Source organism: Flagellimonas marinaquae (genome assembly GCF_003992675.1).
GTDB lineage: Bacteria > Bacteroidota > Bacteroidia > Flavobacteriales > Flavobacteriaceae > Flagellimonas > Flagellimonas marinaquae.
In genome coordinates this window covers 57,672-115,342 of the sequence record NZ_RZMZ01000015.1, presented here as the reverse complement: position 1 = coordinate 115,342, position 57,671 = coordinate 57,672, and the positions used below count along the sequence as shown (strand labels likewise).

The window sequence follows — 57,671 nt, the reverse complement described above, 5'->3', positions numbered from 1 at the left end:
CATATCAAAACGATTATATTCGGCGCCTGTGACCAGGTAGTCCTTATTATCGTTCAGTTGGATGGGAAAATTGAGCAACGCCTTATAGCGTTGTGTTTTTACACCGCTATCGTTCTCTGGAATATTGAGGTATTCCAATCGAAAAATATCCGTACTCTGAGCACGTAATCCGGAACTGCAAAGCATTACAATGAAAGCCAATGACTTCCAGATTGTACTATGATGGGCTGAAGTTTTTATCGCTTTCTATTGTTTTGGCTGAAAAATATGTACATCGCGCTGCGGGAACGGTATAGTAACGTTGTTCTCCTTGAATTTGGTATTAATTTTATAGCGCATTTCACTTTTTATCCTGGGATCCCTAAAGGTGTCGTTGGTAAAAAAGTAAATCGAAAAAATGAGGGCCGAGTCACCAAAATCCTCAAAGAGCACAAAAGGCTTGGGATTTTTGAGTACTTGTTTTTGGTTGAATGCCACTTCTTCCAAAATTTTGGTCACCAAATCCACATCACTGCCATAGGCAACGCCTACACTTACTCTTTCCCTGGTAGTCCTGTGATTTTGGGTATAGTTATATACGATGTCACTAATAAATTTGTGATTGGGCAAGATCAACACCTTATCATCCCGAGTGATGGCTCTTGTGGTCCTGAGCTTAATTTCGAACACCTTACCTACTTTGCCATCCACTTCGACCACATCGCCGACTTGAAGGGATTTGTCAATAATGATGAAGATTCCACCCAAAACATCCTTGAACAGTTCTTGCAGGGCAAGTCCCAAACCAACAAAAAGGGCTGCAGACGCCGTAATGACCAAGGTAATGTCCACCCCGGCGGCACTCAAGGTGACCAGTACTGCTATGATATAAATGACATAATTGATAAACTTGAATACGCTGGTAAACTTTTGTTTGTCCTCCTGCTGCATTTTACGGGTAAAGATGTACCGCAACCATTTTAGGAGGAATTTTACCACCACAATTGTGACTGTCAAGAGCAATAGAAGTCCAATAGTAAGGTCTATGGCCTTTTCTCCTTCGCCAATATGAAATCCGAGGTCCAAAAAGTTTTTAATGGATCCCCAAACGTCTTCCTTGATAATCTCCTTTATGTCTTCCGTTCCGTCTTGCATAATCCTACTTATATCTCAACCATTTAAACAATTCTTTGTACGTAGGCTTCTTACCGTACATCAAAATACCCGTTCTATAAATCTTTGCCGCCAATGATACAATCCCTAAAAAGGTAACGGCCAACAGTAAAACGGACACTATAAATTGCCATAAAGGTACACCGCCTTCCCCAATACCTCCTGGCAAACGCATCAGCATTACAATGGGCGAAGTCAACGGAAATAACGAAAACCCTACGGCAATGGGTCCATGTGGATTGCTGAACACGGAAAAGAACCCAACATAAATCGCCAACATTAAAGGTAATATAATAGGGAAAATAAATTGTTGTGTGTCCGTCTCATTGTCAACCGCTGCCCCAATGGCCGCATAAATGGAGCTGTAAATCAAATAGCCCAAGACAAAGTAGATAAAGAACGAAACAATGAGCAACCCCCAGGGAATGCCATAGATTTCCTTGGCGTACATCAACATTTTTCCGTCCATTCCGCCCATTTCCGACATACCCCCCATGGCGTTTGGCGGCATGGCACTATTGTCCGACAAGGCGCTTAGGTCTATCCCGAAAATCAACACCGCCACAAACAACAAAGCTGAGGCGGAAACAATCCAGATGGAAAATTGGGTCACCCCGGCCAAGGAATTGCCAATAATCTTTCCCAGCATCAACTGAAATGGTTTTACGGATGATATGATCACCTCAATGATTCGGCTCGTCTTTTCCTCGATCACACTGCGCATCACAAAACCTCCGTAAATAATAATGAACATCATAATGGCATAACCAAAGCTTCCACCAATGATGGCCTTAATTTCATTGACCCCCCTAATGCTCCGCTCCCCATCAAAAGTGGAAAGATTAATTTCAAATGGTTTTTCAACACTGGAAAACTGCTCTGGGGTCACTCCCAATTTTTGCAAACGTTCCTGCCGCAAACGATTTTGAAAAACGTTCTCCAATTCCTTGGTCACGGAAGTGTTCGGGTTATCCTTGGTAAAAAGGAAAGTCGACTTGGAAACTTCCTCCACGGTTGCCCCTTCGGGAATGTGGAGCAATCCATAGTATTCCAAGGCATTTGTGGAATCCTTGGCCTGCTCGACCGTCAAGTTCTTGAACTGCAAAAAAGATATGTTCTTGGATGGCTTAAACGCATCTTGATAAAAGGTGCTTTCGTTTAAAACGGTGATTACACGTGTTTCGTCGTCATTGATCTTGGTCAAAAAAGCGATAAGTACAATCATTCCCACAATAAGAATCGGACTCAAAATGGTCATTACAATAAAAGAACGATTCCGCACTTTGGCCAAATATTCACGTTTTATGATTAGCCCTAGCTTACTTGCCATTGTCCTTACTATTTACGGTTTGAATAAAAATATCGTTGGCCGATGGTATGGTTTCCTCGAACCTGTTAATATTGGAGACCTTTGAAAGTGCTGCTAAAATTTCACCAGTATGTGCCGAGGGCAGTTGCACCTTAAAGTTCAATTGGCGCTCTACAGGGTCTATTTGTGACGAAAGAATATTGAATTTTTCTTCCAAAGACTTGATAAAAACATCTGCATCCTTTTCCATATGGACACCAACGTTGAAGATATTGTTCTTGTATGCCCTTTTGATATCGGAAAGCTTACCGTCCAATATTTTTTCCGATTTGTGAATCAGCGCAATGTACTCACAAAGCTCTTCCACGGATTCCATGCGGTGGGTAGAAAATATAATGGAAGTTCCATTTTCCTTCAATCGCAGTATTTCGTCCTTTATGATATTGGCATTAATGGGGTCAAATCCACTAAAGGGTTCATCAAAAATCAACAATTTGGGTTCGTGCAATACCGTAACAATAAACTGAATCTTTTGCGCCATCCCCTTGGAGAGTTCCTGAATCTTCTTGTCCCACCAGTCGCCAATGTTCAAACGGTCGAACCAATAGGCCAACCGTGTTTTGGCCTCTGCTTTGGACAGCCCCTTTAACTGGGCCAAGTATAAGGCTTGTTCGCCCACCTTCATACTTTTATACAAACCACGTTCCTCGGGCAAATAGCCTATGGATGCAATGTGCTTTGGAGCCAAGGGCTCGCCATTGAGCCATAGTTCCCCAGCATCTTGATAGGTGATTTGGTTAATGATTCGGATAAATGAGGTTTTGCCAGCTCCGTTGGGACCCAATAGTCCATAAATACAATTCTTGGGAATTTGAAGCGAAATGTTGCTCAACGCTGTGTAGTCACCATACGTTTTGGTCACATTTTTGGCAACAAGGATATGATCCATGTAAACAATTTTTCCAAAGATATGCAATTGAAGCATACCTGCGTTTTCCCTAAAAACAAAAACCCACCCTTAAAAGAATCAAGGATGGGAAAAAAATTGCTATGAAAAAGAAAATTAGATATCGGTCACCCAACATCAGTTTCAAATATACGTTTTTTATTTAAACAGACCGTTCTAATTTTTAAGAGAACATATCTTTTACCTTTTCAAAAAAGGATTTATCCGATTTTTCGGGCCTTGGAGCGAAGTTTTCATCGTCTTGCATTCGTTCAAAAAACTCCTTCTGTTCCTTGTTCACCGTTTTTGGTGTCCACACATTTACATGAACCAATAAATCTCCTGCGCCATAACCATTCAGGCTGTTAATTCCTTTTCCACGGAGTCTCAAAATTTTTCCGGATTGAAGTCCAGGCTCCAATTTTATTCTCACTTTTCCACCAATGGCATCAATTTCCTTGGAACTGCCCAGTACAGCTTCTGGAATACTGATGTACAAATCGTAGTGTAAATTGTCACCCTCACGCTTTAAGGTTTCATGCTCCACCGTTTCAATGGCTACGAGTAAATCCCCCGCGATACCATTGCCCGGCGCATCGTTTCCTTTTCCTGTAACTTTGAGCTGCATCCCATCTTCCACACCTGGCGGAATCTTGATGGATACGGTCTCTTCCTCTACCGTTAGACCCTGTGCATCGGCTCCGGCCGGTCTTTTGTCAATAGACTGGCCTGCCCCGCCACAAGTGGTGCAAGTAGTAGCCGTTTGCATCCGGCCCAAAATGGTATTGGTGATTTTAGTGATTTGTCCTGTACCATTACAGGTGGGACACGTTTTATAGGTAACTCCTTCTGCTTGTCGCTTACGACGGACCTTCACCTTTTTCTCAACACCGTTGGCCACCTCTTCCAAGGTCAATTTTACACGGATGCGAAGATTGCTACCTTTGGCCCTGCGCTGTCCGCCGCCAAATCCACCAAATCCGCTGAATCCGGCACCGCCCCCAAAGGCTCCGCCAAAAATGTCACCGAATTGGCTAAAGATGTCGTCCATGTTCATACCGCCACCGCCAAATCCACCGCTTCCATCGAAGGCTGCGTGACCGAACTGGTCGTATTTTGCCCTTTTGTCAGGATTCCCCAAGACTTCATAGGCCTCTGCAGATTTCTTGAACATTTCCTCCGCCTTGGTATCGCCAGGATTTTTATCCGGATGAAACTCAATGGCTTTTTTTCGGTAGGCTTTTTTGATTTCTGCGGCCGAGGCTCCTTTGGAGACTCCTAATATGTCGTAATAATCCTCCTTCATAAAATTCTAGTTTCCAACTACTACTTTTGGATGTCTGATGATTCGGTCTCCCAGCTTGAAGCCTTTCTCCACCACATCGATAATCTTCCCTTTCATTTTCTTGTCCGGTGCGGGAATTTGGGTGATGGCATCGTGCACCTCCGCATCAAAAGCATCCCCTGCACTTGCATCCACTTCTTCCAAGCCTTTATTTTTAAGGGTTTCCTTAAATTTGTTGCTGATAAGCTCCACGCCCTTGAACATTTCTTTGTCGTCCGACTTGGAAAGCTCCTTCAACGCTCTGTCAAAATCATCCAAAATGGGAAGCAGTGCCACCATGACCTCTTGCCCTGCTGTTTTGAACAGGTCCATTCGTTCCTTGGAAGTTCTGCGTTTGTAGTTTTCAAACTCTGCAAAAAGCCTTAGGAATTTTTCCTTTTCCTTGGCCAAATCTTCGCGCAACTGCTCTTCTTCGGATTTTTCCTCTTCGTTTGCCTCGGTATGTTCGGCCTCTATATGCTCATCGTTCAGCTCAGTACTCTCTTCGGTTTGCCCTTTTTTAGGCTCATCTTCCATTTCCTCAACCTTACTTTTATTGCTCATGTTCAATTATTTTATTCGGATTTGAAATGGCAAAAGTACTGCCAATTGTCCAAAAATGTCAAAATGTCACCGCAAAACATAAAAAAAGCCGCCGAAGCGGTCTTTATATGGTGACAAAGTGAATTTAACTAGTAGAAGGCATCATCGCTACACCTCCAAAGATGCGGGAACGCCATTTTCCTGTGATGCGTAAATCTCCTTAAGTGCTTGACAAATATTGGCATATTGAAAAACAAAGCCCTCATCCTCTATCTTTTTACCACTCACCCTCTGACTGGCCAATAGTAGCGTTGCCATTTTACCCAAAACCAACTTTAAAACAAAGGCTGGTACATTGGGCAACCACAAAGGCCTGTCCAAAACTTTAGCGAGCTCCTTGGTCAATTTTGTATTGGTTACGGGGTTGGGTGCTACGGCATTGTACACCCCTGTCATATTGTTTTCCACGGCAAAGACAAACAATTGGGCCAAATCCTCGATATGTACCCAGGATTGCCACTGTTCACCGCTACCGATGGGTGCGCCCACGAAGTTCTTCACGGGCATGGCCATTTTGGGCAAGGCTCCTCCTTCCTTGGACAGGACCAAACCTATCCTAATTTTGGCTACGTCAATATTCAATGCTTCGAAAGCATCGGCTTCGGACTCCCATTTGGTGACCACTTCGCCCAAAAATCCATTGTCCGTTTCTGTAGTAGTTTCGTCGTAGTATGCACTGGTAGAATCTGGATAAATACCGATGGCCGATGCTGAGACCAAACATTCCACCTCTTGGTGTTCGGACTGTTCCATTCCCTTTTTAAGGGTACGCAAGCTATCAATTCTGCTGGAGAGCACCTTTTTTTTATGCTCTGGCGTCCAGCGCTTGGCAATGCTGGTACCCGCCAAATTGATAATTGCCTGAACATGCTCAAAACAATCCAAATCAATCTCTCCTTTGGCCGGATTCCAATAAAACCCTTTGTAATCTTCAGCAGTGGAGATTTTGTCCTTGCTTGTGGTCAAATAATTAACGGGAATGCCTTTTTGGTGCAGTACCTTTACAATGGCCTGCCCTACCAATCCCGTAGCTCCTGTAATCAACACCTTCATACTATCCTATTCTTTGTGACAAAGTTATAGGTTTAATCGACTGTTTATGAGACCTTAATTTAGGTTTAACATATTTGTTCAAACTTTAAAACAATTTATGACAAGCGAAAAGACCTTCCTTAACAGATTATTGGGAACTAGATGGTTTTGGTGGCCCGGAGCATTTCACGTTTTCCCGGTGGACCGGGCAATCTTTCTACCGTAAAACCGACCGCTTGCATAGCCCTTCGTACACTACCTTTGGCAGCATAGGTGACCAAGACACCCCCGGGCTTTGCGGCCTCGTACATCTTTTTAAAGAGTTCCTCAGTCCACAGTTCGGGCTGCACCCGCGCCCCGAATGCATCAAAATAAATAAGATTGAACAAGTTTTGTACATCAATATCCTTAAAATCCTTTTTTTGCTTGCAAAGTGAGAAGTCATCCCTGATGGATATGCGCTTTTCCCATGGTGTACTGTGCATTGATTGGAAGGGAGCCTGTAATCCATCCACACCCAACTGCTGGGCATAGTCCAAGGCGTCAACTTCCTCCATAGATACAGGATACGCTTCTACACCAACATAGTCAACTTTTAGCTCCAGCTTGGGGGCTTCCAAAAAAGTAATCAGTGCATTAAGACCTGTTCCAAAACCAATTTCCAAGATCGAGACCTCGGTTTTGTTCAACAATCTGAGACCGTGCTCAATAAAAACATGGTATGCTTCCTGAATAGCTCCGTGTTTGGAATGATACTGTTCGTTCCAGTCCTCTATTTGGATGGTTTTGGAACCGTCCCCAGTTGTGATGATTTTTCGTTTCAAGGTTGGCTTTCGATCAACACACCGTCCGCCTCGAACCTGAAGGTTTTCTTTGGTGCGGTAATCAGGGCTAGCTCATCTTCCGATGCCCCTTCATCTTCGGCGTAGTGCCTTTGGTCTTCTACGGACATTTCCTCAAAAAAGGCCGCACCATTCATGACAACCCTTTTACCAGCGGCATCTTTGGGCACGAAAAAGCCGTAATCCTTGAAACGGACAAAAACTTCCTCATTGGACTCCAGCTTAACTTTCATCCAACAGCCTTTGGCTTGGCATACCTCTTTGATCTCGCCTACCATCTGGGTCTGCAACGAATCTGTCGCTATAATCTGGTCGTAAGGTGTTGCAGTTTTTGAAGCCTCGTCCGAAATTGCAAATTCTTCGCCAAAATAGTCTCCCTTTATGGTCTCTTGCTTGCAGGAAACCAAGAAAACACCTAGTAGTAAAACAGTGAAAATGTTAAAAACCCTCATTTTTGATAAGATTTAAATGAATTAGGAATAAGTATCATATTTAGATTTGAGAAAAGTCCAAAACTAACAATAATTAGCTAATTTTAGCCTGAAAATATAACTGATATGGAAACATTGGCCCATAAAATAGCAATTGAAAAAACAAAATCTTCGAAGATTGAGCAGGTGGATTTTGACAACCTTTCCTTTGGAAGTGTGTATTCGGATCACATGCTGGTCTGTGATTATAAAAATGGGAAATGGGAAATCCCAAAGATTGTTCCCTACCAACCGATTACCTTAGACCCTTCCGCAAAGATTTTCCATTATGGACAGTCTATTTTCGAGGGTATGAAAGCCTATAAAGATGAAAATGGAAAGGTATGGCTTTTTAGACCTGAAGAAAACTGCAGGCGGTTGAACAAATCAGCCAAAAGATTGGCCATTCCTGAAATTCCAGAAGCTTACTTTATGGAGGGATTGAACGCCCTTATCGATTTGGAGCGTGATTGGATACCAACAAACCCCGGCAGTTCCTTATATATAAGACCATTTGTGTTTGCTTCAGGAAATGGGTTCCATGCCTCCCCTGCAAACGAGTACAAATTTATTATCGCATGTGCGCCTTCGGGTTCTTATTTTTCCGGTAAGGTAAAAGTATTGATCGAAGAGACCTACTCTCGTGCCGCAAATGGTGGTGTTGGCTACGCAAAGGCAGGTGGCAACTATGCCGGACAGTTCTATCCCACCAAATTGGCAGCCGACAAGGGGTATCAACAAGTGATCTGGACAGATGACAATACCCACGAGTTTATCGAAGAAGCCGGCGCCATGAACGTTTTTGTGCGTATCAACGACACTTTGATGACCGCTCCTACGAGCGATCGTATCCTGGATGGTATCACTAGAAAAAGTATTCTGGACATTGCTGAGGACGAAGGCATTAAAACCGAAGTGAGAAAAATATCGGTACACGAATTGGTGGAAGCCGCCGAGAACGGTTCCCTCAAGGAAATGTTCGGAGCAGGCACTGCGGCCGTAATATCACCTATCTCTGGCTTTGGCTATAGTGGCAAGGATTATGACCTTCCCGAATTGGAGGAAAGCTATGCTTCCCGTTTAAAGAAAAGAATCACGGACATTCAATACAACCGTGCAGCAGACACATTTGGATGGCGACAAGAAGTCGTCTCACAAGAATAAAAAAGGCGCCGATTGGCGCTTTTTTTATTTATCCATAATGGTCTGGATATCCGGTTTAAAGTAATTGGGGCCCTTGAGTACTTTTCCATCCTCCCTGTAAATAGGCTTCCCATCGGCACCAAGTTTGCTCATGTTGCTCCGCTGTATCTCTTCAAAAACCTCTTCAATCTTATATTGCATGCCGTGCTCCAAAATGGTTCCGCACAAAATATAGAGCATATCGCCCAATGCATCGGCAACTTCCACCAAGTCGCCCCTGTTCGCGGCTTCCAAGTATTCCTTGTTTTCCTCGTCCATCAAATTAAACCTCAATATGTTCTTTTCAGGACCCAAATTGGCCTTGGGCTTATGCAAAACTCCCAGTCCAAAGGAATTGTGGAACAACTCCACGGCTTTAATTTTACTTTTCATTACTTAATTTTGATTTAGCTTTGCATAAAAATATAAAATATGTTCAGCACGGGACAGCTCATTTTTGCCGCCTTATTTTTCATCGCTTTTGTTGTAATTATTGCCTTTTCTTACCGAAAGGATAAAAAATTGCACAAAAAAAACTACAAGGGCGTTATCTGGATCTTGCTTTCGTTCATAATCTTTATAATTATCCTCTTCATAATTAAGTACTTTCTTAAAAATTAACAACAGATTTGGCTTTACCACAAAAATGAACGGTTTGGCAACAATAGTATCCGTTCCATTTCGTTCTCATAGGAAAAGTCGTACTTTTGTTTAACATTAATTTAGCACCTAACCTAAATGACTGTTTTTTTTAGTATTCTATTTGTTTTGCTTGCGATTAATGCCATTCTATTGATTTTCAGTGTCAATGGAGCCAAGGAAAGATTCTTAAAGCCGATTCAACGAATTCCAGAGACTTCTACTACCAAAATTTTCCCCCGAGAGACGGTAGAGGCCGAATATAAGGAAGCGGTTTAGTTTGTACCTTTAAGGCATGAAACAGGCCTTTCTTGTGTTTTTGGGCGGGGGATTAGGAAGCGTGTTGCGCTATCTTATCTCAAAATCCCTCAATCCCTTGTTCTTCCATTTTTTCTTGGGCACATTCTTGGTCAATATTGTTGGTTGTTTGCTCATTGGCCTCTTCTTGGGACTATCTGCAAAAGGGAACTTGCTTTCCTACAACAACACCCTATTTTTGGCCACTGGGTTTTGCGGTGGTTTCACTACCTTTTCTGCGTTTGCCTTCGAAAAACATTCGCTTTTAAAAAATGGCGACCTACTGCATTTTGCCATTTACATGATTTCCAGCATTGTTGTCGGTATTTTGGCCGTAGTCGTTGGGCTTTGGCTTTCCAAGTATCTTTAATAGTTACATATTACGGTTTTACCGATATAATTTGTTAAAGATTAAACATAATTCATAAAAAGTTTCATTTTAACCCATGAAAATTCATTAAAAACACCCTAATGTTAAAATAAAATCAACAAATTGACAGGAAAAATGTTTTCAGAATAAGATACCCCTAAATTAATAGGGGTATTTTTTTTATACCATCAAAAATTAGATACATACCCTATACTTTTAGTAGGTATCCTTCAATATCTTATATATTTGAGGCATGAATTAATTTTTTAATCATGAAAAAAGTCGAGGCAATTATTAGAAAATCCAAATTTGACGAGGTAAAGAGAGCCCTCCATCAAATTGAGGTCAACTTCTTTAGTTACTGGGATGTAACTGGGGTCGGAAATGAAAAACAGGGACATGTGTACCGTGGTATATCCTATAGTACCTCGGACATACAACGAAGGTATCTGGTAATCGTGGTAAGCGATGACTTTCTGGAAAGAACAGTGAATGTTTTACTGGATACAGCCAGCACCGGCAACGTTGGTGATGGAAAAATTTTCGTGTCCGATGTCATTGAGGCCTACAGGATCAGAACAAAGGAAAGTGGAACCGCTGGAATCAACTAATTATCTAAAAAACAATACTTAAAATATGGAAGCAGGATTATTTACCGCAAATAATGTATGGATGATGGTTTGTGCCGGCTTGGTGTTCTTTATGCACCTTGGGTTCTCTTTTTTGGAAATTGGGCTTACCAGACAAAAAAATACCGTTAATATCCTTTTCAAAAATGTATTTATCATTTGCGCCGGACTTTTACTTTACTATGTAGGCGGATTCAACCTGATGTATCCCGGGTTTGAAGATGGTGATATCGGATTTTTGAAATTTGCAGGGTTCGGTATTGCGGCTCCAGAAAATGGGATGACCCCAGCATATGCCGATGGCGGATATACTTGGTGGACCGATTTCCTTTTTCAGGGAATGTTTGCTGCTACGGCTGCCACCATAGTTTCCGGTGCGGTCGCCGAACGGGTTAAATTGGGGGCATTTATGTTGTTTACCCTTTTGTATGTTGGATTGGTATATCCCATCGTAGGTTCTTGGCAATGGGGAAGCGGGTTTCTTTCTTCACTATCTTTCGGTGAAGCAGAAGGGTTTCACGACTTTGCAGGGTCCACGTTGGTACATTCAGTTGGAGGATGGGCAGCCTTGATTGCCATCTATCTCCTTGGGGCCCGTGTTGGCAAATTTGGGAAAAACGGCACCATAAATGCCATCCCAGGGCACAATTTACCGCTTGCCGCGGCAGGAGTGCTCATCCTTTGGTTGGGATGGTTTGGGTTTAATGGGGGGTCGGTGTTATCGGCAGACCCAGCCCTGACCTCCTTGGTTCTGGTCACCACCTCGTTGGCCGCCGCCGCCGGAGGTATCTCGTCTTTTATTACATCAACAATACTGTACAAAAACTATGACATAACCATGTTCTTGAACGGAATCTTGGGAGGTCTAGTCGGTATCACTGCGGGTGCCGACCAAATGTCCCCAAATGAAGCTGTCATAATTGGCGTCCTCGCGGGCATAATCGTTGTATTTGGAATAGCCCTTATCGATCGTATCAAACTTGATGACCCAGTAGGTGCCGTAACCGTTCACTTGATCTGCGGTATTTGGGGAACTTTGGCTGTGGGCATTTTTGGAAATAAAGCCGGTTTAGACCAATTTTTGGTACAGTTGGCCGGCATTGGCGCTACAGCCGCATTTTGTTCCTGCTTTGCATTTATCTTTTTGTTTACGATCAAGAAGACCATGGGACTACGTGTTTCAGAAGAAGAAGAAATCGACGGTCTGGACATTCATGAACACGGGATGGACGCCTACCCAGATTTTAGGATGAACCAACATTAAATACATATCATAAAGAGAAGCGGAGCGTTCTGCCAAACGCTCCGCGAAACAACCTCTTCGTTCATAAACTCAATCATTTCATTTTACAACCCTCTTGAAGGTCCATAAAACTATGATAACAAACGCGGTCATTTTCTGCCAAATTACTAAAAAAAGTTTTTTCACAGAACTGGTTGAGATTCGATTGAATACCAAGAGGCTTTTAGGAGCAAAACCCCAGTTTAGTCTATCCCGATCATTTTATTCGGACAAATTCCTGATTCGCTGTACAGGCTCATATTAATCATAAAAGCATTATTAATCCTTTTAAATCAGAAACCATGTTGAGAAAACAATTATTTGCAACTACGTTAGTCGCTGGCCTAATGTTTATTTCCAAAGGTGTAGCACAAGATGCTCCTAGCAGTGACGACAAACTTAGCGCAAGTCTAACGCTAAATCACGATGCCTTTTTTGGCTTTAATCCCATGATGGCGCTTTCCTATTCCTTGAGCGATACTGATGCCCTAACGTTTTACGGCATTCAATGGGGTGCTGGTACAGGTTCGGCTTGGGGCCAATGGACTGAATTTGGAGTTGGCTACAACAAAACCATTGGTGCGTTTGACATCAATCCGCAATTGGGCTTTACCATGGGAAGCCTACTTTCGAGCGGCGCCTCACAACCTGGGATTATTGGGGATGGTATTGTTCCTAACCTAACCGTTAACCTAGGAACCGATTTGCTCGAAGGTCAATTCTATTTTGGGTATTATGGGGCATTGAGCGATGAGACCGCAGCAGGTGAAGCCACAAACAACTATGTGCATTATTGGGCGAACCTTGGCGTTAAAGTAACAGATTTTTTCTCCGTTGGAGGACATTTTGAAGAGCTATTCCTTTCCGGTGGCCAAATAAACGGCGGTGGAGAACTTGACAGAGTGGACGGTTATGTTTGGCTAGGACCATACGTTCAGTTTCAAAAAGGTAATGCAGGCTTGAGGTTTTCGTTCGGAGGAAACTTAGCCGATGAGGATGAACGATTTGCCCCAAATGACTTTTACAAACTGTCTTTCTTTATTTCCCTCTAAAAAGAGACCGAAAATCCTTAAAACTTATATGATCAATCGATACTAAAGTTTTTCTCTCCTGCTCTCACCTTAGTTCTCAAATAATTTTGCCTTGGCACTAGAGGGCAGGAGAACTTTTTGTTGTACACACAATAGGGATTGTACGCTCGGTTAAAATCTATGACAAGGGTATCGCCATCGGGAATGGAAAGGTCGATATAGCGGCCACCACCGTAAGTTTCTTCGCCGTTGGTTTCGTCCAAGAATGGCAAAAACAGGTAATCCTCAAATTCCTCGTCGTCCATTAGGCCCAAACTTTGGTACACTTCCAATTGATGTTCTTTACCGTTCAAGGTAAAATGGGCAATTCCGTAAACTACTTCCTGAGTTTGTCTGTCCGTTGTTGTTGGCATCAAAAAGGGTTCGGCATCAGGAGTCCTTTCAAATCTTGCGTGAACTATATAGGAGGTATCGGGCTCAAAAAAGTCCAATCCTTCAAAATCCTTACGGTATTTATCGGGCAAGGGAGAAGAATCGGGGTCTTTGAAACTTTCGTTCTGCTTTTTTTGGTATGCTAAGATTTCTGCCACCAAACCGGATGCGGCGGCAACTGTTTCTTCCTCGTCGTGGTACTTTTTACCTTGACCACAGGCCACCAAACCAATTGCCAAAAGTAAGACTGCATATTTCATCCTGAAGTATTTGTACAAAAATACAGCTTATCCTAAACAAACAAATGGCAAGACAAGATGGGCTTAATTATCTTCTATTTTGATATCATATCTGGCATCTTCCAAATATTTTGATACCATTTCATTGAATTCTGGAGTGATGCGAAGGAGTGCGGTATGCTCCAAACTATATATTTTTTCCCGATCTTTGAATCCTTTTTTCAATAGTTCTTCCAGGTAGAACAAAGAGGTGCCAAAATCATCATTTTTAGCACTCAAAGAGATAATTTTGAAATAATATTCCGTATTCTCGGGATCTAAGATGGTCTTTAGCATATACAAAAAGGCTAGCGCGTCCTCGTCCACCACTTCCTCTGCCAATATAAGGGTCACACTATCTTCTGCCAATGCGTTCACATATCCCTTTAATCGATGTCCCATTTGCCTCTCAAAAGGCTTTGGACTGGCGATAAACTTGCCTATCTCCCCCATTTGATAGTTCCACCATCCCAAATTATTAAAGTTATGTGTGTACATATCGTCATCCATATAATACTGGTAATCTTCCTTTAAGATGGATTCCTGTAAAAAGGCTACATTCTCAGCTCTTTGCATTACCCTAAACTCTTTGTCGCGCCTTAAATCCCGTTGTTCCAACCTAAGGGAATCGGTGTTTTTAAAAGGTCCGTACATGGACATCATCTCGGTCATGTACTGTTCGGCCCATAACAAATCGCCAATTTCCTTTAATTGATTTACTTTTTCCAGATCCTCCCGGTAGGCGTTTTCAATATATGCCGAATCCTTAGGTATCCATTTTCTGCCCATAGCATCCAAGGTGAACAATTGGAGGCCCTTTTGGATATAGGCGGTGCTAGGCCACTCCCCATTGCCGTCGTAGATCAGCACTTGATTGGGAAATTTGTAACGGTCCAAAAGCTTGGCATCCGTGAGCATATAAGGGTAATTATAGTTTTCCTTGCTTATAATGCCCACAAAGTGAAATGGTTTTTTCACATTGATCAATTCGCTATTGGCCAGTGATGCACCAATAGCCAAAGAACCATTTACCCCATTGAGCAATACGGGTGCCAGCGTGGCAAAACGACCACTGGAATCCTCACCACCTGTGTAGATACGGTCCGTATGAATGGGCAACATATCACCGACCCGCTGGATGGTATTGCCTATCAATACCATTTTATTGGTCAGCGAAATACTATCATATAGCTTTGGAGCCGCCAAAACATAACCTTCCTCTTCCGCAGCGTTCAAAAACATGGAAATCACCTTTTTGTCATTCCCCTCCATATCGGCCAACAAGAGCAGGGGCCATTTTTTATCCTTGGAAAAATCCTTTGGGATATATAAGGAATAGGTGTTTTGGGTGGTATCATTGACCGGAAGATTCTCGATGATCTCCCCTTTTCGAAGTACTATTTGTTGCGAAAATAGGTGAACCGTGCAAAAAATAGTCAGGAGCGGTAACAGATATGCTTTTCTCATAATTTTTTTCATAACAAAAATCTGGCCAAAGTTTACTCTGAATTTATCAAATTAAAATGACATCTACTTCACTGTTTTGCTTTTTTTGATGGGGGCATTCCCAACAACATTGGATAATACAATATGAGTACGGCACTCACCATACACGATAAGCTCGTCTATAAATTTTTCCAAGTGTGACTGATCTCGCAACACCACCTCCATAATGATATTTTCGTTGCCCGTGATCCTGTAGCAATTCACCACTTCCTCAAAGGTCTTCACCTTATCCAAAAACGGCTTTAGCTTTCCCATAAAGGCTCGCAACATGATAATTGCCTTGAATTGATAGCCTGCCTCTACATACGAGATTTTCGCACCATAGCCTTCCACAATACCAAGGTCTTCCATTTTTTTGACCCGCTCCGCCACTGCAGGAGGTGTAAGACCTACTTTTCTACCAATATTGGCAAACGATTCCCTTGCGTTCTTTTGTAAATGATGCAGTATTTGCCAATTCAAATCATCTATCTTCATTTATAAAGTAATTAAGTACTATTATTTTACTTTCAAAGGTAAAATTAAACTTTCGCTTTAATAACAAAAGTAAGAAAATTTAAATCGTGCGTAATTTTATAAGACTAAATTGCTTTGAAAAATGGAGAGAAATTCTCTAAATTCCTTAGGTGTATACCGCAAATCTTTGGCGCTTCGCGATATGAGCGAGGCCGTCGCTGCTTACTTTACCCAAAACCGGGAAATTCTGTCCTTTCGCAAAATCGACTCCTTTAGGGACGATATCTCCCGTTCACTTTTGGCCGATGCCGACCTTATCACCAAAGAAGTGGAGCAGGCTGCACTTAGCAGCTGCCCTTCTGTTCGGATGAAAAGCCTTTCTTACGTGAACATCATGACCCGAAACATCTTGGCCTATTGCAACGGACTGGAAAGAGATGGGGTCAAGGAAAAAGAGTATCTCAATCTCCTTAGAAAAGAGATTCGCATCTTCCGCGTATCCTTTAAAAAATGGAGAAAATCCCTCATCAACAAAAACGACTGACTCCTATTACATATTCCTTCGGTATTGCCCTCCCACTTGGAACAAGGCTTCCGTAATCTGCCCTAACGAACAGTATTTGGCTGCCTCCATCAATTTTTCGAAGATATTTTCATTGTTGATGGCCACCTGTTGCAACTCCTTCAGCTGCTCCTCAGCTTTGCTGCCTTCGCGCTCATGCAAGTTTTCCAAGGTCTTAATTTGATTTTGCTTTTCGATTTCCGTAGCCCGAATCACTTCTGCTGGAAGAATGGTTGGTGAGCCTTTAGAACTCAAAAAGGTATTTACTCCAATGATTGGGTATTCCCCGGAATGCTTCAACGTCTCATAATGTAAACTTTCTTCTTGAATTTTGGAGCGTTGGTACATGGTTTCCATAGCACCCAAAACACCACCGCGTTCGGTAATCCTATCAAATTCCATTAGTACGGCTTCCTCGACCAAATCGGTCAATTCCTCAATGATAAAGGATCCCTGAATCGGATTTTCGTTCTTGGCCAACCCCAGTTCCTTGTTGATGATCAATTGAATGGCCATGGCCCTGCGGACAGATTCCTCGGTAGGCGTGGTAATGGCTTCGTCGTAGGCATTGGTGTGCAACGAGTTGCAATTGTCGTAGATGGCGTACAACGCTTGAAGCGTGGTGCGAATATCGTTGAAATCAATTTCTTGGGCATGCAAACTTCTTCCCGAGGTTTGGATGTGATATTTGAGCATTTGTGCCCGAGGGTTTGCGCCATACTTTTCTTTAAGGGCTTTGGACCAAATGCGCCGGGCCACCCGACCGATGACCGCATATTCCGGGTCCACCCCATTCGAAAAGAAGAACGAAAGATTGGGACCAAACTTGTTGATGTCCATTCCCCTGCTCAAATAATATTCCACATAGGTAAAACCGTTGGACAGCGTAAACGCCAATTGCGTGATTGGATTGGCCCCCGCTTCGGCAATGTGGTAACCTGATATGGAAACCGAATAAAAATTACGGACTTGTTGCTTGATAAAATATTCCTGCACATCACCCATCAATCTCAAGGCAAACTCTGTGGAAAAAATACAGGTGTTCTGCGCTTGGTCTTCTTTCAAAATATCGGCTTGCACCGTGCCCCGCACCTGATTCAAGGTCTTGGCCTTGATGTCTTCATACACATCCCTGGGCAGCACTTGATCTCCCGTAACGCCCAAAAGCATCAATCCTAGACCGTCGTTCCCTTCGGGCAACTCACCATAATACGATGGAGCCTCTGCGTTTTTCTCCTTAAAGATCGCCTTTATCTTTTTCTGGACCTCCTGCTCCAAACCGTGCTCTTTGATGTATTTTTCACAGTTTTGGTCTATAGCGGTATTCATAAAAAAAGCAAGCAACATGGGTGCTGGACCATTTATGGTCATGCTCACAGAAGTCATTGGACTGCTCAGGTCAAATCCGGAATATAGTTTTTTGGCATCATCCAAACAGCAAATACTCACCCCCGCATTTCCGATTTTTCCGTAAATATCCGGGCGGTGGTCTGGGTCGTTCCCGTAGAGCGTCACCGAGTCAAAAGCGGTGGACAATCGTTTGGCTGGCATGTCCATACTCACATAGTGAAATCGGCGATTGGTCCGTTCCGGTCCGCCCTCTCCGGCGAACATTCGGGTGGGATCTTCCCCTTCCCGCTTAAATGGGTACAAACCGGCAGTGTAGGGAAATTCCCCAGGCACATTCTCTTGTAAGATCCACTGTAAGATATCCCCCCACGCCTTGTATTTGGGCAGGGATACTTTTGGGATTTGGCTATGCGAAAGGGATTCGGTATGGGTTTTTATTTTGACCTCTTTGTCCCGTACCTTAAAGGAATAGATGTCGGCCGCATAGCGGTTCACTTTTTCCCTCCATTTGATGATGGCTTCCCAGTGCAGTGGGTTCAAATGCATTTTGATGCGATCAAATTCCTTGATCAAAAGATTGACCAGCTCTTTGGACTCGTCATTTTTGAGATGTGATTTGATGTGCTCCTCGTTCAATCCGGATTTATCCAAAAAGGATTCCTCTGCCTCCTCTTGCTCCATGCCCAAAACAGAAGACAGGGTCAAAAACACGCCATACAGTTTTTGGGCCGTTTTCGATTCTTCACGGGCCTTTGCATCATAATTTCTATTGTTTTCCGCAATTTCCGACAGATATCTGGTCCGCGACGGCGGAATCACATAGATTTTCTCGGTCATTTCCTGGGTCACTTCCAGGGTGGATTGTAATGATGAACCTGCCTTCTCCACCAAGGTGTCCATTACCTTTTTATAAAGACTGTTCATACCTGGATCATTGAACTGGGAAGCGATGGTACCAAATATGGGAAGCTCATCCTCATTGGCGTGCCACAATCCATGGTTACGGGCGTATTGCTTCTTTACATCACGTAGGGCATCCAAAGCCCCTCTTTTATCAAACTTGTTAATGGCAACGATATCGGCAAAATCCAGCATATCGATTTTTTCCAATTGCGTTGCCGCACCAAATTCGGGCGTCATTACATAAAGAGACACATCGCTATGCTCCAAAATTTCGGTATCGGACTGTCCGATGCCTGAAGTTTCCAAAATAATGAGGTCGTAGTTTGCTGCTTTGAGCACTTGCACGGCTTCGGACACATGTTTGGAAAGGGCCAAATTGGACTGTCGGGTGGCCAACGAACGCATGTACACCCGCTCGCTGTTAATGGCGTTCATCCGGATGCGATCGCCCAAAAGCGCACCTCCTGTTTTTCTTTTTGAAGGATCTACGGATACAATGCCAATGTGCTTATCGGGGAAGTCCATCAAGAACCTACGTACCAGTTCATCCACTAAACTGGATTTTCCAGCACCTCCCGTGCCTGTGATTCCCAAAACGGGAACATTGCCCTGTCCTTTTTGGATGGCGGATTCAAATTTTTCGAAAGCATCATGACGGTTTTCCGCCAAAGAAATTAAACGCGCTAAAGTGTTGGGGTGCTTGGCAGCCAATTCCTGCTCCAGACTTCTTCCCTTTGGGAAGGTTAAATCGGGAACGGCAGTATCGCAACGTTCCACAAGGTCATTGATCATTCCCTGAAGACCCATTTCCCTTCCGTCATCGGGCGAATAGATCCGCTCGATGCCATAATCCATCAAATCCTTGATTTCTTCTGGAAGTATAACGCCACCACCGCCACCAAATATTTTGATATGCCCTGCACCTCTTTCCTTTAGCAAATCGAACATATACCTAAAATATTCGTTGTGTCCGCCTTGATACGAGGTCATTGCAATGGCGTTGGCATCTTCCTGAATGGCGCAATCGACCACTTCGGATACACTTCTATCGTGCCCTAGATGAATCACTTCGACCCCAGTGGCCTGAATGATTCGTCTCATGATGTTGATGGCCGCGTCATGTCCATCAAACAGGGAAGCTGCGGTTACGATGCGTATTTTATGTTTGGGTGTGTAGGCTTGAATTTGTTCCATCATCAATAAAGGATGTAATTTTGCTCTGCAATTTACGGAAAATGCAATTGAAAATTGATTTTGATTAAGATTGTATAAAAAATAGTAAATGTTTGGGCTTCCTTTTTTGAATACCATAATTTTACCCCGTCAAAACCAAGCCCATGAAGCTGACCATTCTCATCAATTGCCCCGATCAATCGGGGATTATTCGCTCGGTTACCACCTTTGTACATCAGCAACAAGGAAATGTAGTGTATTTGGACCAACATGTGGACAAGCAGGCGGGGGTGTTTTTCATGCGTTTAAAAAGCGAGTTCGAACAGGACATTGACCTGAATAAATTCAAGGAAGATTTTGGTCAAGAACTGGCAACACGCTTTCAAATGGAATGGGATGCCTATACGGATGGCTACAAACCAAAAATGTCCATTTTTGTTTCCAAATACAACCACTGCCTATACGATTTGCTAAGCCGATACAATTCTGGAGAGCTGGCGGTAGAAGTTCCCTTTATTCTGAGCAATCACAAAGATTTGGAATATGTGGCCGACCAGTTCGGCATTCCGTATTTTCACATTCCAGTGACGAAGGAAAACAAAGCGGAAGCGGAGGACAGGCAATTGGAACTTTTGGCAGAATACGGGGTCGATTTTATCGTTTTGGCCAGATATATGCAAATTGTATCACCAAAGGTGATTGATGTATTTCCGCAAAAAATCATCAACATCCACCATTCGTTTTTGCCAGCCTTTGCGGGTGCCAAACCCTACCATGCAGCGTTTGAACGAGGTGTGAAAATTATTGGTGCCACCAGCCATTATGTAACGGAAGACTTGGACGAAGGGCCCATTATTGAGCAGGATGTCACGGCGGTATCGCACACCCATTCAGTAAAGGATTTTATCGCAAAGGGCAGGGACTTGGAACGCATAGTGCTTTCCCGTGCCGTTCAGCTTCACGTAGCCCGTAAAACAATGGTCTACAATAACAAAACGGTTATTTTTTCATAATCAAATCAAAGATTATGTATCTTAATATCAACTAGTAACACAAAACACCAAATTCTTACATGAATCAAGATTATATACAACCGAATGCATGGAGTCTCATTGAAGAAGGTTTCGATAAGGAACGTGTTAAATCTTCTGAAAGCCTATTCAGTATCGGAAACGGCGCCATGGGACAACGTGCCAACTTTGAAGAATCCTATTCCGGCCCCACATTCCAAGGAAGCTATATCGGAGGGGTCTATTATCCTGACAAAACCCGCGTAGGTTGGTGGAAAAATGGCTATCCCGAATATTTTGCCAAGGTATTGAACGCTCCCAACTGGATTGGCATTGATGTATGGATTGATGGCGAACCTTTGGATTTGGCAAAATGCAGCCAGGTAAAAAACTTTAAGCGGGAGCTTAACATGAAGGAAGGTTGGTACCGAAGAAATTTTGAAGCCACCACCGCCAACAATATTGAAATCGCAGTCGTGGCTACCCGCTTTTTAAGTCTTTCCCATGATGAAATGGGGGCGATTCACTACGAAGTAACCTTGTTGAACAGCGATGCCGAAATTACTTTTAAGCCTTACTTGGATGCCGGCATCACCAACGAAGACAGTAACTGGGACGACAAATTTTGGAACACTACAAAAATAGCATCGGAAAAGAACCGTGCCTTTGTGGAATCGCACACCATGAAAACACATTTTAATGTGTGCACCTTCATGCAGGCCCATTTGGTGCACGGGGACAACATCAAAGCTACTCCTGACAATGTGACCAAGGAGGAGCTTTCCATTGGATTGGAGTTCACCCATAAGGCCAAAAAAGGCGAGAAAGTCAGTCTGGTCAAGTTTGGGGGCTACACGGTGGACAGAAACCACGATGCAACTAAGCTGACCGAAGCAGCCAATGACCTTCTCGATACTGCTTCCAAGCTCGGGTTTGATGGGCTTTTAGATGCCCAAAAGAAGGCATGGTCCCAAATTTGGGAAATGAGCGATATTACCATTGAAGGAGACATTAAGGCCCAACAAGGTATCCGTTTCAATATTTTCCAATTGAACCAAACCTATACTGGTACCGATTCCCGTTTGAATATTGGTCCCAAAGGTTTTACAGGTGAAAAATATGGCGGAAGCACCTATTGGGATACCGAAGCCTACTGTCTCCCCTTTTACATGGCCACCAAAAATCAGGAGGTGGCGCGCAAGCTGCTGAAGTATCGCTACAACCATTTGGAAAAGGCTATTGAAAATGCTGAAAAACTGGGCTTTACTAAAGGTGCTGCGCTTTATCCCATGGTAACGATGAACGGCGAAGAGTGCCACAACGAATGGGAAATCACTTTTGAAGAAATCCACAGGAACGGCGCCATTGCCTATGCCATTTTCAACTACACACGCTACACTAACGACCAAAGCTACATTCCCGAAATGGGATTGGAGGTCTTAATCGGTATCGCACGTTTCTGGCAACAACGCGTCAATTGGTCCGAACATCGCAAAAAATATGTGATGCTAGGTGTAACTGGCCCCAATGAGTACGAAAACAATGTAAACAATAACTGGTACACCAACTATCTGGCCAAATGGTGTCTGGAATATGCCCTGGAACAATTGGAGCAGGTACAGCAAAACTATCCTTCCGATTACAAAAGGGTGATGGACAAAACCCAATTGAGCAATGATGAAACCGGACTTTGGAAAAAAATTGCTGCCCACATGTACTTCCCATATTCCGAGGAACATGGCGTATACCTGCAGCAAGATGGCTTTTTGGACAAGGATTTGGTGCGAGTGGCCGATTTGGACAAGAAAGAACGGCCTATCAACCAACACTGGAGCTGGGACCGAATCCTTCGTTCGCCCTATATTAAACAAGCCGACACGTTACAGGGGTTTTACTTTTTTGAGGACCATTTTACGGATGCCGAGCTGGAGAAACATTTTGATTTCTATGAGTCATTCACTGTTCATGAATCCTCCCTGTCGCCTTGTGTACACGCCATACAGGCAGCAAAGCTGGGCAGAATGGAGCAGGCTTATACCTTCTACCTACGAACCTCGCGTTTAGATTTGGACGACTATAATAAAGAGGTGGAAGAAGGTTTGCACATTACTTCCATGGCCGGTACTTGGATGAGCATTGTGGAAGGCTTTGGTGGCATGCGCATCCAAAACGGAACTTTATGCTTCACTCCGCAAATACCGGAACAATGGGAATCCTATTCCTTCAAAATCAACTTTAGAAACAGGATCATAAAAATAACTGTTAGCCAGAAAGGAACCACCTTTACCATTGACGAAGGAACGGACCTCGAAATCATGCTCAACGGTCAACCGAAAACACTTTCCCATGTGTAACAAGAGATAGGAAAATCAAATATTCAGCTTTCCGTTTGGATGAATTTCATCTAAAATGCTTCATCAGCAACCAAATTATGAAGCAATACAGCTATTTTCATATCAATTTTAAACACAAAACCATGAAGAAAATAATCCTAAGTGCCTCCGTGCTTTTTTTGATGAGCTGCGCCGAACTCCAACAGGTGGTGAACCAACTGCCACAGGGCACATCGGGGATAGGCAATGAGCAAATTGCCCAAGGCCTGCGCGAAGCCCTGAATATGGGCATTGAAAAACAGGTGGACAAATTGGCGTTGGAAAACGGGTTTTTTAAAAACGAACTGGTAAAAATCCTGCTCCCCGAAGAATTGCAAAAGGTGGACAAAACGTTACGCGATGTTGGATTGTCCAGTTTGGCCGACGAGGGTCTGCGCATCATTAACCGGGCCGCCGAGGATGCCGTTGGGGAAGCGACACCCATTTTTGTGGATGCTGTAAAAGGTATCACTTTTAATGACGCAAGACAGATTCTTTTGGGGAACGATAATGCTGCCACGCAGTATTTACAACAGACAACCAAAACTCAGTTGTACAATAAGTTCAACCCTATCATCAAAAAATCGTTTCAAAAAGTGGGCGCGGACCAAATATGGAGCAACATCATCAACAAATACAACAGCCTGCCCTTAACCAACGATGTAAATCCTGATTTAACGGACTACACCACCAATGAAGCCTTGGAGGGTGTTTATACGATGATAGCAATCGAAGAAAAGGAAATTAGGACAAAAGTTTCGTCCAGAACAACAGATTTGTTAAAAAAAGTGTTCGCTCTGCAAGATTAATCATAATTTTTTCAGAAAAATGTAATAACTTTAAAACTAATGCGTTATAATTTCAAGATTCAAGAATAATTATAACAAAACCCTAAAGTTAAATTAACCTTGAGCTGAAGGTTAAACTTGAATTTTGTACAAGTTATCTGAGTTAGCATTTTTTTGAGTTAGTTAGTTTAAAAACCGGTGTACCATCACCGGTTTTTTGTTTTCTTGACAGGACGGTACAAGCCATCAAAGGCAATGGAAACCGTACCCTCCTCAGCCAGCACTTCCCATAATTGCCTTACCGTTCCATCCGTATTCAAAGTCCAGGTGATTCTATTGGTATAGGTTTTACCATCAGGTTTGGTAAACTCCTTCGAGGACAAAACCATTTGGTTACCTTGTCGGTTTCCCTGAAGCTTTAGCACAACCCCCGCATTATCGACCCATACTTGTTCCCACATTCCTGTTGCAGCATTAAAAAAATTAAGGCTTGTCCCGGTATAACCGACTTGGGCACTGGTCCAATTCTCTCGGATAACACAACCGTCTTCTTCCTTTGAAATACGGCTTTTGCCTGCGGGCGAACCATCCTTGGCATTAACGACCTCCCACTCCCCGATCCAAAAATCAAATGCCCTGTGGTTTTCGGTACAGCAAGCGCAGTTATCAAGACTTTGAGCACTCATAACCAAGGAAAACAAACATGCCAAAATGATCCATGACTTATGCATATGCAATGTTTTTGTAACTGTTCCACCTCTTTTAAAGGTACGTTAATTTTATCCTAACCCAATGTGATCTATCCGGGCCCATGTGGACCCAGACGTTAAATTTTAGATAAATTACCTGATTTATAGCCGTATAGCGTCCGAATCCATAGTCCACAAGGCCATTTTGCTCGTATCTTTGAAAGTAACAAATCTTTGGAGCTATGAATAATCAGTATTGTAAAGTAGGAACGGTAACGCCCATCACCGGTTTAAGTCATGCCGCCTCCGTTTTGGAAGTGATGCACCATAATTTCATGGAAAAGGCAGCTAGTGTTTCTGGCAAGGATTCCCAATTGGGCGAATTTTTCAACAGAAAAGCGCAGGGCATCAAAAAGGTATTGGAAAGTCTTTAGTTTGAGGGCTATCTCAACTTGCTCAGTTCAATTTCCATTTGCTGCTGGATTTCCTGTGCCTTTTTCGCAGCAGTTTCAGCAAAGTCGTGTCCTGTTGACGCATAAATAACACCTCTGGATGAATTCACCAATAATCCAACATCTTTGGTGATTCCGTACTTGCAGACTTCTTGCAAACTACCTCCTTGCGCTCCCACTCCGGGTACCAACAAGAAACTTTCCGGAACAATTTTTCTAATATCCGCCAAATATTCGGCTTTGGTGGCTCCTACGACATACATCAATCGCTCCGAGCCTTTATATGTTTTGGAAACGGCCAAGACTTCTTTGTAGAGTTCCTGCCCATCCACATTTTTGGTCTGAAAATCAAATGCCCCTTGATTGGAGGTCAATGCCAATAAAATCGTGTGCCTATCCTCAAATTCCAAAAAGGGCTCCACCGAATCTTTGCCCATGTAAGGTGCAATGGTAATGGAATCAAAATCCATCGTTTCAAAAAATGCTTTGGCGTAGCGCGTGGACGTATTTCCAATATCACCCCGTTTCGCATCGGCAATAGTGAACATTTCAGGATGGTTCGTATTCAAATAGTGCATGGTCCGTTCCAAGGATTTCCAACCTTGCAGCCCATAAGCTTCATAAAAAGCGATATTGGGTTTGTAGGCCACACAATACGAATGCGTAGCATCAATAATAGCTTTATTGAACGCAAAAATCGGGTCTTCTTCGGTTAAAAGGTGCTTTGGAATCTTGTCCAGGTCAGTATCGAGACCCACACAGAGAAATGACTTTTTTTGGTGTATTTGGTCAATTAAATCTGATAACTTCATTTTGATGGTTTCTAGGCCGTTCTTGGTTGTAACGGATTAAAATATCTCAGAAGCTTCCCTGAGTTTTTCGGTATTCTCTACCAACATGAGCTCATCGATGATTTTTTGGATATCCCCGTTGATGATGTTCTGCAAATCGTAAAGTGTAAGGCCAATTCGATGGTCGGTTACCCTACCCTGTGGATAGTTATAGGTCCGGATTTTTGCCGAACGGTCACCACTGCTCACTTGGGAATTACGCTTGGCTGCATCTTCGGCCTGCTTTTTGGCCAATTCCATATCGTACAAACGGGCACGGAGTACCTTGAAAGCCTTATCCTTATTTTTGTGCTGGGATTTTTCATCCTGACATTGCGCCACGATACCTGTTGGTTCGTGTGTCAATCGCACTGCAGAATAGGTTGTGTTCACCGACTGTCCACCCGGTCCGGACGAACAGAAATAATCAATCCGAACATCTTTGGGGTCTATTTGGACATCAAATTCCTCTGCTTCGGGAATCACCATTACGGTAGCTGCACTGGTGTGTACCCTACCCTGGGTTTCGGTCTGCGGTACTCGTTGCACACGGTGTACACCTGCCTCAAACTTGAGGGTACCATACACATCCTCCCCGTTCACCTCGAAATGGATTTCCTTATAACCACCACTGGTTCCTTCGCTCAAATCGATAACATTGGTCTTCCAACCTTTGGATTCGCAGTACTTGGTGTACATCCGGAAGAGGTCCCCAGCAAAAATACTGGCCTCGTCACCACCAGTACCTGCACGGATTTCCATAACCACGTTCTTGGCGTCTTCGGGATCTTTGGGAATCAACAGAAACTTGATTTCCTCTTCCAATTGGGGTAATGCACTTTTTGCCTCGTCCAATTGCATTTTGGCCATTTCCACCATTTCGGCATCGCTGCCATCAGCTATGATTTCCTCGGCTTCTTCAATATTATTGGTAAGGGTGATGTACTCATTACGCTTTTCATTGAGTACCTTAAGATCTTTGTATTCTTTGTTGAGTTTTACGTACCGTTTTTGGTCCGCAATAATATCCGGTTGTATGATCAGGTCCGAAACCTCATCAAAACGTTGTTTTACAATGTTGAGTTTGTCTAGCATAAATCAATCCTCCTAATAGGAATGCGAATTTACGATTTTTTAACGGGATTATTTGGTAAATCCTAGGGGTCAGTTGCCAACAAAAGTAGTCCCCAAGGTAACGATGAAAGCATTGAGGCCGTCGCTGCGGTCGTATTGACTAAAGCGTAGGTTGATGGTCTTTAACCCAAAGCTGAGCACCCGGGCACTGGTAAAAATATCCTTATACTGCACCCCCATCCCGTATTGATGCGCATCGTAGTTGGACAAATCGTAGTCCGACGTATAAAACTCAAAGGTAGACAACGCCTCTTCCTTGGGATAAAAATAATCCGCCGCAGTTTGGGTATAGTATCGATAGGTGGGAAACAGGGTAAACTTATCCGTAATCTTTATTGGAGCTTCCAAACTCGCTGTATGGGATTGAACTCCCCAATCGTCCCAATAAAAACGATAATACGATCGCAGAATTATCAAATCGTTCAGGTAATAGTTTAACCGCCCACCAATGGGAATTTTAAAACGGCTATCGGGCAATTGCTCCACATTGTCCGCCAATTGAAACTCATCAATAAAAAAATCCTCAAAATCCGAAAAATAGACCCGCTGGAAGGGCGTACTCAACAGGCCGTTTTGGGAAACCACGTCCATAAAAAGGGCTCCCTGCAATTTTTGGGTCAAGATTTGGCTGAAACTCAGTGAAAGTGAATAGGAGTTCCTGTTTTCATTCTCAAATTCCGAAAAAATAGGTTGATAGGTCCCATTTCCTGTGATGCGATCATCAAAAAAGCCATTGCGCAGCTCTATGGGGTATTGGGAATTCCATTTATCCAAAAATACACGACCGCTAAGGGTGATTTCCGTATTTTTTTCTTTGAACAACTTGGTAAAGCTGCCCCCAAATCCTATCGAAACATAATCGTACTCCGATGAAAAATAGCCGTTGGCGCTCCAAATGGTGTTTCGGTCATCGGAACTGTGCTGGTAGGTCGGGTTGATGTAAGCCAGCACATCCCTGCGCGATTCGCCCGAAGAGGCATCAAACGGACTCACATCCACACCACCATCCAAAGGATTGACGTTGCTGGAGGATGCTGAAGTATAGGCAGAAAGACCCACATCGACCGTTAAGATATCGTCCTCGTTCATGGGCATGCGCAACACAATGCTCGAAGTGGCATCAGTCAACTCCTCGGTGCCCTCACCGCCAGTTACGGCTGCATTTTGCCCATCTTGATTGTAATAACTGAACAACAAGTCAACTTCGCTCGCCTCCAGAACCCTTCGCTTATAAGAGGTATTGCCTTGCTGTGCCCATCCAACACAGACCGTCAAAAAGAAGAAAATCAGAGAAACAGGTTTTATGGAACAGGTGAATTGGATCATGGTTTTTTTGTATCGATTGCTCCTATGTATTAATTGCATCCGCATCCACCACCCGTTTTACCACCATTTGCACCAGCGGAAGCCTCCCTGTAAATATGGAAATTGGTCTCGAACCGCTCGCACGGCCTTGCACTTAACTGCATCTCCTCATCGTTCACATAAACCTTGTCGTACTCGCGAACGACAACGCAGGAACTGGAACTACTAAGCAGTATCAATAACCAAAAGAATTTTCGCATGAGCTAAATGTACTAATTCGTATCGAACAGAATGCCCGAACTTCGATGAACTTTATTCTCCGAATCCACAATGACAGCCTCTACCCCATCAATTTGGTTGATCATATGCAGCCCTACATCACGTCCCATGGTAAAGACAGCGGTAGCCAAGGCATCGCACAGCTCGGCTTGCTTGGCAAAAATGGATACACTATTGATGCCCTTAGTGGGATACCCTGTTCTAGGGTCGATGATATGGGAATATTTTTCCCCATTGAGGGTGATATATTTCTCGTAATTCCCAGATGTGGCCACAGAGGACTCCACTACGGGCAGCCAACTAAATACTTTGTCTTTACTGAGCGGATTGGCGATGCCCACCAACCATTTTTCGCCAGTGACTTTGGTACCCCAGGTGGTAAGATCGCCTGAAGCGTTGATGATTCCGCCTTTGACCTCTTTGGAAACCAATAGATCCTTGGCTTTATCAGCGGCATAACCTTTGCCGATGGCGCCAAATCCGATTTTCATGCCTTTTTCGGGAAGAAATACGGTTGAATTCTCGGCATTCAGTACCATTTTTTGATAGCCCACTTTGGCAACAGAATTTTTGATTTTGTCAGCCGTAGGCATTTTATCCATGCTCCCATCAAACTTCCAAATCTGGTCCATGGAAGCATAGGTGATATCGAAGGCCCCATCAGTGATTTCCGATATTTTGATGGCTCTTTCTATCAAATTAAACAGCTCACGACTCACTTTTACGGGCTTGATTCCGGCATTTTTGTTGATTAAAGAGGTTTCTGATTTTTCATCCCAAGATGAAATGAGCCTTTCGATGCGTTCAATCTCGGATACAGCTTCATCAATATTGATGTACCCTATTTCCTCGTTGGGTGCCACTACGGTAATCTCAAACCGGGTCCCCATCAATTTCAAGGTCTTTTTTACAGTTACATCCGTTTGCCTCGACTGCCCGAAAGACAGCAGGCAACACAGACTGCAGGTCAAGGCAAACAACGTTTTCATTGGAGGAATTTATTAAGGGTCTTGATATACTTTTCAGGACTGGTTCGGGCCACAAAGCCTGTGGTTCCCAAGACTTTCTGATTTTTGTCCATCACTACCACCAATGGAAAATAACCCTTTGGGTTATATTTTTCTGCCAGGGATTTATTCTGGTTCAGCTTTTCCTCTGGCAGTTTGTTCTGCTTCTTTCTAGGGAAATCGGCATCGTACATCACATAATGTTCCAAAGCGTAGGCCTTAAACTCATCGCTGTCAAAAATATGTCGTTTTAAACGGATGCAGGGAGCGCACCAATCTGAACCTGAAAACACCAATACAATCGGTTTTTCCTCGGCCGAGGCTTTGGCTAGGGCATCATCAAAACTTTCCTCCCATTGTTGTGCCTGAAGCGCACAGGAGCAGCAAAGTAGCCATATATAGATGATGTTTTTCATTCGATTTGGGATTAGCAAATTACTCAAACACTCGCAATTCGGAGCCGTTGAGTTCTGTATTGTACACCTTTAAGGCTCTGGCCGGGTTTCCATCCACCTGATTGAGGGGTGTGCCGTCTTGATCGAACCTTGATCCATGGACGTCGCAATAAAAAATACCGCCATTCTGGTTTACAAACCTCACCTGATCATAGGATTCATGGCTGCAGACCTGACTAGCGGCCACATACTCACCCTCCAAATTCCTTGCGACCACCACTAAGTTTTTGAGGATAAAACCACCGTTTTGCGAGAGATTAGCGGCTTCTTGCGACGTCAAATCGATGGTAAAATCGACTCCAGTGGGTTCTTCCACCAAATTTCCATTCACTTCGTCCTTGGAGCAGCCGTGTAAACAGGGGAATGCAAGGGCAAAAGCAGCGCCGGCGCCCAAACTTCGTAGGAATTCCTTTCTTTCCATAGCGTGAGGTTTATAAATTAAAACGCTATTTCGAGGGAAATCGTATGCTAATAGGTAAACTTACCGTAGGTACTCTGGATGGTCAATTTTTTGGTATCGGATGATTCCACTCGGCCAATGATCTGGGCATCCACATCAAAGCTTTGGGAAATGGCTACAATATCCTCAGCAACCTTCTCATCCACATACAGTTCCATTCGGTGTCCGCAATTGAACACTTGGTACATTTCTTTCCAATCGGTATTGGATTGTTCCTGTATCAGTTTGAACAATGGTGGGATAGGAAACATGTTGTCCTTGATGATATGTAGGTTCTCCACAAAGTGGAGAATTTTGGTCTGTGCACCACCGCTGCAATGTACCATACCGTGAATTTCTTCGGATGAGTAGCGCTCCAACACTTTTTTGATAATGGGTGCGTAGGTTCGGGTGGGCGATAAAACCAGTTTTCCTGCATCAAGCGGTGATTCCGGTACTTCATCCGTCAATTTTGTGTTTCCTGAATATACCAGTTCCTCTGGAACGGAAGCATCAAAGCTTTCGGGATATTTTTTGGCCAAATATTTCGAAAATACATCATGTCTGGCAGAGGTGAGCCCATTGCTGCCCATTCCTCCATTGTATTCACTTTCGTAGCTCGCTTTTCCAAAAGAAGCTAAGCCTACGATCACATCACCTGCTTTGATATTGGCATTGTCAATGACATTTTTGCGCTCCATTCGGGCCGTAACCGTTGAATCCACAATGATGGTACGCACCAAATCGCCCACATCGGCTGTTTCGCCTCCAGTGGAACGAATGGTAATGCCATGTTTCTCCAAATCGGCAATCAATTCTTCGGTACCATTGATGATAGCAGAGATGACCTCTCCGGGAATCAAGTTTTTGTTTCGACCAATGGTAGAGGATAACATGATATTGTCGGTAGCACCTACACAGATCAGATCGTCCACATTCATGATCAGGGCATCTTGGGCAATCCCTTTCCAAACGGAAATATCCCCGGTTTCCTTCCAATACATATAGGCCAAAGAGGACTTGGTACCAGCACCATCGGCATGCATTACCAAACAGTGATCGTCGCTACCCGTTAGGTAATCGGGTACGATTTTACAGAACGCTTTTGGAAAAAGACCTTTGTCAATATTTTTTATGGCATTGTGCACATCTTCCTTGGAGGCGGAGACACCTCGTTGTGCATATCTCTTACTGGTATCGGATGACATATGAAAGGTTTGGGCAAAAATAACGGAAAGCCATCAAATTATTGATATGCTTTCCGTCTTTTCCCTTTTTGTGAGTGGTCCTATTTGGAGAACAGCATCTCGCGATACTTGGTAAAGGGCCATAATTCATCGGCAATCAATTTCTCCAAGGTATCGGAATGCTCCCGGATTTTATCAAAATAGGGTTTTACATTGTTGCAGTAGGCCTGGGCTTTTTTCTCTACTGCCGACATGCCATTGGCACGCTTTCGGGCATCGGCCATTTCGTCCGTTAGCTTTTTGATCTCAACGATATGCTCCGCGATTTGCTCCAAAATGTTCAATTGGACCTCTCCCATTTTCTTATGGGCCGCTCCATACACCTCTTTCAACCCATGGATGTTTTCCAAAAGGATGTTCTGATATTTGACCGCGGCAGGAATAATATGGTTGTACACCATTTCGCCTAGCACACGCCCTTCAATCTGAATATGGAAAATGTAGGCTCCCAACTCTACCTCCTTGTGGGCCTTAAGCTCCACTTCGTTCATCACATCCATTTGCTTGAAAAGTTCCAAGCTCTCCTTTGCTGTGATAACTTGCAACGCCTCCGGGGTGTTTTTGTTAATGCTCAGTTTGCGTCTTCTCGCTTCTTCTTGCCATTCTACCCCATAGCCATCCCCTTCAAAGCGGATACGTTTGGAGGTTTTGATATACTCCCGAAGCACATTGAAAACGGCTTCGTCCTTTTTCAGGTTTTTCTTATCGATAAGTGCATCGACCTCTTTTTTAAAGTCGGTCAGCTGCTTGGCCACAATGGTATTCAGCATGGTCATGGGCTTAGCACAATTCGTCTTGGCCCCTACCCCTCTCATTTCAAACTTGTTTCCGGTAAACGCAAAAGGCGAGGTTCTGTTCCTATCCGTATTGTCGAGCAATATTTCGGGAATCTTTCCAACCACGTTCAATTTGAGCTCCGTTTTTTCCTGAGGCGACAATTTTCCTTTGGAAACCCCTTCCAGTTCATCCAGCACATCGCTCAGTTGCTTTCCTATAAATATGGAAATGATGGGCGGTGGTGCCTCGTTGGCTCCCAATCGATGGTCGTTACTGGCGGAGGCGATAGAAGCCCTTAACAATTCTTCATAGGTGTCCACAGCTTTGATGGTGTTCACAAAGAAGGTCAAAAACTGAAGGTTTTTCATCGGCGTACTCCCTGGACTCAGCAGGTTTACCCCTGTATCGGTGGCCAAGGACCAGTTATTGTGTTTTCCCGAACCATTGATTCCTGCAAAGGGCTTTTCATGGAAGAGGACGGAGAAATTGTATTTGTCGGCAATTTCCTCCATCACATCCATCAACAACAAATTATGGTCTACGGACAAATTGGCTTCCTCGAATACCGGAGCAAGCTCAAACTGATTGGGCGCTACCTCGTTATGGCGTGTCTTTACCGGAATGCCCAATTTGGTACATTCTTTTTCCAGTTCGCTCATGAAACCCAGTACCCTTGCAGGGATTACACCAAAATAGTGGTCGTCCAATTGCTGACCCTTGGCGGAAAAGCTGCCCACTAAGGTCCGTCCCGTTACGGAAAGATCCATTCGGGAATTGACCAATGCCTTATCGATCAAAAAGTATTCTTGCTCCCAACCTAATGTAGCATAAACTTTCCGTACGTTTTTGTCAAAATACTGTGCCACTCCGGTTGCGGCCTGATCCACAGCCTGAAGGGCACGTAGCAGAGGCGCTTTATTGTCCAGGGCTTCACCGGTATAAGCGACAAATATGGTTGGGATACAGAGTGTGGTTTTATAAATAAATGCTGGGGAGGTAGGGTCCCAAGCGGTGTAGCCGCGGGCCTCGAAGGTGTTTCGGATTCCTCCGCTAGGAAAACTGGATGCATCAGGTTCTTGCTGAACCAATTGGGCTCCACCAAACTTTTCCATGGCCTTACCGTTGGGCAGAATATCAAAAAATGCATCATGCTTTTCTGCTGTGGCACCAGTCAAGGGCTGAAACCAATGGGTATAATGGGTCGCGCCCATGGAAAGTGCCCAAGCTTTCATTCCCTCGGCGACCTGGTCGGCAATTTTTCGATCAATTTTGGTACCTTGAAAAATCGCTGATTTCACCTTTTCAAATGCCTCAGCAGTAAGAAACTGAAGCATTTTTTCCTCATTGAAGACATTTTTCCCGAACAGCTCGGATCTTTTACCTGTCTCGTTTATATCGGCATGTGTCCTATTTCGGCTTTCGGCCAAGGCATCAAATCTTGTTTTCGGCATATTCCATAATTTTTAAAATTCAAATCTACAATTAAGAATTTAATAATATATGCTTCAAAAATTACTTTTTTTTCATTCCACCCTCCTTTTGATAGGGGTAAAATAAATATTAAATGCAATTTTGTGATTTTAACCCTTTAAAATATTGATAATTAAATGAAAAAACTATTTTTGTGATCATAAAATTGAGAACGATTAACTACCAGCATTATGAGCAAATCTAAATTAGAGTATCTATGGTTGGATGGGTATGAACCTACAGCCAATATTAGAAGCAAGACTAGAATTGAGGAAGATTTTAGCGGTAAATTGGAAGACTGCCCGATGTGGTCCTTCGACGGTTCTTCTACCAAACAAGCTGAAGGTGGTTCCTCTGACTGTCTTTTGAAACCTGTTGCCATCTATCCCGACCCAGCTCGAAGAAATGGCTACTTGGTGATGACCGAGGTATTGAACCCTGACGGAACTCCGCACGTGAGCAACTCCAGATCCACTATTGATGATGACAATGATGATTTCTGGTTTGGATTTGAGCAGGAGTACTTTATTATGGATACGGCGACACAACTGCCACTTGGATTCCCAGTAGGTGGTTATCCTGGTCCTCAAGGTCTTTATTATTGCTCCGTTGGTGGTAGAAATACATGGGGCAGGGACCTTGTTGAGGAGCATGCCGACCTATGTTTGGATGCAGGTCTTCAGTTTGAAGGAATCAACCAAGAGGTTGCTGCAGGACAGTGGGAATTCCAATTGTTTGCCAAAGGTGCCAAGAAAGCCGGTGATGAGATTTGGGTAGCACGATACTTGCTGCAGCGATTGACCGAGAGTTATGGCTACTATATTGAGTACCACCCAAAACCCATCAAAGGTGACTGGAACGGTTCTGGTATGCACGCCAATTTCTCCAATACCCTGTTGAGAACTTGTGGATCAAAAGAGGTATACGAAAAAGTTTGTGAGGCTTTCCGTCCCGTAACCAAGGAACACATCGCTGTTTATGGTGAGTACAACGATGAGCGATTGACCGGTAAACATGAAACTGCATCCATTAGCGATTTTAGCTATGGGGTTTCCGATAGGGGTGCTTCCATCAGAATTCCAATTATGACCGTAGAGAAAGGTTGGAAAGGATGGTTGGAAGACCGAAGACCAGCTTCCAATGCCGACCCATACAAAGTAGCGGCGGTTATTGTGAAAACGGTAAAATCTGCCAACGTATAAACGGAAAATAGATTAGTTGTTGATTATAGGTAAAAACCGTCCCGAGAATTTTGGGGCGGTTTTTATGTTATGGTAAAGTACACAAAAGCAGTGTAACAGGCCAAAAGAACTAAACCGTCCCTCCACCCCAAGCGCAATCCTTTGGGAAAAAAGACCAATGGTAGGATAAGGAAGGAGATTCCCAACATCCAAAATATGTCGTTGGACAACAATCCTTGGTCCATTACGGTTATAGGCGTGATGATAGAAGTGATTCCCAAGACCGCCAACAGATTAAAGATGTTTGAACCAATCAAGTTGCCGACAGAAATGGCCTTCTCTTTTTTGATAACCGCTATTACGGATGCAGCCAACTCCGGTATACTGGTCCCCACCGATACCACCGTTATACCGATTACCCTGTCACTCACCCCGAAGGACGAAGCAAGTCCCACAGCTCCATCGATGAGCAATTCGGAACCGCCCCATAGGGCCACACCACCCAATCCCAAAAACAGGGCCGTTTTATAAAGGGGAAGGGGAATATCGTCCTCGGGCATGTCGTCCACAACAGCTGTTTTTTGGAAGCGAAGTAGATACACCAAAAAAACAAATAATGAAGACACCAGCACTATACCCTCCGTTTGCCCCAATTGTCCATCAAAATAAATAAAACCAAAAAAGAGCAAGGAAGCCACCATCATCACTGGCCAATCGGTGGTATAAAAGCTTTTGCGAATCTCAATATTGCGCAAGATTACGGTAATGGCCAACACGAGGCCCAAATTGGCAATGTTGGAACCCACCACATTGCCCAAGGCAATATCGGGAAAGCCATCCAAGGCGGCCTTAATACTAACGATGAGTTCGGGCGCCGAGGTTGCGAAGGAAACCACCGTCATCCCTATCACAATTTTAGGAATATTCAACTTAAGAGATAATGCTACTGCTAACTTCAACAGCCAATTCCCGCCCGCAATCAAAAGGGCCAGACCCAAAAGTATAAATACCAGATTTCCCAAAGATGTAATTTTTAAGGACAAAGATAAGGGTTAGGCCATTCATCCCACATAAGGTTCAACACAATAAAAACTATAATTTTAGTTAATAAACTATAAAAATAGTTGTTTAACTATTTTATTAGTATTATGTTTGGTGCAGTTAAAGATTAGATCATGCAAAAATTGACCAATAAGGAAGAGGAAATCATGAAAATCCTCTGGGAGCTCAAAAAAGCTTTTGTAAAGGAAATCCTTGAAGAAATCGAAGGGGAAAAACCGCATTACAATACCTTATCCACCATAGTGCGAAATCTCCAAGAAAAAGGATATGTGGACCATGAAGCCTTTGGAAACACCCATAGGTATTTTCCTGTGGTCAGTAAGGAACAGTACCGCAAAAAATTTGTGAACGCTGCCATTGCAGATTATTATAATGATTCCTTCAAGAGTTTGGTCTCGCATTTTGCGCAAGAGGAAAAAATATCCATTTCGGAACTCAAGGAAATTATTGAACTTATAGAAAAGAAGAAATGATGGAACCTATATACATGTATATTTTACAGTCTGTCCTTATATCCGGAGGTTTTTTGGCGGTATACCATATCTTCTTGAAACGAGATACCCTTTTTACCGAAAACAGATTGTTTCTTTTATCCGGTTTAATTCTGGCCATTGCACTTCCATTGATCAAGATCAAAAAGACTGTGGTGATTGCGAAACCCACGTTGATTCAGGCTAGTGCTACCAGTGGAAAACTGACAACACCGATACAGGAGAGTGGGTTCTTCACGCTTCAAAATGGACTCGTTACCATCTACCTAGCCGTTAGTGTCTTCCTGTTGATACGATTCATACTTAAATTATCATCGTTGAAAAAATTGGCCGAAAAAGCACATCGAAGGAAGGAGACCCCATTTTTGCACTTGGTTACAGATAAGAAGATATCCCCGTTTTCCTTTTTTAACTACATTTTCTACAATCCACGCCTTTTTGAGCCCAACGAATTGCATTCAGTCCTGGAACATGAAAAGGCCCATGCCCGGCAATGGCATACATTGGACATCCTATTCTTGGAACTGCTGAAAATCGTGTTTTGGTTCAATCCGGTTTTATGGTTGTACAAAAGTGCAGTAAGAGAAAACCTGGAATACTTGGCGGACCATTTTGCCATAGCCCATGCTGCGGACAAAAAATCCTATCAATACCTGATGCTCAGACAAGTGGCAAACCAAAAGGAATACACCTTATCCAATTCATTTTATAATTCATTAATCAAAAAACGAATAGTCATGTTAAATCAAAATCAATCCAAAAAAATCAATGCACTCAAAATCTTGGTGATGCTTCCTCTGCTGGGGCTGTTCTTGGTAAGTTTCAGTATCAAGGAAACTTATATTTACAAAGAGCCCAAGGGCATAGAGGATGTAATGGTCGAAGAATTCGACAATGATGCCAAAACTGTAGAGCTTTCCATAACTAAAAACACCACGGATGCCGAATTGGACAAAATGAAGAAAGATCTGGCCGAGGATGGCATCGACTTCAGTTACACCACGGTGCGGAACGATGACAGGGAAATCATTGAAATTTCACTACAGTTGAGTGGCAAAAGTTCCGATGGCAAATCGTTCAGCGGTAATTACAATAGCAATTCTGACGGACCCATTGGCCCCATAACCGTGTTCTACGACGATGTGAACAATTCGGTTTCCTTTTGGAATGCAGGCAAGGGCCAAAACGTCAAAATACATCAAATAAAAGGCAAAGGCTCTTGGACCACTGATGATAATACCGAAATCATCATTAAAGAAGGTGATGAAGAGAAAGAGGTCATCATCATTGGAAAGCGACTGACGGAAGAAGAAATGGAAGATATCAATTTAGATAACGTTGCTTCCATTGTTGTGACAAAGGACGAGGAAGACGAAAACATTAAGCATTTGACGATTAAAAAAGTGGGAGAAGAGAAAAATAAGAATGTTGTGATGATCCAAACGGATGATGAAAAAAAGATCCATGTAAAAAGAGACAAAAATATAGTGGTGATCAAAGATTCTGTGAGCGATGAGGATAATGAAGTGATCATCGGTGATGAAGACGCTCGTTTCTTTTACATTAAAGATGACGGAAAAAGAAAACCCCTCTATTATATTGACGGTAAAAAGTCGGAATCAAAAGACTTTAAAAATATCTCCCCGGACAATATTGAAAGCATTAGTGTGCTTAAAGGAGATACCGCAGTGGAGAAGTATGGAAAAAAGGCGAAAAATGGAGTTATTGAGGTAACGACCAAAAAAGGCAATTGATCAAAAAACCAATGGTTTTTGAGTAGTCAGTAGAACCGTCTTTCGAGACGGTTCTTTTTTTTGTACCAAGACGAAAACCCCAAAAAAGACCTTTTTTTAAACGAAAGCTCCCTTGGTTTTTGAATCCCTTCCCAAAAAGCCTCTACAATTCTAACATTTATCTAGTAAAAAGTATATTATCGATTACATTTTATAACTTTTTTCAAGGGGATATATTTCACTTGAAGGAGCCATCTGTTTTTAAAGATACAATCTCGTATGCAATTACATTGTTTTTAGGTCAAATGCTTGGAAGCATGATATTTATCATTATATATTCGGGGACATAACAGAAAAATAATAGTTCTTTCAATCTTAAAAATCAATCAAAAAATGATAGCAATTGTAAAGGTTTTCATCACACTTCTTGTGCAACTCTTAACGGTTATCTTTATTTAAACCGTAAAGGGTTGCCACATTGCTATTGATCTCCATGGCTTGTAAACACCTTTGTGTATATTTGTATGCACCAACGCAACGATATGTTTTACAAGATTTTGGCAAAACTGAACAAGGCTCTGTTGCCCTCTTACAGTAAAAGGGGATTGGACTTGGCCAAAGCATCCAAATTGCAGATGGCCATTATAGGTTGGCGATATTTCGTCACGACCAGGGCACTTGATCAATACTGAAGCAATACCGCTTTCTGATAATTCCTTATTTTTTCAAATCCGTTCAAAAAGGTAAGTTCAATTAAAAAGTTGCATTGGACCACCTCTCCTCCCAACTTTTCGACCAATCGGCAAACGGCTTGGGCCGTGCCACCCGTAGCCAGCACATCGTCATGAACCAGTACCTTATCCCCCACTTCGATGGCATCGGAGTGAATTTCGAGGGTTCCGGTGCCATACTCCAACTCATACGATTCTGAAATTGTGGTGTAGGGCAATTTGCCCGATTTGCGCACTGTAACAAAGCCTGCACCCAATTTTTCGGCCATCATGGGCGCAAATATGAATCCGCGGCTATCTATACCAACCACTTTATCGATTTTCATATTATTGGTAAATCCAACCAAGGCATCGGCCGCTTTTTGGAGGGCAGTCGCATTTTTTAGGAGCGGAGTAATATCCTTAAAAACGACCCCGGGCTTGGGAAAGTCCTTGATATCACGAATGTAGGGTGCAAAATCCATTTTTTGTTCGCTAGGGTTTTGAGGTAAAGTTAAAAAGAAATATATTTGCAGCCCTTAAATAAGGCCGCGTGGCGCAACTGAATAGCGCATCTGATTACGGCTCAGAAGGTTGCAGGTTTGAATCCTGCCGCGGTCACGAATAAATCGAAAAGCAAGCAAAATCATAAAGCTTGCTTTTTTGATTTTGAGGGTTTTTGATTTTCAGCGCGTAGTGCTAAGGAAGTGGAACCATCCTGCCGCGGTCACGAATACGAGGTTCGACACCAAATGCTAATAGGTCAGCGTATTATACCCTCTGGCCTGCAACTGTAACATTCGAATGGAAGCCGTTTCCACAGGAATCAGGCCCGGAATGAGTTCGTCCGCGCTAACACCCAACTTGGACATGGCGACACTACATACGCTTACCCGCACTTTGTCCTTATACTTTTGATACAAGGACTCCAGTTCGGAACCTTTCTTAAGCTGCAAGACCACCTTGCCCTTTACGACGATCTCATAATCGGCAATGGTAACGCCGCTTGCCACCAATTTATCATACATCGACAGAACACCTCTAAAGTGTCGGTCTTGGGTTAAAACAAAGGCGTATTGGGTCGTTTTTTGCAGGTCGGATACTACCTCGGCACTCAATTGTTGCTGACCGGATACTTGATTCGTGGCCAAAACAAGCATGAAAAGAAAAAAAGAACAAAATCGAACGTGTTTCATAGGATTATATGTAAAACTAGGTTATTGATTATCATCTTGCACTAATAAAGTCTCATACACGGAGATGGGTTTGCCGTAGCTGGTGAATCCATCCAAGACTACTTCAAATTCCCCCGTAAGATCCGAAGTATAAAACTCGAACTGCAGGTCCTCATCGGAAATCTCTATCTGTGGTTCCCATAAGAGAATACGTCTATAGTCGGGAATATTAGCTTGGTCGATTTCTTCGGCTCCGTAACGTTGTTCAAAATAGCTTTTTTGCGGTATGGGCTTTTTTATGGGCACATTGATTCCATGGGCCGGTGAGTAGGTTTCAAAGTAATCGCCTTTCATGGTTTTGACGGACATAATTCCTTGATAATCTTTTCCCGCCATCACAAACTGGTCCGGAACCGTGCTGATGGATTCGATTTTACGGGCATCAAAGTCCTTTATTATTTCATGGTCGGGAATATACACCCCATCGAACAACACAATGGCCGGATAACTATTGGCCTCTTCGGTATACTTCTCAAAGTCCTGCGCAATCCGGATATAGTCACTGCCCTTACCATTGTTTCTATACCCAGCGTAATTAAAGACCTCCACCAAAGTTTCCTGAAAGGTGGGAAAACGTGTATAATCGTCCAAATAAATGGTGTTGGGCATTCCCCCGTCAAAGGGATCTACCGGGTCGCCCAAAAGAACGGAATCCGGCTTCACGGAAAAAAACTGGTTCTCCAATTGATTGTAAATACTGCGCTTTCTTATCGCTTCGGTGTAGGTGGGACTTAACCGAAAATCACCAAATGTGAGTCCCGAGGCATCCAAATGGGGCAAGGCTCCCAAAGATACCCGAACATCCTGCGTATGGTCCGTAGGCTGGATAATGGCCCTGTCCTGCTTATAGTCCTTTCTCAGATAGGTGTAAAAGTTTCCCTGTGCATCGGTAGTGGTGAATTTAAGTAAGAAACCCTCCCCGGGAACGGAAACCACCATTTTGGCATCGGGCAGAGGGTTGCCCTGTGGGTCGGTTACCTTACCGAACAAGAGTTCCCCCCGCTGCTCGGGCAGGAAAAGGCTATCGCCCACCTTCCTGTCCAACTCCCCTTTCACATCAAAATAGGAACGGGCATAGGATATGGCGTTTTCGGCAGGTTGCGTTTGGATATCGCCCTTTTTTTGCACCTTTAAGGTGTAGGTTCCATGACCCAGTTTGGCCTTGTAATTTTTGAGCTGCAAGGCCATCTTCCTTCGGGTGCCGACCCTCTTTGCTGCCAATTTGACCTGAATCATGGAGGAATCCACAGGTTGTGTTGCTTCAAAAGCTGTTTTTTCTTCCGCCAAGGATTCGGATAGCAGTCGGGATTGATCCTGCTGATAGGGATTGATGATCACCAGGTCATCCTTGAATACCTGTTCCATTCCATTGTTTTTCATCCATTGGGTATAACCGAGCAGTTTATAGTTTCCTGAGGGAACCTCGGTATTGACAAAGAAATCGCCGTGGGACATGCCCTTTTGCAACCGTACCTTTTGCTCCAGTACGTATTCCCCTTGTTGGTTGACCAAGGCCACATACCCTACAAAGCTGATATCACTGGCCCGATTGTTCTGTGCATTGAAACAATAAAAGGCGTAATACAGATACTCTCCCGTGAAGACCACGGGGCCCGTATGATGCAGATAGACCTTTTCTTGCGGCAGGCTTTTAAGGTTCTGCAATTCTTCCGCACTGCCAATGACATATTGGGCCCGTACCTGAAAGGCCAAGGATGCGATAACCCAAAAAAATATCCATTGTGTTTTCATAAGCTCTGCAATTATTCCACCCAAAAATCGGGTTCTACATTACTTCCCAAAAGCGTACAGTCGCCACATATCCGTGGAACCACCACATAATCGCTCGGACAGGACGCGAAGGGCACCAAGGCTTCATCATAGGTTGAAAAATAGCTGATGGTTCCCAGATCTACTCTTTCTATAATAGATAGCGGACAAGGATTGGGCCCCGGATTTTGACTGCAATACGAAGGATGTGACTCTGGTGGGGATTGATAGACACAATTGAACGGAAATTCCGGAAGCTCCTCCCCAGGGAAAAAATCTTCAAAATTAAAGAACAAACGTTGATCGGACACGCCAACGGCACTCACGTAGCCCAATACGTTTTCGTTGGCTCCGTCCTTTCGGAACACATTGGCATAAATGGCCCCGGGCTGCACCTGGGAAAATATATTTTCCGATTGTGAAAAGTTATTCAGATTGGAGTAAAAGGAAAAGGCATCTGCAGATTGTACCTGCTGCTGCACCAAAATACTGTAGCGTTCCGAAATAATGAAATTATCCTTGCCGATAAATCGAACCCTATGCTTGGATATGTTACCTCCTGGGTTGCCCGCTGTGCTCAATTGTAAGATGGAATTGGATGCAACGGTATTGTAGCACACCCTATTTTCCACTTCCTTGGGTACGACCGATAGATTATAAGTAGGACTGGGCAATGCACACGGGTCATAATCCGTCAACCTGAACTCGTTGGCGGACCAAAGAGGCGACACAATCTTATAGGTTTCTTCGTAAGCATATCTGTAAAACTGGGTATCTCCTTCTTGCGGTTCACTGTCCACATAAATGGCAATGCCCTCTTCCCCATTCTCATTGGTGGCCCTTTCGGCGTATAGATTGGTTAGTGTGGATTTTCCTGGCACGGCAATGGGGTCCGATGCATACTCGTTTCCATTTCGCGTAACAATCTCCAAGGTGTAGCTAGTCCCTAATTCCAAAGCAAAAGGTTGATCGGACTGGTACAGTCCTGCTTCACTTTCAAAAAAAGCATATTCCGTTCCATCATCGCCAAAAAGGCGAACCAAGGCTCCACTTTCAGTTTCCACAGCATCTCTAGGGCCCCTACCAAGGGGAATGTTTGGGTTGTAAACCGTATCCGTCTCCAAATCCAAGCGTTGGCTGCTCCTGCTCAAATAGACTTTTTGGTTGATGACCTCATCACTGAGGACTGCTTCTATGACCAGAGGAGGTGCCTCATCATCATTACCCAAGGTCTCGATCTCCAATTCGTCCACACAGGCACCCAACAGTACCAGGGTAACCCAACCCAATATGATTCGATATATGATCTTAGTGAAATTCATCAAAACTTGAAATTATAGGTTATCGAGGGGATGGGCATAGCAAAGATGGAGCTTTGCAAGGCCTTTACCTCTCCATTATCGGTCACAAAAAATACCGAATACGGATTGTTCCTGCCCAGCACATTGTACACCTGAATGGTGATAAAACTATGGGCCAACTTGTTCTTTTTATGGTTGCCCTCAATATTGATGCCCAGGTCCAAACGGTAGTAATCGGGTATCCTGAACGCATTCCTATCACTAAAAGCCACAAAGTCCGCATTGTTGAACCTAAAGGTTCCCACCGGATAGGTCACCGGGCGCCCGGTCTGATAGGCAAAGTTCATCGAAACGCTGTACCTCCGGGTAAACTTATAGTTGGCAATCACGCTCAGGTCGTGGGGCTTATCAAAATTGGACGGAAAAAACTCGCCGTCATTGATGCGCTCCTCAGGGGTACTGCCATCGAACCTATATTTGGAACGGGAGTAGGTATAACTGAGCCACCCATTGAAATCACCACGGTTTTTCCGCAACAGGAATTCGACACCGTAGGCTTTCCCCTGGCCTTGGAGCACCTCGGTCTCTACATTTTCGTTCAACAATAGGTCGGCCCCCGTTTTAAAGTCTAGCACGTCCTCCATGCGCTTGTAATATCCCTCCAGGCTGAGTTCATACATATTGTCGTTGAAGTTTTTGAAGAATCCCAAGGTGGCCTGAAATCCCCTTTGGGGCGCTATGTTCAGGTCCGATAGTTTCCATGTGTCGATGGGCGATACCGTAGTATTGTTGGACAGCGTATGTATAAATTGATAGGAATTGTTGAAGCTGGTCTTTACCGAGAAATCGTCCGTTATCAGGTACCGTGCTGAAAATCGTGCCTCTGGCCCACCATAGGTTTCAATGAACTCTCCTGAGCCGTAGGATATCGTGTCCTGAACGGTGGACCGGTTTCGTGGAGCACCATCTTGATAGGTATTTTGCGTTCCTTCGCCCAAGGCCGCATAAAAGGCATAGCGTACCCCGACATTGAATAGCAACCTGTCCGATGCCCTGAACTCGTCCCCAATAAATAGAGCGCCCTCCAAGGCCTGCTCCCTGTCTATGGAAACAGGGGCGATATTGGAATTCTCCCCTGTTGGCCTGACGTCTCCCGGCAGTGAGGAATAAAATTTTGCTGAAAGGCCGTAATCCAAGGTATGTGCATTGTTCAATCGGGTGTTCAATTTGTACCTGAGCTCGGATTCGTTGATGGTATAGTCCAGCTCAAAATTGCCGTTCCCTTCGCCTTCGTAGTCGATCCCGAAATTATAGCTGCTAAAGCTTCCTGTCAGTACCCCGGTGGTGTTCTGGTTGAGCTTGTGCGCCCAGCGCAGCGAGCCCAACCGGTTGCTGTAATTGTACAGGGAATCGGAAGTGATGCTGAAATTATCCCGGCTGTAGTAGGCCGTGCCCCTGATCTCGCTGTTCTCGTTGAACTTATGGTGGTATTTTATGATGCCGTCAAAGAACGAGGCTTCGCTATTGCTCAAGGACTCTTCGTCCAATGACCGCAATATCCAATCGGCATACACGCCCCTACCCCCTATTACCAGGGAAGAGACGTCCTTTTTCAATGGAATTTCCAGGGCAAGGTTTCCGGTCACGGGCCCAATGGATCCCTCCCCCGATATTTTTTCGGTGTTCCCATTTTTGGTCTCGATGTCCAACACGGAGGAGAGCCTTCCCCCGAATTCCATGGGCGCGGCGCCCTTGTAGATGTTCACCTTTTCGGTGGTGAACGGGTTGAGGGCTTGAAAAATGCCAAAAAAATGGGTGGGATTGTACAGCACCGCATCGTCCAGCAGTACCAAGTTCTGATCGGTCTTGCCCCCTCTTACGTTCAGTCCCGTCGCCCCTTCGCCGGCCGATGATATGCCGGGAAGTGCCTTGGCCACTTCCAGAATGTTTCTTTCCCCGAGCACCAAGGGAATGTCCTTGGCGTCTTCGGAGCTGATCTCCTCACTACCCGAAATGGCATCCTCCACATTGCTCACCGCATCGGCCTCCACCACCACCTCTTCCAACTGTTCCAAACTTTCCTGCAGCACGAAGTCCAAAGTACCATCGTTGTACATGATCACCTCGCGCTCCGAATCCTGGATTCCCATCGCACTGGTAGCGATTAAATTGTATCCCGCAGGAAGTTCCAATTCATAGGCCCCACGTTCGTCGGTCACGGCCACCCGTCCACCGCTCCTTATGGCAAGGTCCGGAATGGGCGTACCATTCTCAGCATTGTATACCCGACCGGATAATCGATAGCTAGATCTTAGATCTTGTTCGTCCGCACGCCCCACCCGGGCGACGGGCAATTGTCGCTTCCGCTGTACCACTTCATCCTGAAAAAAGGTCGGGGGCGGAAGGTTGCCCCGGGTCTCGGCGGTCTGGGACTGTAAAATGGTATCGCTCTGTTGATAGAAACTAAGGGGCAGTTCATCATAAATGATGGTATTTTGTAACAGGAACACCCGTTTTTCTTCTTCCAGGATGTAATAGTTCAATGAGGTATCCGATAAAACGGTATCCAAAATCTCGGATAGGGAAGCATCGGGGATGTTTTCCGGCAAGGCCAGACCATCCATCCATTCCTCAAGGTAGAAGAAGGTGTATCCCGATTTTTGCTGTAGTTCTTGGAAAAACCCATTTGGGTTTGCTGTATTCTGGGAAAACATCAATTGTACCATCAAGAAAATGGCAAACCAACTTCCCTTTTTGAACAAAGAGGACATTTTGATGCGAGGTCTCAAAGATTTATTGAATTAGGTTTGATGAATTTAAAAATAAATCAATAAGTTGTTTAATTTAGTTAATGAAAATTAGGTGATTACTTTAAAAAATTAAATTTTTACACGTTTTTACCCCTTTAATTTAAAAGTTTATCAAACACATCGATTAAATAAAGTACCAATCAACCCAACCTATGAAAACAATTCAACTCCACTACTTTTTACTTGTAAGCCTTTTGTTTGGTCTACAATCCTATTCACAAATTGAAAAAGCACCGACCAGGTCGGAAGGCGAAGGTCCTTGGTCACAACTGATCATTCGTGGTGTCACGGTAATCGATGGCACACTCTCGCCACCCATAGGCCCTGTGGATATTGTAGTGGAAAACAACCGTATTGCCTCCGTGGAAGTTGTGGGTTTTCCCGGAATGGCGATTGACCCAAAAGGCAGGCCCAAACTCAAAGAGGGCGGTAAAGAGCTTAATGCCGAAGGCATGTACCTGCTACCGGGGTTTGTGGATACCCATGCCCATATTGGCGGGAGTTCGCAAGGCACACCAGCGGAGTATGTTTTTAAACTTTGGATGGGACACGGTATCACGACCATTTGTGACCCAGGCTCCGGAAATGGCATTGATTGGGTACTTGACCAGAAAGAAAAGAGCAGAAAAAATGAGATTACAGCACCACGGATTGAGGCCTATACGTGGTTTGGAAACAGTTTGACAGGTGAGGGAAACAGAAGCGATATCACTACCCCCGAAGCTGCAAGGGAATGGGTTCGTGCCAATGCTAAAAAAGGAGCGGATGGTATCAAATTTGGGGGTGGCCTGCCGGAGGTCATGACCGCAGCTTTGGATGAAAACAAAAAATTGGGCCTACGTTCAAAAACGCATCATGCTCAATTGTATGTGGGTCGTTGGAACGTACTGAACAGTGCACGGGCCGGACTCACCTCCATGGAGCACTGGTACGGATTGCCCGAAGCCCTATTTACCGACAGGACCGTCCAAGACTATTCCTTGGATTACAATTACCAGAACGAGCAAGATCGCTTTGGGGAAGCGGGCCAATTGTGGGCGCAAGCGGCCCAACCCTATTCCGATAAGTGGAATGCCGTAATGGACGAATTGATTTCGCTAGATTTCTCCATTTCCCCAACCATGGTCATTTACGAAGCGAACCGTGACCTACAAAGGGCTAGGCGAGCGGAATGGCATGAGGAATATACCCTGCCTTCCCTTTGGGAATTTTATGCTCCAAGCAGACAATCCCATGGTTCTTACTGGCATTACTGGGGCACCGAACAAGAAATGGACTGGAAAGAAAATTACAGGCTTTGGATGACATTTTTAAACGAATACAAAAATCGGGGCGGACGTGTGACCGTAGGCACCGATGCCGGTTTCATCTACCAATTGTATGGTTTTGCCTACCCACGGGAAATGGAACTTTTGCGCGAGGCTGGTTTTCATCCGCTTGAAGTGATCAAGGCCGCTACCCTGAACGGTGCTGAGGCACTTGGATTGGAAGATGAGATCGGTACCATTAAAGTGGGAAAACTGGCGGATTTTGTCATTGTTGAAGAAAATCCCTTGGTCAACTTAAAAGCACTTTATGGTACTGGTGCCATTCAACTTCAGGAAGACAATACGGTGAAAAGGGTCGGAGGTGTAAAATACACCGTTAAAGACGGCATTATTTACGATGCCAAAAAACTTCTTGAGGATGTGAAGAAAATGGTAGAAAAGGCAAAGTCCGAATCTAACTATGAAATTGTACAGCCCGGTATGAAGCCCTAAGGTGAAATAACCCATCAACAAAGGCCGTAGTCAAGAAACTGCGGCTTTTTTATCTATTTTCCCAAAGAATCCAAAACCCGTTGGGACTCTCTTAGTTCCTGTTTGAGTCGTTCATTTTCCAAAATATATTGCTCTTGCAATTGGTTCATTTTTCGTTGAAACTCATCAGCAGGTACGTATTCCGGTTTTAGGAATGTCTCGTTGAAAATACTGATTACGGTAAACAAAAAACTGACAGCTACGGCGCCAATAAGGCCAAAGAGCATGAATTTCTCCCTTTTTAGGTCGGGATTATCTCGTTTTAGCAGCTTTTTTTCTGTTTTGGTTAGTTTTGGAGTACTGGACAGATGGCTTAAAAAGGTATCCCATTTTTCTTCCTCCTTGACATACAGATGCATAAAACCTCCTTCATCCAAAAAATCTTGAGTGGCTGGAGTGGACGCCAACATAAAAATGTCCGAGCCATTGCCCCCCATAACGTCCAGTAATTCCCGATCGTAGTCCTTGATGTCCTTGACCAGCTTCTGGGCATAGTCCAAGCTGTAGTTTGGCCGTAAAAATTCATCATAAAGGGTCTGGACCTCAAAATAATCATTTCGTTCCAGGGCATACTCCAAAAAACGGTCCTTCAGTTCAGCCTTAAAAAATTCACTCATCTTGTAGAATGGGTGGTTAACGGATTGGTTTTTGATTGTTTAGGCTACATATAAAGACTGGGGACGGCAATATAATCCAATTCAAGGTAAAGAATACATGAATTTTAGGTTTGTGTTTGGATGTGCGAGCTTTGAACGATTGAAAACCTTTGTTACACGATTTCTGCGCTCAAACCAGCCTGTAATAATTTACTGCACTTGGGTTTTAGAACGGCATATTCTCCAGTTTTTACGGTGCATTTTCCATTGTAATGCACTATCAGTGAACATTGTTCTGCCTGTTCGGGAGTGTGTTCACAAACATTGATAAGGGTTTCAATGACATGGTCAAAAGTGTTCACGTCATCGTTAAAAAGTACTATTTCGTGCTCTTTTGTGATTTCTTCTTGCAGAAGAACATCTTCCAACTCTTTTTCTTTAGTGCCCATAATCTATTGAAGTTTATGTCTTTCTAATTTACATATTTTGCCGCAACCCAGTTGTTCTTCTCCAAATTTTTTTCAAATTCCAAACCATACGCACCACATTTTGAGGAAATTGCATCCAAATCATCTAAATAAAAGCCACTTAAAAAAAGTGTTCCTCCCTTGTTAAGACAATCTGCATAGGTAGGGATATCCTCCAGCAGAATATTTCGGTTGATATTTGCCAAAATCACATCATACTTTTTGTCTTTAAGCAAACTACTATCTCCTTGAAATGCCTTGATTTCTGGACAATGGTTGCGTTCCACATTTTCTTGGGTATTCAAAAAGCACCATTCATCAATATCGATGGCCTCCACATCGACGGCACCGCTCTTTCTGGCCAAAATGGCCAGCACTCCGGTTCCACAACCCATGTCCAACACGGTTTTCCCCTCAAAATCATCGTCCAAAATATGCTGGAGCATCATGTGGGTGGTTTCGTGGTGCCCCGTGCCAAAGCTCATTTTCGGCTCTATGACAATATCATAATCTACGGCCTCTGGTTGATGAAAAGGTGCACGCACCATGCAGCGGTCCCCCACCAGGATGGGATGGAAATTCTTCTCCCACTCCGCATTCCAGTTTTGTTGCTCAATCTCCTTGCGGGTCCAGCTGATTTTTACATCTGGATTTTGGAACGCAAAAAGGCTCTCCAAGTTTTGATCTTGCCATTCCGATTTGAGCATATAGGCCAAAATTCCTGTTTCCGTTTCCACAAAACTTTCAAAACCCAACTCCCCTAACTCCGCAATCAAGATATCGGATGTGGGTTGGAGCGGGCTTATCTTAAAATCATATTCGAGGTAGACCAACGTTATCGTGATTTAAATGGCCTTGATAATATCCGTAAAATCCTTGGCCACCAACGAAGCGCCTCCAATGAGTCCACCATCGACATCCGGCTTGGAAAATATTTCCTTTGCATTCCCCGGTTTCACACTACCGCCATACAAAATGGAAACATCTTCGGCAATAGAGGCATTAAATCCATCGGCAATGGTTTTTCTGATGAAGGCATGCATTTCTTGGGCTTGCTCCGGGCTGGCGGTCTCCCCTGTACCAATGGCCCAAACGGGCTCGTAGGCAAGCACAATCTTGCTCCATGCACTGGCTTTAAGTTCGAACAACGCATTTTTTAATTGGCTTTCCACTACGGAAAAATGATTGCCGGATTTCCTGTCGTCCAATTCCTCCCCGAAGCAAAAAATGACCTTAAGTCCTTTTTCCACGGCTGTTTTTACTTTTTTGGCCAAAAGGGCATCATCCTCGCCAAAATAGGCACGCCTTTCGGAATGTCCTAGAATGACGATGTCCACGTCCAATCCCAACAACATATCGGCAGAGATTTCACCAGTGTAAGCGCCGCTTTCGGCAAAATGCATGTTTTGCGCAGCTACCTGAATCTTTGAATCCTGCAAAGCCTGTTTAGCGGCTTGAAGGTTCACAAAGGTCGGTGCTACAATTACATCGGCATCGGTATCGGGTAGTTTGGCGGAAAGCTCGGCCAATAGTTCCTCCGTTTGCTGAAGGTTCTTGTTCATTTTCCAGTTTCCTGCCACAATCTTTGTTCTCATGATATCTGTTATTATATTTTTCGTTTTCGTTTTGTCGTTTGATTAAAACTTAAGCTCATCAAAATCGTTGTAATGTACTTTTTGCTGGATGGTTCCTTTGTTGAGCACCAGAATAGCTGGATTGGAACGCACAATGGTCTTCAAGGTCGTCTCATCAGTAAAAAAGAATTTAAAGTTCAGACCATAGGTATCCACAATCCGATTGGCCATATCACTGCTTGAAGCGGACATACCTATCACCTTATATCCCTTTTGTTTGGCTTCTGAAGTCACTTTGGCAACTTCCCTAAAGGCATCCTCGTTGCTCTTTACCAAATCGTAAGCGATGACCATTACCAATTTTTCCACTTCCAAAACCCGCGAGGCATAATCCTTCCCTTCTTGCTCAATCGTAAAGTCGTGAATGGGCGGTTCATATCCTTTTTGGATTTCTGTAGTTTCCACATCGATAAATTCCCCATCTACAGAAGGGTAATCACCTTGGGTAACGTAAATCTGTTCTTCGCCATTCACTTTAAATCGCCAAGCATATTCGTACACCGGTTGTGGCGCATCTTCTGGAACGGACATTCCTTCTTGGATATTTGTCCCAATCTTGTATGGTCTAAAGTCCACGACCGGCAAATGCGCCAATACATGATTGGCAAACAAGATACAAGCCAACAACGCCACTCCTCCAATGGACCAGTTGACTTTTGAACCGAACAGCGGCGTAATGTACTTTCTACCGTAGAACAGTATCAGAATGAACACCAATAAAATGACATCCTTGGTGAAGGATTCCCATGGCGTTAGTTTGATGGCATCCCCAAAGCAACCGCAATCCGTCACTTTATTGAAATAGGCGGAATAGAAGGTGAGGAAGGTGAAGAAAATAATCATCAACAACAGACTCCAAACGGTAAACTTTGGTTTAAAACCAATCAGAAGCAAAACACCTAAAATAACCTCAACAATGACGACAAATATTGAAATTCCCAATGCCAAGGGCGTTAAAAATGGTAAATCCAGCACGCTCGGACTAAAGTATTCTTCCAGTTTGAATGAAAATCCCATAGGGTCGTTCAACTTGATGAGACCGCTGATAATGAACAGCACACCTACAATAATCCTTGATATCCAGACCAAATATTTCATATTTTTTTTCAATTAAAGCCAGATTACTCTACTGGACACGAATTTCACAAATTTGATTGACTATAGTTCTGAGTTTTAACTCTTCTAACATTCTTTGCAAAGTCTGTTATATCGAACTCTTGTCTTTGCCGATTATATATCAATTGGAATTTGCACCTAAATGTATGAGCGCAAAAACCGCATAGTTGACCATATCCTGATAATTGGCATCCACTCCCTCGCTTACCAGGGTCGCACCCTTATTGTTTTCAATCTGTTTTACACGGAGTAATTTTTGCAGAATCAAATCCGTAAGTGAACTGACCCGCATATCGCGCCATGCCTCCCCGTAATCGTGATTTTTGTCCTCCATCAATTTTTTGGTGATGGCCACCTGTTCGTCATACAAGGCAATGGCCTCTTCGGCGGTAAGGTCCGGCTGCTCCACCACTCCTTTTTGTATTTGAATCAGCGCCATGATGGCATAATTGATGATTCCAATAAATTCCGAACGCTCATCCTCATCCACTTTGCGCACATCATTCTGCTGAAGGCCTCGAATACGTTGTGCTTTAATAAAAATCTGGTCGGTAAGCGAGGGCAACCTCAGGATTCGCCATGCCGTGCCATAATCCTTTGCTTTTTTTGAAAACAATTCCCGGCAGGTTTGAATCACCGCGTCATATTGTTGGGAAGTCTGCTGCATGTATTGTTGCTAATTTGCGTAAATTTCGTCCGACTTGGTCGTAGCCAAGCCCATTTTGCCAAAGATAATGAAACCCAACAAAGCAGATATTTTTTATGACCATAAACTGCAAAGGTGAACTCGTAGATCTTAAAAGGCCCAAAGTAATGGGCATTCTTAACCTCACGCCCGATTCTTTTTTTGATGGTGGCAAGTACAAGGACGAAACTTCTATCCTCGATCAGGTAGAGTATATGCTAAATCACGGTGCCACCTTTATTGATATGGGAGCTTACAGTTCGCGACCAGGGGCCGAGCATGTTCCAGAAGATGAAGAACTGCAACGGATGATTCCCGTGATAGACCTTATCCTAAATAAATTTCCGGATATCCTGATTTCTGTGGACACCTTTCGAAGCAAGGTAGCTGCAGAGAGTATTGAACACGGGGCGGCCCTAATCAACGATATTTCGGCAGGGAATTTGGACAAAACGATGTTCGATACGGTAGCCAACTACCAAGTGCCGTATATTATGATGCATATGAAAGGGACACCCCAGTCCATGCAAAAACAAGCGACCTATTCGGATGTGATCAAGGATTTGAGAAGCTATTTTTCCGAAAAAATACGGGAAACGACCTCCAAAAAAATCAATGACATCATCATTGACCCTGGGTTTGGTTTTGCCAAGACTACCGAACAGAACTACACCTTGCTGAACCATTTGGATCTGTTCCAAACCTTTGGTTTGCCCATTTTAATTGGATTGAGCCGAAAATCTATGATTTACAAAGTCTTGGGATCGTCTCCACAGGAAGCACTTAACGGAACCACGGCACTGCACACTATAGCCCTTTTAAAAGGCGCGAACATAATTAGGGCCCATGATGTAAAAGAAGCCATGGAATGTGTTAAACTTGTAGAGGTCTTAAAAGAGAATGCGCTCTAATTTGAGGTTCTGCTATTTTTGCTAATTTTACAAAAACGCTGCCATTGGATTTTCTAAATTTTCTCGAGTTCAAGATTACGGATATCATCGATATTGTCCTCGTGGCCGCGCTTCTCTATTACATTTACAAACTGGTCAGGGGTACCGTTGCCATCAATATTTTCATAGGGATCGTGATTGTTTGGGCGCTTTGGAAACTTACCGAGCTGCTCCAAATGAAAATGATCAGCAGCATGGTAGGCGGTTTTATGAATATTGGCTTGATTGCCCTTATCATCGTTTTCCAACAGGAGATACGCAAGTTTTTGTTGATGATCGGCTCGACCAACTTTGCCTCCAAACGAAATATTTTCAAGCACTTTAAATTCTTGAAGCAGGAAGCCATTTCCACCAGTACGGATGTAGACGCCATTATCGGGGCCTGCGAACGCATGGCTACGTCCAAAACCGGCGCACTGATCGTAATTGAACGCAACAATTCCATGGACTTTGTAAAATCCACTGGGGATGCGATGGACATTAAAGTGACCCAGCCCATTCTAGAAAGCATTTTCTTTAAAAATAGTCCCTTGCACGACGGGGCCATTGTGATTCAGGATAACTCGATAACCGCGACCCGGGTCATATTGCCCGTGTCCAACGACCGGAATATTCCCCTCCGTTTTGGACTACGACACCGGGCGGCCGTGGGCATCACCGAAAAAACAGATGCGCTCTGCCTCGTAGTGAGCGAGGAAACGGGATCGATATCTTACATTAAAAATGGGGATTTTGTACCCTTTAAGGGACGGGAGGAATTGATCAAACGCATTAAAAAGGATTTGGAGCAATGACCTGCAAAAATTGTGACGCAAGATTGCGAACGGATTATTTGTATTGTCCCGCTTGTGGCGCAAAAGTGATACGCAACCGAATCACCATTAAAAATCTTTGGACAGATTTTTTAGAGCGTTATTTTAATCTGGATAACACCTTTATAAGGACTCTTGTTCATTTAACAACTAAACCAGAGGTGGTCATTGAGGGATATCTTCAAGGAATTCGCAGAAAATACCTTAACCCGATTAGTTATATGGGGATTGCGATTACACTTTCAGGACTTATCGTTTTTTTGATGGTCAAATCGGGTGATGCCATCAATTTCAATATGCTAAATAATGGTGTGACTACGAAGTATCAGGAAAAACTAATGGATTTTATTCTAGACTACCAAGCACTTATTTTTTTATTGTTTGTTCCGATGATGACTATAGCGGGTTGGTTATGTTTTGATCAAAAAAGGTACAATTTTGCCGAGCGGACCATTATTTTTATATACAGCCTCGGACATTACAGCGTAATTATATTTCTTCCATCCATCCTTCTTTTATTGTTCATCCCAGAACAATATGTCAACTTCTCGTTGGTTGCCATGCTATTCATGATGGTTTACACCACCTATGTCATTGTACGGATTTCGAAATCCAGAGGAATAGCACTTTTTGGGAGATTGTTGCTTTTTTATTTTATTCTGCTTGTTCTTTACCTCGGTTTTTCAATTTTCCTTCCTCTACTCCTGCTTTTGATTGGCGAGCTAAAAGTTGAAGATTTCTTGCCTCCACAGTAAAGTTAAGCCACTTCCTCCGCCAAGAATTGCGCATTGTACAGGTCGTTGTAGTAACCGCCTTTGTCCAAAAGTTCCTTGTGGGTGCCGGTTTCTATGATTTTCCCTGCATCCATCACAATGATCTTGTCTGCCTTTTTGATGGTCGCTAGACGGTGCGCTATAATAATAGAGGTCCTACCTTCGGTTATCTTATCGGTAGCCTGTTGTATCAATTGTTCGGAATAGGTATCTACCGAAGAAGTGGCCTCGTCCAAAATCAAGATACTGGGGTTGCTTACATAGGCACGAAGGAAAGCAATCAATTGGCGTTGACCACTGGAGAGCATGGTACCCCGTTCTTTCACGTTGTATTGGTAACCACCTGGAAGACTCGAAATAAACTCGTGCACGCCGATCTGTTTGGCGGCGGCCTCTATTTGCTCGGCAGTCACATGCTCATCACGGAGCGAAATATTGTTGGCGATGGTGTCGGCAAACAAGAAAACATCCTGTAAAACAATCGCGATATGGGAACGCAATGACTTTAAGGTATAATCCTCCAAACTGACGTTATCCACCAGAATTTTCCCGGAATTGATTTCATAGAATCGGTTGAGCAGATTGATGATCGTAGATTTCCCGGCACCCGTAGCCCCTACAATGGCAACGGTCTCCCCTGCTTTCACCTTAAAGGAAATTCCATGCAGCACCTCCTCATCGGGTACATAGCCAAAGTGAACGTCCTTGAACTCGATATCGCCTTTCACATCCTTTTTCTCTACGGTTCCGTTATCGTCAATATGGCTATCGGTATCCAAAATCTTGAACACACGGTTGGCCGCCACCATACCCATTTGCAGTGTATTGAACTTATCTGCAATCTGGCGCAATGGACGGAACAAGAGATCCATGAGGAAAAAGAAGGCGACAATCGCTCCTTTATTGTCCATTCCCACATTTTGAATGTTTTGGATAACGCCAAAATACACTACCAATCCAATACCGATAGAGTTCGATATTTCTGCTACAGGAAAAAAGATGGAGTTGTACCAAACGGTCTTTAACCAAGCGTTTTGATGCCTCTCATTGATGACGCGAAACTTTTCCTTTTCAATTTCCTCGCGGTTAAAAAGCTGTACGATCTTCATCCCTGCAATGCGCTCCTGCACAAAGGAGTTCAGGTTGGACACTTGGGCCCTCACCTCGATAAAGGCTACTTTCATAGCTTGTTGAAAAAGCCGCGTAGCAATCAATATAACAGGGAGAATAGCAAAAACAATCAGTGCCAATTTCCAATTGATGACCACCATAATAATGGCGGCCGACAACATTTTTAGGGCATCGGCAACTATCATGAAGAAACCTTGGCTAAAGATTTCGCCAATTCGCTGCATATCGGCAACTGCCCTAGTGACCAATACGCCGATGGAGGAATTATCGAAATAGGTCATTTTAAAGCTGGTCATTTTCTCAAATAGATTGACCCGAATATCCCTGATCACCGATTCACCCAAAAGGTTTGCGTAGTAATTGAACAATAATTGCGTGGTGACCTGGCCCAATAGAAAGGCCAACATATAAAGGACATTGGTGAGCAGTTGTCCCCCGTCTTTGCTTTCCAGCGATTGGTTGATAATAGTTTTTACCAATAAGGGTATTCCAATGGCAAATGCAGCGGAGAGAATCGCCACGATGGCCACCAACCAAAAAATGCCCCTGTAAGGCCTGGTCCGTGAAAAAACCCGTTTAAAAAGGCGAAAATCAAACGCCTTTCCTGCATCATCCTTTTTGCTCATCAAAAATTTCTTTTGGGTATATAACCTTGGTCAAATATAACCCTTTTGCGGGGACAGAGACCCCTGCCTCTCCCCTATCTTTACTTGCGATTATTTTATGGATGTCTTCGGGCAAGATTTTCCCCGTGCCCACATCCAGTAGTGTGCCTACCACAGCGCGCACCATATTCCGCAGAAATCTATCTGCCGTTATGGTGAACACCCATTTTTCGGAATCGATTTTCCAATAGGCCTCCCTAACATCACAGTTAAACGTTTTTACATCGGTATTGGATTTGGAAAAACATTCAAAATCTGTGTAGTCCAATAGGATTTTAGCTGCTTTGTTCATCGCATCCATATCCAACGGATGCTTTACCCAATGTGCATGATCCCACAAAAAAGGGTCTTTTTCCCTCACCACCCAATATTCGTAAGTACGTTCCACGGCGTCAAAACGGGCATGGGCATCCTCTGGAACCTGCCGTATGTGCTGCACCACGATATCATCGGGCAAAAAGGCATTCAACCGGTACACCAACTCATCCAGATCCAAAATAGGTTCAACATCAAAATGTGCGAACATCTGTCTGGCATGGACACCCGCATCGGTTCTTCCCGCTCCCACAACCTCCACAGTTTCACGAAGCAAGGTGGAGAGGGCCTTTTCCAACACCTCCTGCACCGTGATGGCATTGGGTTGGTTCTGCCACCCGTGGTACGCTTTTCCGAAATAAGAAAATTGGATAAAATATCTCAATGGGATCCCTTACTTTTAAGCCCGTAAA

General features: G+C 43.8%; 57 protein-coding genes and 1 tRNA gene (1 of these 58 only partly in view). 20 read left to right on the top strand and 38 right to left on the bottom strand.

Annotated features, from left to right (window positions below):
- The 9 genes from EO130_RS09860 to EO130_RS09820 form a co-directional block, all read right to left on the bottom strand.
- On the bottom strand, positions 1-201 hold the beginning of the coding sequence (locus tag EO130_RS09860) for a DUF6268 family outer membrane beta-barrel protein (RefSeq protein ID WP_241244335.1). It extends 657 nt beyond the left edge of the window; the window shows 201 of its 858 coding nt (coding positions 1-201); the start codon lies at positions 199-201; the stop codon falls past the left edge of the window.
- Between the two features lie 45 nt (positions 202-246).
- The gene (locus tag EO130_RS09855) at positions 247-1,134 is read right to left on the bottom strand and encodes a mechanosensitive ion channel family protein (protein ID WP_127141345.1); all 888 of its coding nucleotides are present in this window, start codon (positions 1,132-1,134) and stop codon (positions 247-249) included.
- A gap of 4 nt (positions 1,135-1,138) precedes the next feature.
- The gene (locus tag EO130_RS09850; protein ID WP_127141344.1) at positions 1,139-2,482 is read right to left on the bottom strand and encodes an ABC transporter permease; all 1,344 of its coding nucleotides are present in this window, start codon (positions 2,480-2,482) and stop codon (positions 1,139-1,141) included.
- Entirely contained in the window at positions 2,472-3,410 is a 939-nt protein-coding gene (locus EO130_RS09845) for an ABC transporter ATP-binding protein (RefSeq protein ID WP_127141343.1), read from the bottom strand. Before EO130_RS09845 ends, EO130_RS09850 begins: the two co-directional genes overlap by 11 nt.
- A gap of 181 nt (positions 3,411-3,591) precedes the next feature.
- Positions 3,592-4,713 carry a molecular chaperone DnaJ gene (dnaJ, locus tag EO130_RS09840; RefSeq protein WP_127141342.1) on the bottom strand — a complete coding sequence of 374 codons (1,122 nt, stop codon included), beginning with the start codon at positions 4,711-4,713 and terminating at the stop codon, positions 3,592-3,594.
- Between the two features lie 6 nt (positions 4,714-4,719).
- Positions 4,720-5,295: a nucleotide exchange factor GrpE gene (locus EO130_RS09835; RefSeq protein WP_127141341.1), complete on the bottom strand. Its 576-nt coding sequence runs from the start codon at positions 5,293-5,295 to the stop codon at positions 4,720-4,722.
- A gap of 147 nt (positions 5,296-5,442) precedes the next feature.
- Positions 5,443-6,387, bottom strand: coding sequence for a TIGR01777 family oxidoreductase (locus EO130_RS09830; RefSeq protein ID WP_127141340.1), 945 nt, complete (start codon positions 6,385-6,387; stop codon positions 5,443-5,445).
- A 137-nt stretch (positions 6,388-6,524) separates the two neighbouring features.
- Entirely contained in the window at positions 6,525-7,190 is a 666-nt protein-coding gene (gene mnmC2, locus EO130_RS09825; protein WP_127141339.1) for a tRNA (5-methylaminomethyl-2-thiouridine)(34)-methyltransferase MnmC2, read from the bottom strand.
- Positions 7,187-7,660 carry a DUF4920 domain-containing protein gene (locus EO130_RS09820; RefSeq protein WP_127141338.1) on the bottom strand — a complete coding sequence of 158 codons (474 nt, stop codon included), beginning with the start codon at positions 7,658-7,660 and terminating at the stop codon, positions 7,187-7,189. Before EO130_RS09820 ends, mnmC2 begins: the two co-directional genes overlap by 4 nt.
- Positions 7,661-7,765: 105 nt before the next feature.
- On the opposite strand from EO130_RS09820, the gene EO130_RS09815 reads away from it, so the two are divergent.
- On the top strand, positions 7,766-8,842 hold the full coding sequence (locus tag EO130_RS09815; RefSeq protein ID WP_206513145.1) for a branched-chain amino acid aminotransferase: 1,077 nt from the start codon (positions 7,766-7,768) through the stop codon (positions 8,840-8,842).
- A 24-nt stretch (positions 8,843-8,866) separates the two neighbouring features.
- Here EO130_RS09815 and EO130_RS09810 read toward each other — a convergent pair whose 3' ends face one another.
- Positions 8,867-9,253 (bottom strand): pyrophosphohydrolase domain-containing protein, encoded by a 387-nt coding sequence (locus tag EO130_RS09810; RefSeq protein ID WP_127141337.1) that lies wholly within the window; start codon positions 9,251-9,253, stop codon positions 8,867-8,869.
- 39 nt (positions 9,254-9,292) lie between these two features.
- On the opposite strand from EO130_RS09810, the gene EO130_RS15620 reads away from it, so the two are divergent.
- The 5 genes from EO130_RS15620 to EO130_RS09780 all read left to right on the top strand — a co-directional run bounded on the left by EO130_RS15620 (position 9,293) and on the right by EO130_RS09780 (position 13,129).
- Positions 9,293-9,481 carry a hypothetical protein gene (locus EO130_RS15620; protein ID WP_127141336.1) on the top strand — a complete coding sequence of 63 codons (189 nt, stop codon included), beginning with the start codon at positions 9,293-9,295 and terminating at the stop codon, positions 9,479-9,481.
- Between the two features lie 313 nt (positions 9,482-9,794).
- Positions 9,795-10,166 (top strand): fluoride efflux transporter CrcB, encoded by a 372-nt coding sequence (gene crcB, locus EO130_RS09795; protein WP_127141334.1) that lies wholly within the window; start codon positions 9,795-9,797, stop codon positions 10,164-10,166.
- Positions 10,167-10,438: 272 nt separating this feature from the next.
- The gene (locus EO130_RS09790; protein ID WP_127141333.1) at positions 10,439-10,777 is read left to right on the top strand and encodes a P-II family nitrogen regulator; all 339 of its coding nucleotides are present in this window, start codon (positions 10,439-10,441) and stop codon (positions 10,775-10,777) included.
- A 25-nt stretch (positions 10,778-10,802) separates the two neighbouring features.
- Positions 10,803-12,059, top strand: coding sequence for an ammonium transporter (locus tag EO130_RS09785; protein WP_127141332.1), 1,257 nt, complete (start codon positions 10,803-10,805; stop codon positions 12,057-12,059).
- A 320-nt stretch (positions 12,060-12,379) separates the two neighbouring features.
- Positions 12,380-13,129, top strand: a complete 750-nt coding sequence (locus EO130_RS09780) for a DUF6733 family protein (protein WP_206513144.1) — start codon at positions 12,380-12,382, stop codon at positions 13,127-13,129.
- Positions 13,130-13,161: 32 nt separating this feature from the next.
- On the opposite strand, the gene EO130_RS09775 is transcribed toward EO130_RS09780, so the two are convergent.
- The 3 genes from EO130_RS09775 to EO130_RS09765 form a co-directional block, all read right to left on the bottom strand.
- Positions 13,162-13,800 (bottom strand): DUF1684 domain-containing protein, encoded by a 639-nt coding sequence (locus EO130_RS09775; RefSeq protein WP_127141331.1) that lies wholly within the window; start codon positions 13,798-13,800, stop codon positions 13,162-13,164.
- Between the two features lie 63 nt (positions 13,801-13,863).
- Positions 13,864-15,297, bottom strand: coding sequence for an alpha/beta hydrolase (locus EO130_RS09770; protein ID WP_241244334.1), 1,434 nt, complete (start codon positions 15,295-15,297; stop codon positions 13,864-13,866).
- 51 nt (positions 15,298-15,348) lie between these two features.
- Positions 15,349-15,801, bottom strand: coding sequence for an Lrp/AsnC family transcriptional regulator (locus tag EO130_RS09765; protein WP_127141329.1), 453 nt, complete (start codon positions 15,799-15,801; stop codon positions 15,349-15,351).
- A gap of 121 nt (positions 15,802-15,922) precedes the next feature.
- Between EO130_RS09765 and EO130_RS09760 the strand changes: the two genes are divergently transcribed.
- Entirely contained in the window at positions 15,923-16,324 is a 402-nt protein-coding gene (locus tag EO130_RS09760) for a hypothetical protein (protein ID WP_127141328.1), read from the top strand.
- 6 nt (positions 16,325-16,330) lie between these two features.
- Here EO130_RS09760 and EO130_RS09755 read toward each other — a convergent pair whose 3' ends face one another.
- Positions 16,331-19,789 carry a methylmalonyl-CoA mutase family protein gene (locus EO130_RS09755; protein WP_127142062.1) on the bottom strand — a complete coding sequence of 1,153 codons (3,459 nt, stop codon included), beginning with the start codon at positions 19,787-19,789 and terminating at the stop codon, positions 16,331-16,333.
- A gap of 143 nt (positions 19,790-19,932) precedes the next feature.
- On the opposite strand from EO130_RS09755, the gene purU reads away from it, so the two are divergent.
- The 3 genes from purU (at position 19,933) to EO130_RS09740 (ending at position 23,959) form a co-directional block, all read left to right on the top strand.
- Positions 19,933-20,781, top strand: coding sequence for a formyltetrahydrofolate deformylase (purU, locus tag EO130_RS09750; protein WP_127141327.1), 849 nt, complete (start codon positions 19,933-19,935; stop codon positions 20,779-20,781).
- Between the two features lie 59 nt (positions 20,782-20,840).
- Positions 20,841-23,132: a glycoside hydrolase family 65 protein gene (locus tag EO130_RS09745; protein ID WP_127141326.1), complete on the top strand. Its 2,292-nt coding sequence runs from the start codon at positions 20,841-20,843 to the stop codon at positions 23,130-23,132.
- A gap of 122 nt (positions 23,133-23,254) precedes the next feature.
- Positions 23,255-23,959, top strand: coding sequence for a DUF4197 domain-containing protein (locus EO130_RS09740; protein ID WP_127141325.1), 705 nt, complete (start codon positions 23,255-23,257; stop codon positions 23,957-23,959).
- Between the two features lie 185 nt (positions 23,960-24,144).
- Here EO130_RS09740 and EO130_RS09735 read toward each other — a convergent pair whose 3' ends face one another.
- Entirely contained in the window at positions 24,145-24,669 is a 525-nt protein-coding gene (locus tag EO130_RS09735; RefSeq protein WP_127141324.1) for a hypothetical protein, read from the bottom strand.
- A 200-nt stretch (positions 24,670-24,869) separates the two neighbouring features.
- Between EO130_RS09735 and EO130_RS09730 the strand changes: the two genes are divergently transcribed.
- Positions 24,870-25,061, top strand: a complete 192-nt coding sequence (locus EO130_RS09730; RefSeq protein WP_127141323.1) for a hypothetical protein — start codon at positions 24,870-24,872, stop codon at positions 25,059-25,061.
- 8 nt (positions 25,062-25,069) lie between these two features.
- On the opposite strand, the gene pyrF is transcribed toward EO130_RS09730, so the two are convergent.
- The 9 genes from pyrF to EO130_RS09685 all read right to left on the bottom strand — a co-directional run bounded on the left by pyrF (position 25,070) and on the right by EO130_RS09685 (position 34,003).
- A complete protein-coding gene (gene pyrF / locus EO130_RS09725; protein ID WP_127141322.1) occupies positions 25,070-25,891 on the bottom strand; it encodes an orotidine-5'-phosphate decarboxylase in 822 nt (273 codons plus the stop codon).
- Between the two features lie 36 nt (positions 25,892-25,927).
- Positions 25,928-27,004: a peptide chain release factor 1 gene (gene prfA, locus EO130_RS09720; RefSeq protein ID WP_127141321.1), complete on the bottom strand. Its 1,077-nt coding sequence runs from the start codon at positions 27,002-27,004 to the stop codon at positions 25,928-25,930.
- A 69-nt stretch (positions 27,005-27,073) separates the two neighbouring features.
- A complete protein-coding gene (locus EO130_RS09715; RefSeq protein ID WP_127142061.1) occupies positions 27,074-28,369 on the bottom strand; it encodes a DUF3570 domain-containing protein in 1,296 nt (431 codons plus the stop codon).
- A 29-nt stretch (positions 28,370-28,398) separates the two neighbouring features.
- Positions 28,399-28,608: a DUF4266 domain-containing protein gene (locus tag EO130_RS09710; RefSeq protein WP_127141320.1), complete on the bottom strand. Its 210-nt coding sequence runs from the start codon at positions 28,606-28,608 to the stop codon at positions 28,399-28,401.
- A 12-nt stretch (positions 28,609-28,620) separates the two neighbouring features.
- Positions 28,621-29,616, bottom strand: coding sequence for an FAD:protein FMN transferase (locus EO130_RS09705; RefSeq protein WP_127141319.1), 996 nt, complete (start codon positions 29,614-29,616; stop codon positions 28,621-28,623).
- On the bottom strand, positions 29,613-30,050 hold the full coding sequence (locus tag EO130_RS09700) for a thioredoxin family protein (protein WP_127141318.1): 438 nt from the start codon (positions 30,048-30,050) through the stop codon (positions 29,613-29,615). Before EO130_RS09700 ends, EO130_RS09705 begins: the two co-directional genes overlap by 4 nt.
- Positions 30,051-30,069: 19 nt before the next feature.
- The gene (locus EO130_RS09695; RefSeq protein WP_127141317.1) at positions 30,070-30,510 is read right to left on the bottom strand and encodes a QcrA and Rieske domain-containing protein; all 441 of its coding nucleotides are present in this window, start codon (positions 30,508-30,510) and stop codon (positions 30,070-30,072) included.
- Between the two features lie 47 nt (positions 30,511-30,557).
- Entirely contained in the window at positions 30,558-31,736 is a 1,179-nt protein-coding gene (locus EO130_RS09690) for an AIR synthase related protein (protein WP_127141316.1), read from the bottom strand.
- Positions 31,737-31,816: 80 nt separating this feature from the next.
- Complete coding sequence (locus tag EO130_RS09685) at positions 31,817-34,003, bottom strand: glutamine synthetase III family protein (protein WP_127141315.1); 2,187 nt, start codon at positions 34,001-34,003, stop codon at positions 31,817-31,819.
- Positions 34,004-34,213: 210 nt separating this feature from the next.
- Between EO130_RS09685 and EO130_RS09680 the strand changes: the two genes are divergently transcribed.
- Positions 34,214-35,224, top strand: coding sequence for a glutamine synthetase beta-grasp domain-containing protein (locus tag EO130_RS09680; RefSeq protein WP_127141314.1), 1,011 nt, complete (start codon positions 34,214-34,216; stop codon positions 35,222-35,224).
- A 62-nt stretch (positions 35,225-35,286) separates the two neighbouring features.
- Here the strand turns inward: EO130_RS09680 and EO130_RS09675 are convergent, their stop codons facing one another.
- On the bottom strand, positions 35,287-36,225 hold the full coding sequence (locus EO130_RS09675; protein ID WP_127141313.1) for a calcium/sodium antiporter: 939 nt from the start codon (positions 36,223-36,225) through the stop codon (positions 35,287-35,289).
- Positions 36,226-36,378: 153 nt separating this feature from the next.
- Here EO130_RS09675 and EO130_RS09670 point away from each other — a divergent pair, with 153 nt between their 5' ends.
- The 3 genes from EO130_RS09670 (at position 36,379) to EO130_RS09660 (ending at position 39,181) form a co-directional block, all read left to right on the top strand.
- Complete coding sequence (locus EO130_RS09670) at positions 36,379-36,738, top strand: BlaI/MecI/CopY family transcriptional regulator (protein ID WP_127141312.1); 360 nt, start codon at positions 36,379-36,381, stop codon at positions 36,736-36,738.
- A complete protein-coding gene (locus tag EO130_RS09665; RefSeq protein ID WP_127141311.1) occupies positions 36,735-38,510 on the top strand; it encodes a M56 family metallopeptidase in 1,776 nt (591 codons plus the stop codon). The genes EO130_RS09670 and EO130_RS09665 overlap by 4 nt, the downstream gene beginning before the upstream one ends.
- 521 nt (positions 38,511-39,031) lie before the next feature.
- Entirely contained in the window at positions 39,032-39,181 is a 150-nt protein-coding gene (locus tag EO130_RS09660; protein WP_127141310.1) for an SsrA-binding protein, read from the top strand.
- Here the strand turns inward: EO130_RS09660 and EO130_RS09655 are convergent.
- Positions 39,172-39,684 (bottom strand): adenine phosphoribosyltransferase, encoded by a 513-nt coding sequence (locus tag EO130_RS09655; protein WP_127141309.1) that lies wholly within the window; start codon positions 39,682-39,684, stop codon positions 39,172-39,174. The genes EO130_RS09660 and EO130_RS09655 overlap by 10 nt on opposite strands.
- 62 nt (positions 39,685-39,746) lie before the next feature.
- Between EO130_RS09655 and EO130_RS09650 the strand changes: the two genes are divergently transcribed.
- Positions 39,747-39,820, top strand: a tRNA-Arg gene (locus tag EO130_RS09650).
- A gap of 134 nt (positions 39,821-39,954) precedes the next feature.
- Here the strand turns inward: EO130_RS09650 and EO130_RS09645 are convergent.
- The 4 genes from EO130_RS09645 to EO130_RS09630 are packed head-to-tail and all read right to left on the bottom strand — an operon-like array spanning position 39,955 to position 46,294.
- Positions 39,955-40,395 carry a DsrE family protein gene (locus EO130_RS09645; RefSeq protein ID WP_127141308.1) on the bottom strand — a complete coding sequence of 147 codons (441 nt, stop codon included), beginning with the start codon at positions 40,393-40,395 and terminating at the stop codon, positions 39,955-39,957.
- Positions 40,396-40,416: 21 nt separating this feature from the next.
- Complete coding sequence (locus EO130_RS09640; RefSeq protein ID WP_127141307.1) at positions 40,417-42,186, bottom strand: carboxypeptidase-like regulatory domain-containing protein; 1,770 nt, start codon at positions 42,184-42,186, stop codon at positions 40,417-40,419.
- Between the two features lie 11 nt (positions 42,187-42,197).
- Positions 42,198-43,526 (bottom strand): DUF4249 domain-containing protein, encoded by a 1,329-nt coding sequence (locus EO130_RS09635; protein ID WP_127141306.1) that lies wholly within the window; start codon positions 43,524-43,526, stop codon positions 42,198-42,200.
- Positions 43,526-46,294: a TonB-dependent receptor gene (locus EO130_RS09630; protein ID WP_241244333.1), complete on the bottom strand. Its 2,769-nt coding sequence runs from the start codon at positions 46,292-46,294 to the stop codon at positions 43,526-43,528. Before EO130_RS09630 ends, EO130_RS09635 begins: the two co-directional genes overlap by 1 nt.
- A 173-nt stretch (positions 46,295-46,467) precedes the next feature.
- Here EO130_RS09630 and EO130_RS09625 point away from each other — a divergent pair, with 173 nt between their 5' ends.
- Positions 46,468-48,075, top strand: coding sequence for an amidohydrolase family protein (locus tag EO130_RS09625; protein WP_127141305.1), 1,608 nt, complete (start codon positions 46,468-46,470; stop codon positions 48,073-48,075).
- Positions 48,076-48,128: 53 nt separating this feature from the next.
- On the opposite strand, the gene EO130_RS09620 is transcribed toward EO130_RS09625, so the two are convergent.
- The 6 genes from EO130_RS09620 to EO130_RS09595 form a co-directional block, all read right to left on the bottom strand.
- Complete coding sequence (locus EO130_RS09620) at positions 48,129-48,731, bottom strand: hypothetical protein (protein ID WP_127141304.1); 603 nt, start codon at positions 48,729-48,731, stop codon at positions 48,129-48,131.
- A gap of 152 nt (positions 48,732-48,883) precedes the next feature.
- Positions 48,884-49,159, bottom strand: coding sequence for an ATP-dependent Clp protease adaptor ClpS (locus tag EO130_RS09615; protein WP_127141303.1), 276 nt, complete (start codon positions 49,157-49,159; stop codon positions 48,884-48,886).
- Between the two features lie 23 nt (positions 49,160-49,182).
- The gene (gene prmA, locus EO130_RS09610) at positions 49,183-50,016 is read right to left on the bottom strand and encodes a 50S ribosomal protein L11 methyltransferase (RefSeq protein ID WP_127141302.1); all 834 of its coding nucleotides are present in this window, start codon (positions 50,014-50,016) and stop codon (positions 49,183-49,185) included.
- 6 nt (positions 50,017-50,022) lie between these two features.
- Positions 50,023-50,772: a triose-phosphate isomerase gene (gene tpiA / locus EO130_RS09605; protein WP_127141301.1), complete on the bottom strand. Its 750-nt coding sequence runs from the start codon at positions 50,770-50,772 to the stop codon at positions 50,023-50,025.
- Between the two features lie 42 nt (positions 50,773-50,814).
- Positions 50,815-51,909 carry a BT_3928 family protein gene (locus EO130_RS09600; protein ID WP_127141300.1) on the bottom strand — a complete coding sequence of 365 codons (1,095 nt, stop codon included), beginning with the start codon at positions 51,907-51,909 and terminating at the stop codon, positions 50,815-50,817.
- A gap of 139 nt (positions 51,910-52,048) precedes the next feature.
- On the bottom strand, positions 52,049-52,594 hold the full coding sequence (locus EO130_RS09595) for a DUF1599 domain-containing protein (protein WP_127141299.1): 546 nt from the start codon (positions 52,592-52,594) through the stop codon (positions 52,049-52,051).
- 95 nt (positions 52,595-52,689) lie between these two features.
- Here EO130_RS09595 and folP point away from each other — a divergent pair, with 95 nt between their 5' ends.
- From folP to EO130_RS09580, 3 genes are read left to right on the top strand one after another with little or no spacing between them, the layout of a single operon-like run.
- Entirely contained in the window at positions 52,690-53,523 is an 834-nt protein-coding gene (folP, locus tag EO130_RS09590) for a dihydropteroate synthase (protein ID WP_127141298.1), read from the top strand.
- Positions 53,524-53,567: 44 nt separating this feature from the next.
- Positions 53,568-54,356: a diadenylate cyclase CdaA gene (cdaA, locus tag EO130_RS09585; protein WP_127141297.1), complete on the top strand. Its 789-nt coding sequence runs from the start codon at positions 53,568-53,570 to the stop codon at positions 54,354-54,356.
- Positions 54,353-55,129 carry a DUF3667 domain-containing protein gene (locus EO130_RS09580; RefSeq protein ID WP_127141296.1) on the top strand — a complete coding sequence of 259 codons (777 nt, stop codon included), beginning with the start codon at positions 54,353-54,355 and terminating at the stop codon, positions 55,127-55,129. The genes cdaA and EO130_RS09580 overlap by 4 nt, the downstream gene beginning before the upstream one ends.
- 2 nt (positions 55,130-55,131) lie before the next feature.
- Here EO130_RS09580 and EO130_RS09575 read toward each other — a convergent pair whose 3' ends face one another.
- Positions 55,132-56,904 carry an ABC transporter ATP-binding protein gene (locus EO130_RS09575; RefSeq protein ID WP_127141295.1) on the bottom strand — a complete coding sequence of 591 codons (1,773 nt, stop codon included), beginning with the start codon at positions 56,902-56,904 and terminating at the stop codon, positions 55,132-55,134.
- Positions 56,888-57,643 carry a tRNA pseudouridine(38-40) synthase TruA gene (gene truA / locus EO130_RS09570; RefSeq protein ID WP_127141294.1) on the bottom strand — a complete coding sequence of 252 codons (756 nt, stop codon included), beginning with the start codon at positions 57,641-57,643 and terminating at the stop codon, positions 56,888-56,890. Before truA ends, EO130_RS09575 begins: the two co-directional genes overlap by 17 nt.
- Positions 57,644-57,671: the final 28 nt, after the last annotated feature.

Bases quoted from the DNA above. Each gene is read 5' to 3' on its own strand.
- EO130_RS09710 (WP_127141320.1), bottom strand. From the start codon at position 28,608: ATGCGAAAATTCTTTTGGTTATTGATACTGCTTAGTAGTTCCAGTTCC.
- purU (WP_127141327.1), top strand. From the start codon at position 19,933: ATGAAGCTGACCATTCTCATCAATTGCCCCGATCAATCGGGGATTATT.
- EO130_RS09765 (WP_127141329.1), bottom strand. From the start codon at position 15,801: ATGAAGATAGATGATTTGAATTGGCAAATACTGCATCATTTACAAAAG.
- crcB (WP_127141334.1), top strand. From the start codon at position 9,795: ATGAAACAGGCCTTTCTTGTGTTTTTGGGCGGGGGATTAGGAAGCGTG.
- prfA (WP_127141321.1), bottom strand. From the start codon at position 27,004: ATGCTAGACAAACTCAACATTGTAAAACAACGTTTTGATGAGGTTTCG.
- EO130_RS09595 (WP_127141299.1), bottom strand. From the start codon at position 52,594: ATGCAGCAGACTTCCCAACAATATGACGCGGTGATTCAAACCTGCCGG.
- EO130_RS15620 (WP_127141336.1), top strand. From the start codon at position 9,293: ATGTTCAGCACGGGACAGCTCATTTTTGCCGCCTTATTTTTCATCGCT.
- EO130_RS09620 (WP_127141304.1), bottom strand. From the start codon at position 48,731: ATGAGTGAATTTTTTAAGGCTGAACTGAAGGACCGTTTTTTGGAGTAT.
- EO130_RS09790 (WP_127141333.1), top strand. From the start codon at position 10,439: ATGAAAAAAGTCGAGGCAATTATTAGAAAATCCAAATTTGACGAGGTA.
- EO130_RS09660 (WP_127141310.1), top strand. From the start codon at position 39,032: ATGTTTTACAAGATTTTGGCAAAACTGAACAAGGCTCTGTTGCCCTCT.
- EO130_RS09785 (WP_127141332.1), top strand. From the start codon at position 10,803: ATGGAAGCAGGATTATTTACCGCAAATAATGTATGGATGATGGTTTGT.
- EO130_RS09815 (WP_206513145.1), top strand. From the start codon at position 7,766: ATGGAAACATTGGCCCATAAAATAGCAATTGAAAAAACAAAATCTTCG.
- EO130_RS09615 (WP_127141303.1), bottom strand. From the start codon at position 49,159: ATGGGCACTAAAGAAAAAGAGTTGGAAGATGTTCTTCTGCAAGAAGAA.
- EO130_RS09845 (WP_127141343.1), bottom strand. From the start codon at position 3,410: ATGGATCATATCCTTGTTGCCAAAAATGTGACCAAAACGTATGGTGAC.
- EO130_RS09735 (WP_127141324.1), bottom strand. From the start codon at position 24,669: ATGCATAAGTCATGGATCATTTTGGCATGTTTGTTTTCCTTGGTTATG.
- EO130_RS09575 (WP_127141295.1), bottom strand. From the start codon at position 56,904: ATGAGCAAAAAGGATGATGCAGGAAAGGCGTTTGATTTTCGCCTTTTT.
- EO130_RS09580 (WP_127141296.1), top strand. From the start codon at position 54,353: ATGACCTGCAAAAATTGTGACGCAAGATTGCGAACGGATTATTTGTAT.
- EO130_RS09640 (WP_127141307.1), bottom strand. From the start codon at position 42,186: ATGAAAACACAATGGATATTTTTTTGGGTTATCGCATCCTTGGCCTTT.
- tpiA (WP_127141301.1), bottom strand. From the start codon at position 50,772: ATGAGAACAAAGATTGTGGCAGGAAACTGGAAAATGAACAAGAACCTT.
- EO130_RS09855 (WP_127141345.1), bottom strand. From the start codon at position 1,134: ATGCAAGACGGAACGGAAGACATAAAGGAGATTATCAAGGAAGACGTT.
- EO130_RS09740 (WP_127141325.1), top strand. From the start codon at position 23,255: ATGAAGAAAATAATCCTAAGTGCCTCCGTGCTTTTTTTGATGAGCTGC.
- EO130_RS09680 (WP_127141314.1), top strand. From the start codon at position 34,214: ATGAGCAAATCTAAATTAGAGTATCTATGGTTGGATGGGTATGAACCT.
- EO130_RS09850 (WP_127141344.1), bottom strand. From the start codon at position 2,482: ATGGCAAGTAAGCTAGGGCTAATCATAAAACGTGAATATTTGGCCAAA.
- EO130_RS09810 (WP_127141337.1), bottom strand. From the start codon at position 9,253: ATGAAAAGTAAAATTAAAGCCGTGGAGTTGTTCCACAATTCCTTTGGA.
- EO130_RS09625 (WP_127141305.1), top strand. From the start codon at position 46,468: ATGAAAACAATTCAACTCCACTACTTTTTACTTGTAAGCCTTTTGTTT.
- EO130_RS09830 (WP_127141340.1), bottom strand. From the start codon at position 6,387: ATGAAGGTGTTGATTACAGGAGCTACGGGATTGGTAGGGCAGGCCATT.
- EO130_RS09760 (WP_127141328.1), top strand. From the start codon at position 15,923: ATGGAGAGAAATTCTCTAAATTCCTTAGGTGTATACCGCAAATCTTTG.
- EO130_RS09820 (WP_127141338.1), bottom strand. From the start codon at position 7,660: ATGAGGGTTTTTAACATTTTCACTGTTTTACTACTAGGTGTTTTCTTG.
- EO130_RS09635 (WP_127141306.1), bottom strand. From the start codon at position 43,526: ATGAATTTCACTAAGATCATATATCGAATCATATTGGGTTGGGTTACC.
- EO130_RS09780 (WP_206513144.1), top strand. From the start codon at position 12,380: ATGTTGAGAAAACAATTATTTGCAACTACGTTAGTCGCTGGCCTAATG.
- EO130_RS09745 (WP_127141326.1), top strand. From the start codon at position 20,841: ATGAATCAAGATTATATACAACCGAATGCATGGAGTCTCATTGAAGAA.
- EO130_RS09655 (WP_127141309.1), bottom strand. From the start codon at position 39,684: ATGGATTTTGCACCCTACATTCGTGATATCAAGGACTTTCCCAAGCCC.
- EO130_RS09715 (WP_127142061.1), bottom strand. From the start codon at position 28,369: ATGATCCAATTCACCTGTTCCATAAAACCTGTTTCTCTGATTTTCTTC.
- EO130_RS09700 (WP_127141318.1), bottom strand. From the start codon at position 30,050: ATGAAAAACATCATCTATATATGGCTACTTTGCTGCTCCTGTGCGCTT.
- EO130_RS09665 (WP_127141311.1), top strand. From the start codon at position 36,735: ATGATGGAACCTATATACATGTATATTTTACAGTCTGTCCTTATATCC.
- folP (WP_127141298.1), top strand. From the start codon at position 52,690: ATGACCATAAACTGCAAAGGTGAACTCGTAGATCTTAAAAGGCCCAAA.
- EO130_RS09695 (WP_127141317.1), bottom strand. From the start codon at position 30,510: ATGGAAAGAAAGGAATTCCTACGAAGTTTGGGCGCCGGCGCTGCTTTT.
- EO130_RS09755 (WP_127142062.1), bottom strand. From the start codon at position 19,789: ATGGAACAAATTCAAGCCTACACACCCAAACATAAAATACGCATCGTA.
- EO130_RS09600 (WP_127141300.1), bottom strand. From the start codon at position 51,909: ATGAAATATTTGGTCTGGATATCAAGGATTATTGTAGGTGTGCTGTTC.
- EO130_RS09730 (WP_127141323.1), top strand. From the start codon at position 24,870: ATGAATAATCAGTATTGTAAAGTAGGAACGGTAACGCCCATCACCGGT.
- EO130_RS09670 (WP_127141312.1), top strand. From the start codon at position 36,379: ATGCAAAAATTGACCAATAAGGAAGAGGAAATCATGAAAATCCTCTGG.
- EO130_RS09775 (WP_127141331.1), bottom strand. From the start codon at position 13,800: ATGAAATATGCAGTCTTACTTTTGGCAATTGGTTTGGTGGCCTGTGGT.
- dnaJ (WP_127141342.1), bottom strand. From the start codon at position 4,713: ATGAAGGAGGATTATTACGACATATTAGGAGTCTCCAAAGGAGCCTCG.
- EO130_RS09770 (WP_241244334.1), bottom strand. From the start codon at position 15,297: ATGAAAAAAATTATGAGAAAAGCATATCTGTTACCGCTCCTGACTATT.
- EO130_RS09835 (WP_127141341.1), bottom strand. From the start codon at position 5,295: ATGAGCAATAAAAGTAAGGTTGAGGAAATGGAAGATGAGCCTAAAAAA.
- EO130_RS09685 (WP_127141315.1), bottom strand. From the start codon at position 34,003: ATGCCGAAAACAAGATTTGATGCCTTGGCCGAAAGCCGAAATAGGACA.
- EO130_RS09690 (WP_127141316.1), bottom strand. From the start codon at position 31,736: ATGTCATCCGATACCAGTAAGAGATATGCACAACGAGGTGTCTCCGCC.
- EO130_RS09645 (WP_127141308.1), bottom strand. From the start codon at position 40,395: ATGAAACACGTTCGATTTTGTTCTTTTTTTCTTTTCATGCTTGTTTTG.
- EO130_RS09705 (WP_127141319.1), bottom strand. From the start codon at position 29,616: ATGAAAACGTTGTTTGCCTTGACCTGCAGTCTGTGTTGCCTGCTGTCT.
- pyrF (WP_127141322.1), bottom strand. From the start codon at position 25,891: ATGAAGTTATCAGATTTAATTGACCAAATACACCAAAAAAAGTCATTT.